At 32.2% G+C, this 57040-nt stretch carries 61 protein-coding genes and 1 tRNA gene (2 of these 62 running past the window's edge); 22 read left to right on the forward strand and 40 right to left on the reverse strand.

Annotation, left to right across the window (positions count from 1 at the left end; all coding sequences use genetic code 11):
- The 6 genes from ACZ0AH_RS11725 to ACZ0AH_RS11750 form a co-directional block, all read right to left on the reverse strand.
- Positions 1 to 1346, reverse strand: partial view of an APC family permease gene (locus tag ACZ0AH_RS11725; protein ID WP_463475981.1) — the 5' portion only. Its footprint begins 397 nt before the window's first position; the window shows 1346 of its 1743 coding nt (coding positions 1-1346); it begins with the start codon at positions 1344 to 1346; the stop codon falls past the left edge of the window.
- A 137-nt stretch (positions 1347 to 1483) separates the two neighbouring features.
- Positions 1484 to 1954 (reverse strand): nuclear transport factor 2 family protein, encoded by a 471-nt coding sequence (locus ACZ0AH_RS11730; RefSeq protein ID WP_463475982.1) that lies wholly within the window; start codon positions 1952 to 1954, stop codon positions 1484 to 1486.
- A 50-nt stretch (positions 1955 to 2004) separates the two neighbouring features.
- A complete protein-coding gene (locus tag ACZ0AH_RS11735) occupies positions 2005 to 2529 on the reverse strand; it encodes a hypothetical protein (RefSeq protein WP_463475983.1) in 525 nt (174 codons plus the stop codon).
- Between the two features lie 9 nt (positions 2530 to 2538).
- A complete protein-coding gene (locus ACZ0AH_RS11740) occupies positions 2539 to 3018 on the reverse strand; it encodes a hypothetical protein (RefSeq protein ID WP_463475984.1) in 480 nt (159 codons plus the stop codon).
- A 6-nt stretch (positions 3019 to 3024) separates the two neighbouring features.
- The gene (locus ACZ0AH_RS11745; protein WP_463475985.1) at positions 3025 to 3702 is read right to left on the reverse strand and encodes a peptidoglycan DD-metalloendopeptidase family protein; all 678 of its coding nucleotides are present in this window, start codon (positions 3700 to 3702) and stop codon (positions 3025 to 3027) included.
- Positions 3703 to 3714: 12 nt separating this feature from the next.
- On the reverse strand, positions 3715 to 4380 hold the full coding sequence (locus tag ACZ0AH_RS11750) for a spermidine synthase (protein ID WP_463475986.1): 666 nt from the start codon (positions 4378 to 4380) through the stop codon (positions 3715 to 3717).
- A gap of 65 nt (positions 4381 to 4445) precedes the next feature.
- Between ACZ0AH_RS11750 and ACZ0AH_RS11755 the strand changes: the two genes are divergently transcribed.
- Positions 4446 to 4997 carry a 1-acyl-sn-glycerol-3-phosphate acyltransferase gene (locus ACZ0AH_RS11755; protein WP_463475987.1) on the forward strand — a complete coding sequence of 184 codons (552 nt, stop codon included), beginning with the start codon at positions 4446 to 4448 and terminating at the stop codon, positions 4995 to 4997.
- Positions 4998 to 5079: 82 nt separating this feature from the next.
- Here the strand turns inward: ACZ0AH_RS11755 and ACZ0AH_RS11760 are convergent, their stop codons facing one another.
- On the reverse strand, positions 5080 to 5553 hold the full coding sequence (locus ACZ0AH_RS11760) for a helix-turn-helix domain-containing protein (RefSeq protein WP_463475988.1): 474 nt from the start codon (positions 5551 to 5553) through the stop codon (positions 5080 to 5082).
- A gap of 312 nt (positions 5554 to 5865) precedes the next feature.
- On the opposite strand from ACZ0AH_RS11760, the gene ACZ0AH_RS11765 reads away from it, so the two are divergent.
- The 4 genes from ACZ0AH_RS11765 to ACZ0AH_RS11780 all read left to right on the forward strand — a co-directional run bounded on the left by ACZ0AH_RS11765 (position 5866) and on the right by ACZ0AH_RS11780 (position 10811).
- The gene (locus ACZ0AH_RS11765) at positions 5866 to 7020 is read left to right on the forward strand and encodes a M14 family metallopeptidase (RefSeq protein ID WP_463475989.1); all 1155 of its coding nucleotides are present in this window, start codon (positions 5866 to 5868) and stop codon (positions 7018 to 7020) included.
- Between the two features lie 77 nt (positions 7021 to 7097).
- Positions 7098 to 7577: an Lrp/AsnC family transcriptional regulator gene (locus ACZ0AH_RS11770; protein WP_007805990.1), complete on the forward strand. Its 480-nt coding sequence runs from the start codon at positions 7098 to 7100 to the stop codon at positions 7575 to 7577.
- Positions 7578 to 7667: 90 nt separating this feature from the next.
- Complete coding sequence (locus ACZ0AH_RS11775) at positions 7668 to 10253, forward strand: phosphoenolpyruvate carboxylase (RefSeq protein ID WP_463475990.1); 2586 nt, start codon at positions 7668 to 7670, stop codon at positions 10251 to 10253.
- A 42-nt stretch (positions 10254 to 10295) separates the two neighbouring features.
- Entirely contained in the window at positions 10296 to 10811 is a 516-nt protein-coding gene (locus ACZ0AH_RS11780; RefSeq protein ID WP_463475991.1) for a DinB family protein, read from the forward strand.
- Between the two features lie 123 nt (positions 10812 to 10934).
- Here the strand turns inward: ACZ0AH_RS11780 and recQ are convergent, their stop codons facing one another.
- The 6 genes from recQ to ACZ0AH_RS11810 form a co-directional block, all read right to left on the reverse strand.
- The gene (recQ, locus tag ACZ0AH_RS11785) at positions 10935 to 13253 is read right to left on the reverse strand and encodes a DNA helicase RecQ (RefSeq protein ID WP_463475992.1); all 2319 of its coding nucleotides are present in this window, start codon (positions 13251 to 13253) and stop codon (positions 10935 to 10937) included.
- Positions 13254 to 13416: 163 nt separating this feature from the next.
- A complete protein-coding gene (locus tag ACZ0AH_RS11790; protein ID WP_115848307.1) occupies positions 13417 to 13827 on the reverse strand; it encodes a DNA primase in 411 nt (136 codons plus the stop codon).
- Between the two features lie 7 nt (positions 13828 to 13834).
- Entirely contained in the window at positions 13835 to 14803 is a 969-nt protein-coding gene (locus ACZ0AH_RS11795) for a deoxyhypusine synthase family protein (protein ID WP_056253513.1), read from the reverse strand.
- A 103-nt stretch (positions 14804 to 14906) separates the two neighbouring features.
- Complete coding sequence (locus ACZ0AH_RS11800) at positions 14907 to 16310, reverse strand: type III PLP-dependent enzyme domain-containing protein (protein ID WP_463475993.1); 1404 nt, start codon at positions 16308 to 16310, stop codon at positions 14907 to 14909.
- Between the two features lie 304 nt (positions 16311 to 16614).
- Complete coding sequence (gene aroB, locus ACZ0AH_RS11805; protein WP_463475994.1) at positions 16615 to 17682, reverse strand: 3-dehydroquinate synthase; 1068 nt, start codon at positions 17680 to 17682, stop codon at positions 16615 to 16617.
- A 125-nt stretch (positions 17683 to 17807) separates the two neighbouring features.
- Entirely contained in the window at positions 17808 to 20117 is a 2310-nt protein-coding gene (locus ACZ0AH_RS11810) for an O-antigen ligase family protein (protein WP_463475995.1), read from the reverse strand.
- A gap of 156 nt (positions 20118 to 20273) precedes the next feature.
- Here ACZ0AH_RS11810 and ACZ0AH_RS11815 point away from each other — a divergent pair, with 156 nt between their 5' ends.
- The gene (locus ACZ0AH_RS11815) at positions 20274 to 21443 is read left to right on the forward strand and encodes a proline dehydrogenase family protein (RefSeq protein WP_463475996.1); all 1170 of its coding nucleotides are present in this window, start codon (positions 20274 to 20276) and stop codon (positions 21441 to 21443) included.
- A gap of 85 nt (positions 21444 to 21528) precedes the next feature.
- Here the strand turns inward: ACZ0AH_RS11815 and ACZ0AH_RS11820 are convergent, their stop codons facing one another.
- The gene (locus ACZ0AH_RS11820) at positions 21529 to 23319 is read right to left on the reverse strand and encodes an ABC transporter ATP-binding protein (protein WP_463475997.1); all 1791 of its coding nucleotides are present in this window, start codon (positions 23317 to 23319) and stop codon (positions 21529 to 21531) included.
- A gap of 264 nt (positions 23320 to 23583) precedes the next feature.
- Here ACZ0AH_RS11820 and ACZ0AH_RS11825 point away from each other — a divergent pair.
- Both ACZ0AH_RS11825 and ACZ0AH_RS11830 read left to right on the forward strand, forming a co-directional pair.
- A tRNA-Val gene (locus tag ACZ0AH_RS11825) sits at positions 23584 to 23658 on the forward strand.
- A 118-nt stretch (positions 23659 to 23776) separates the two neighbouring features.
- A complete protein-coding gene (locus ACZ0AH_RS11830; RefSeq protein WP_463475998.1) occupies positions 23777 to 24517 on the forward strand; it encodes a DUF6882 domain-containing protein in 741 nt (246 codons plus the stop codon).
- A gap of 293 nt (positions 24518 to 24810) precedes the next feature.
- On the opposite strand, the gene ACZ0AH_RS11835 is transcribed toward ACZ0AH_RS11830, so the two are convergent.
- Positions 24811 to 25326, reverse strand: a complete 516-nt coding sequence (locus tag ACZ0AH_RS11835) for a GNAT family N-acetyltransferase (RefSeq protein WP_463475999.1) — start codon at positions 25324 to 25326, stop codon at positions 24811 to 24813.
- Between the two features lie 250 nt (positions 25327 to 25576).
- Between ACZ0AH_RS11835 and ACZ0AH_RS11840 the strand changes: the two genes are divergently transcribed.
- Together ACZ0AH_RS11840 and ACZ0AH_RS11845 are read left to right on the forward strand one after the other, a co-directional pair.
- The gene (locus ACZ0AH_RS11840; protein ID WP_463476000.1) at positions 25577 to 26428 is read left to right on the forward strand and encodes an outer membrane protein assembly factor BamB family protein; all 852 of its coding nucleotides are present in this window, start codon (positions 25577 to 25579) and stop codon (positions 26426 to 26428) included.
- A gap of 144 nt (positions 26429 to 26572) precedes the next feature.
- The gene (locus ACZ0AH_RS11845; protein WP_463476001.1) at positions 26573 to 26737 is read left to right on the forward strand and encodes a hypothetical protein; all 165 of its coding nucleotides are present in this window, start codon (positions 26573 to 26575) and stop codon (positions 26735 to 26737) included.
- A gap of 71 nt (positions 26738 to 26808) precedes the next feature.
- On the opposite strand, the gene ACZ0AH_RS11850 is transcribed toward ACZ0AH_RS11845, so the two are convergent.
- Complete coding sequence (locus ACZ0AH_RS11850) at positions 26809 to 27180, reverse strand: DUF4738 domain-containing protein (RefSeq protein ID WP_463476002.1); 372 nt, start codon at positions 27178 to 27180, stop codon at positions 26809 to 26811.
- On the reverse strand, positions 27167 to 27598 hold the full coding sequence (locus tag ACZ0AH_RS11855) for a hypothetical protein (RefSeq protein ID WP_463476003.1): 432 nt from the start codon (positions 27596 to 27598) through the stop codon (positions 27167 to 27169). The genes ACZ0AH_RS11850 and ACZ0AH_RS11855 overlap by 14 nt, the downstream gene beginning before the upstream one ends.
- Positions 27599 to 27805: 207 nt before the next feature.
- Here ACZ0AH_RS11855 and ACZ0AH_RS11860 point away from each other — a divergent pair, with 207 nt between their 5' ends.
- Positions 27806 to 28447 carry a DUF4760 domain-containing protein gene (locus ACZ0AH_RS11860; protein ID WP_463476004.1) on the forward strand — a complete coding sequence of 214 codons (642 nt, stop codon included), beginning with the start codon at positions 27806 to 27808 and terminating at the stop codon, positions 28445 to 28447.
- 13 nt (positions 28448 to 28460) lie between these two features.
- On the opposite strand, the gene ACZ0AH_RS11865 is transcribed toward ACZ0AH_RS11860, so the two are convergent.
- Positions 28461 to 28712 carry an FUSC family protein gene (locus ACZ0AH_RS11865; RefSeq protein ID WP_463476005.1) on the reverse strand — a complete coding sequence of 84 codons (252 nt, stop codon included), beginning with the start codon at positions 28710 to 28712 and terminating at the stop codon, positions 28461 to 28463.
- Between the two features lie 132 nt (positions 28713 to 28844).
- Here ACZ0AH_RS11865 and ACZ0AH_RS11870 point away from each other — a divergent pair, with 132 nt between their 5' ends.
- The gene (locus ACZ0AH_RS11870) at positions 28845 to 28946 is read left to right on the forward strand and encodes a winged helix-turn-helix transcriptional regulator (RefSeq protein ID WP_463476006.1); all 102 of its coding nucleotides are present in this window, start codon (positions 28845 to 28847) and stop codon (positions 28944 to 28946) included.
- 202 nt (positions 28947 to 29148) lie between these two features.
- Entirely contained in the window at positions 29149 to 29955 is an 807-nt protein-coding gene (locus ACZ0AH_RS11875) for a DUF2490 domain-containing protein (protein ID WP_463476007.1), read from the forward strand.
- 5 nt (positions 29956 to 29960) lie between these two features.
- Here ACZ0AH_RS11875 and ACZ0AH_RS11880 read toward each other — a convergent pair whose 3' ends face one another.
- From ACZ0AH_RS11880 to ACZ0AH_RS11910, 7 genes are all read right to left on the reverse strand, one after another.
- Positions 29961 to 31535, reverse strand: coding sequence for a Na+/H+ antiporter (locus ACZ0AH_RS11880; RefSeq protein ID WP_463476008.1), 1575 nt, complete (start codon positions 31533 to 31535; stop codon positions 29961 to 29963).
- Positions 31536 to 31666: 131 nt separating this feature from the next.
- The gene (locus ACZ0AH_RS11885; protein ID WP_463476009.1) at positions 31667 to 32071 is read right to left on the reverse strand and encodes a VOC family protein; all 405 of its coding nucleotides are present in this window, start codon (positions 32069 to 32071) and stop codon (positions 31667 to 31669) included.
- Between the two features lie 149 nt (positions 32072 to 32220).
- Positions 32221 to 34005 (reverse strand): S41 family peptidase, encoded by a 1785-nt coding sequence (locus tag ACZ0AH_RS11890; protein ID WP_463476010.1) that lies wholly within the window; start codon positions 34003 to 34005, stop codon positions 32221 to 32223.
- A gap of 98 nt (positions 34006 to 34103) precedes the next feature.
- On the reverse strand, positions 34104 to 34484 hold the full coding sequence (locus tag ACZ0AH_RS11895; RefSeq protein ID WP_463476011.1) for a DoxX family protein: 381 nt from the start codon (positions 34482 to 34484) through the stop codon (positions 34104 to 34106).
- Between the two features lie 15 nt (positions 34485 to 34499).
- Entirely contained in the window at positions 34500 to 34967 is a 468-nt protein-coding gene (locus tag ACZ0AH_RS11900; protein WP_463476012.1) for an SRPBCC domain-containing protein, read from the reverse strand.
- A gap of 5 nt (positions 34968 to 34972) precedes the next feature.
- Positions 34973 to 35296, reverse strand: coding sequence for an ArsR/SmtB family transcription factor (locus tag ACZ0AH_RS11905; RefSeq protein ID WP_463476013.1), 324 nt, complete (start codon positions 35294 to 35296; stop codon positions 34973 to 34975).
- Positions 35297 to 35462: 166 nt separating this feature from the next.
- Entirely contained in the window at positions 35463 to 36194 is a 732-nt protein-coding gene (locus ACZ0AH_RS11910; RefSeq protein ID WP_463476014.1) for a S24 family peptidase, read from the reverse strand.
- Between the two features lie 86 nt (positions 36195 to 36280).
- On the opposite strand from ACZ0AH_RS11910, the gene ACZ0AH_RS11915 reads away from it, so the two are divergent.
- Positions 36281 to 36475, forward strand: coding sequence for a hypothetical protein (locus ACZ0AH_RS11915; RefSeq protein ID WP_463476015.1), 195 nt, complete (start codon positions 36281 to 36283; stop codon positions 36473 to 36475).
- Positions 36476 to 36651: 176 nt separating this feature from the next.
- On the opposite strand, the gene ACZ0AH_RS11920 is transcribed toward ACZ0AH_RS11915, so the two are convergent.
- The 10 genes from ACZ0AH_RS11920 to ACZ0AH_RS11965 all read right to left on the reverse strand — a co-directional run bounded on the left by ACZ0AH_RS11920 (position 36652) and on the right by ACZ0AH_RS11965 (position 44852).
- A complete protein-coding gene (locus ACZ0AH_RS11920) occupies positions 36652 to 38238 on the reverse strand; it encodes an ABC-F family ATP-binding cassette domain-containing protein (protein ID WP_463476016.1) in 1587 nt (528 codons plus the stop codon).
- A gap of 238 nt (positions 38239 to 38476) precedes the next feature.
- A complete protein-coding gene (locus ACZ0AH_RS11925) occupies positions 38477 to 38845 on the reverse strand; it encodes a hypothetical protein (protein ID WP_463476017.1) in 369 nt (122 codons plus the stop codon).
- Positions 38846 to 39148: 303 nt separating this feature from the next.
- Positions 39149 to 40081 (reverse strand): transglutaminase, encoded by a 933-nt coding sequence (locus ACZ0AH_RS11930; protein ID WP_463476018.1) that lies wholly within the window; start codon positions 40079 to 40081, stop codon positions 39149 to 39151.
- A gap of 18 nt (positions 40082 to 40099) precedes the next feature.
- Positions 40100 to 40951 carry a substrate-binding domain-containing protein gene (locus ACZ0AH_RS11935; protein ID WP_463476019.1) on the reverse strand — a complete coding sequence of 284 codons (852 nt, stop codon included), beginning with the start codon at positions 40949 to 40951 and terminating at the stop codon, positions 40100 to 40102.
- Between the two features lie 74 nt (positions 40952 to 41025).
- The gene (locus ACZ0AH_RS11940) at positions 41026 to 41502 is read right to left on the reverse strand and encodes a DUF4265 domain-containing protein (protein ID WP_463476020.1); all 477 of its coding nucleotides are present in this window, start codon (positions 41500 to 41502) and stop codon (positions 41026 to 41028) included.
- A gap of 73 nt (positions 41503 to 41575) precedes the next feature.
- Complete coding sequence (locus ACZ0AH_RS11945; protein ID WP_463476021.1) at positions 41576 to 41968, reverse strand: VOC family protein; 393 nt, start codon at positions 41966 to 41968, stop codon at positions 41576 to 41578.
- Positions 41969 to 41972: 4 nt separating this feature from the next.
- Positions 41973 to 42413, reverse strand: a complete 441-nt coding sequence (locus ACZ0AH_RS11950) for a DinB family protein (RefSeq protein ID WP_463476022.1) — start codon at positions 42411 to 42413, stop codon at positions 41973 to 41975.
- A gap of 89 nt (positions 42414 to 42502) precedes the next feature.
- A complete protein-coding gene (locus ACZ0AH_RS11955; protein WP_463476023.1) occupies positions 42503 to 43372 on the reverse strand; it encodes a nucleoside phosphorylase in 870 nt (289 codons plus the stop codon).
- Positions 43373 to 43466: 94 nt separating this feature from the next.
- Positions 43467 to 43799 carry a translation initiation factor gene (locus ACZ0AH_RS11960; RefSeq protein WP_463476024.1) on the reverse strand — a complete coding sequence of 111 codons (333 nt, stop codon included), beginning with the start codon at positions 43797 to 43799 and terminating at the stop codon, positions 43467 to 43469.
- 102 nt (positions 43800 to 43901) lie between these two features.
- On the reverse strand, positions 43902 to 44852 hold the full coding sequence (locus ACZ0AH_RS11965) for an isopenicillin N synthase family dioxygenase (protein ID WP_463476025.1): 951 nt from the start codon (positions 44850 to 44852) through the stop codon (positions 43902 to 43904).
- Between the two features lie 372 nt (positions 44853 to 45224).
- On the opposite strand from ACZ0AH_RS11965, the gene ACZ0AH_RS11970 reads away from it, so the two are divergent.
- On the forward strand, positions 45225 to 47201 hold the full coding sequence (locus ACZ0AH_RS11970) for an alpha-ketoacid dehydrogenase subunit alpha/beta (protein WP_463476026.1): 1977 nt from the start codon (positions 45225 to 45227) through the stop codon (positions 47199 to 47201).
- A 97-nt stretch (positions 47202 to 47298) separates the two neighbouring features.
- Here ACZ0AH_RS11970 and ACZ0AH_RS11975 read toward each other — a convergent pair whose 3' ends face one another.
- From ACZ0AH_RS11975 to ACZ0AH_RS11985, 3 genes are all read right to left on the reverse strand, one after another.
- The gene (locus ACZ0AH_RS11975) at positions 47299 to 48270 is read right to left on the reverse strand and encodes a quinone oxidoreductase family protein (RefSeq protein WP_463476027.1); all 972 of its coding nucleotides are present in this window, start codon (positions 48268 to 48270) and stop codon (positions 47299 to 47301) included.
- Between the two features lie 146 nt (positions 48271 to 48416).
- Positions 48417 to 48989 carry a Crp/Fnr family transcriptional regulator gene (locus ACZ0AH_RS11980; protein WP_463476028.1) on the reverse strand — a complete coding sequence of 191 codons (573 nt, stop codon included), beginning with the start codon at positions 48987 to 48989 and terminating at the stop codon, positions 48417 to 48419.
- A gap of 505 nt (positions 48990 to 49494) precedes the next feature.
- The gene (locus tag ACZ0AH_RS11985) at positions 49495 to 49902 is read right to left on the reverse strand and encodes a glyoxalase (protein ID WP_463476029.1); all 408 of its coding nucleotides are present in this window, start codon (positions 49900 to 49902) and stop codon (positions 49495 to 49497) included.
- 134 nt (positions 49903 to 50036) lie between these two features.
- Here ACZ0AH_RS11985 and ACZ0AH_RS11990 point away from each other — a divergent pair, with 134 nt between their 5' ends.
- Complete coding sequence (locus ACZ0AH_RS11990; RefSeq protein ID WP_463476030.1) at positions 50037 to 50468, forward strand: hypothetical protein; 432 nt, start codon at positions 50037 to 50039, stop codon at positions 50466 to 50468.
- Positions 50446 to 50832, forward strand: a complete 387-nt coding sequence (locus tag ACZ0AH_RS11995) for a hypothetical protein (RefSeq protein ID WP_463476031.1) — start codon at positions 50446 to 50448, stop codon at positions 50830 to 50832. The genes ACZ0AH_RS11990 and ACZ0AH_RS11995 overlap by 23 nt, the downstream gene beginning before the upstream one ends.
- 128 nt (positions 50833 to 50960) lie before the next feature.
- Here the strand turns inward: ACZ0AH_RS11995 and ACZ0AH_RS12000 are convergent, their stop codons facing one another.
- Positions 50961 to 52217, reverse strand: a complete 1257-nt coding sequence (locus ACZ0AH_RS12000) for a mechanosensitive ion channel family protein (protein ID WP_463476032.1) — start codon at positions 52215 to 52217, stop codon at positions 50961 to 50963.
- The gene (locus ACZ0AH_RS12005; RefSeq protein WP_463476033.1) at positions 52210 to 52497 is read right to left on the reverse strand and encodes a DUF3817 domain-containing protein; all 288 of its coding nucleotides are present in this window, start codon (positions 52495 to 52497) and stop codon (positions 52210 to 52212) included. The genes ACZ0AH_RS12000 and ACZ0AH_RS12005 overlap by 8 nt, the downstream gene beginning before the upstream one ends.
- A gap of 103 nt (positions 52498 to 52600) precedes the next feature.
- Between ACZ0AH_RS12005 and ACZ0AH_RS12010 the strand changes: the two genes are divergently transcribed.
- The 5 genes from ACZ0AH_RS12010 to ACZ0AH_RS12030 form a co-directional block, all read left to right on the forward strand.
- A complete protein-coding gene (locus ACZ0AH_RS12010) occupies positions 52601 to 53134 on the forward strand; it encodes a DUF6155 family protein (protein WP_463476034.1) in 534 nt (177 codons plus the stop codon).
- Positions 53135 to 53242: 108 nt separating this feature from the next.
- Positions 53243 to 54784: a DEAD/DEAH box helicase gene (locus ACZ0AH_RS12015; protein ID WP_463476035.1), complete on the forward strand. Its 1542-nt coding sequence runs from the start codon at positions 53243 to 53245 to the stop codon at positions 54782 to 54784.
- A 118-nt stretch (positions 54785 to 54902) separates the two neighbouring features.
- Entirely contained in the window at positions 54903 to 56237 is a 1335-nt protein-coding gene (locus ACZ0AH_RS12020) for a DEAD/DEAH box helicase (RefSeq protein ID WP_463476036.1), read from the forward strand.
- A gap of 75 nt (positions 56238 to 56312) precedes the next feature.
- The gene (locus tag ACZ0AH_RS12025; protein WP_463476037.1) at positions 56313 to 56837 is read left to right on the forward strand and encodes a GNAT family N-acetyltransferase; all 525 of its coding nucleotides are present in this window, start codon (positions 56313 to 56315) and stop codon (positions 56835 to 56837) included.
- Between the two features lie 121 nt (positions 56838 to 56958).
- Positions 56959 to 57040: the beginning of an NAD(P)/FAD-dependent oxidoreductase gene (locus ACZ0AH_RS12030; protein WP_463476038.1), read on the forward strand. The gene runs 1178 nt beyond the window's last position; 82 of the gene's 1260 nt are visible here — the first part of the coding sequence; its start codon is at positions 56959 to 56961; its stop codon lies off the right edge, out of view.

A 57040-nucleotide genomic window follows, 5' to 3' on the forward strand; every position in this document is an offset into this window, starting at 1 on the left:
CTTCGAAGCGGCTGATAAAAATACTCTAAAGCTTCGATTAATAGTTTTATCAGCATGACGCGGTTTAACATGATTCCGATGAAAATTAGGGACGGAATCATATATTTCAAAAAAGTATAGAACGAATTGATGTTCAATCTCATGTTTCCGATAAAGGCGGCGATGATAAACGAAACTGCCAAAACTACTGCAATTCCGCGCGCACGTTCAGGTCTTGGTAATTTTTTGCGTTTGAATTTGAGTAATAAATTTCCGATTCCGAATAATGCCATTACGGCTAAAAATGAAAATGTATAAACGCCGGCCAAAGATTCCAGATGTCCTTTTGTTGCAAAAAGAACAGATATGCAGAGTACTAAGAAGCTAATCACGATTCGATAATGTGATCCTCTTTTGTTTTGTTTCAGGAAATAATTGGGAAGAATCCGGTCTAATGTCATTCGGTTTAATAATCCGGAAACACCTACAAATGAGGTTAATACGGCTCCGCATAAAACTAAAACGGCATCTATAGAAATTAACCAGGCAAGCCATGATCCTCCGGTTGTTTGCCCCAAATAGGCAAGGAGGGATTCTTTGTTTTCTCCAACTTCGGCTAACGGAATTATACTGATTAATAAAATGGCAATTACAGGATTGAAGAAACTAACAATCGCCCACATGTTTCGCAGCGTTTTAGGGAAAATACCATGTTCTTGTTCTTCGACAAAATTAGCTGAACTTTCGAAACCTGAAATTCCAAGCATGGCGGCAGAAAATCCGAGAAAAAGTGCTGTTTTTATATTTCCGTATGCTATTGGTGTTTCCCAATTGAGATGAAAAGTTTCTAAACCATTATTTAAAACAAACCATAAAGATGCTAAAACGAGCAAAGTTAAAGTGGCTAAATGTGTAATGAAAATAATGACGGCTACAAAAGCTGATTCGCCAATTCCTAAAATCGCAAGTCCGGTAAATAAAACTAAAACGATTACGGTTGCAATAGTTACGTTTAAACTTTCGAAAATTCCGTGCAAATAATGCATTCCTTCAGAGGCAGAAATTACGGCGGTTGCCATATAAGACAAAACGGTTAAAGTAGCAGCGAGTGAGGCTAATCTTTTGGTTGAAGTATTGAGCAAAACATTGTAAGCGCCTCCGTTTAATGGAATTGCACCTACGACTTCGCCATAAATTTTTCGGAATAAATATAAAACAACTGCAACAATTAACAGAGAAATCCAGGCGTATTGTCCTGCATACAAAATAGTTAATGCAGACACGTATAAACAGGATGAACTAATATCGTTTCCGCAAATTGCTGTTGCCTGTAACTGATTTAATTTTTTGTGTACGATTTCTTTCATAGTCATTAAAGTTATAAACCATTAACGTGACAATAAATAGTAACAAATTTTTACAATCTTAAGGAAAGGAAAATATAGGGTATAAAGACTAAATATACTTTTGTTAATCCGGTTTTATAATATTCAATTTAAGAAAATTATTTGGATTCCTGAAATTTTTGAAGTGACAATAAAGCTTGCTTTTGAACTTTTTTCTGAAAAAAGCCAGTCCAGCCCAATAAATATCCTGCTGGTCCAAAAGCTTGTTTTGACCATTTCCAGATATCAAAACTATCTGTGTGTTTGATAATTAGTCCGTCTTGAAATGCAAATTCTGCAGAAATTTTATTGATCACATTTCTGTTGGTTTTACTGAAATTGTAAGTCGCAACCCAATTTGCAGAACCAAAAAACTCATCAGCTTTTACGTTTGAAAATTCAATTTTAAGATTGCCTTTGCTTCTTAAAATCAACATTTCCCACATTTTACAAACTTGGTCTTCTTTTAATAAACCAAAAGCCGGATCTATAAAATGAATTTTTGGATGATAACATTCACACATTGTTTTAGCATCGGCATTTGCGAAAGCAGTATAGAATTTTGTAATTAAAACTTCGTTATCATTCATAATAAGTGGATTAGAGCATAAATATAAGATTTATTATATTAAATCATAAATTATAATACACTAATTTCTTTAGCGGTATCAAAAGATTTTTTTGATTTATCGTAAACCGTTGAAAAGTAATTCATTTTATTATGTGCGGTAAAATATCCTGTTTGATTTCCAAAAGTTGTCGGGCCTCCGGATATGATAAATCGGATGGCATAAATGTCGGTTTTTTTAAGTTTTGCAAACTCGGCAGGAGTAAAGTAATAGTAAGAAGATGTTTTTCCCTCAACACTTTCTTTGCTATTTTTATCCGTGCAGGCAATCACATCGCCATTTGCCAGATCTACATAAACGCCACCGGCAATTCGAGCTTTATCATTTGCTGTTGCAACCGTTAATTTTAAGATTCCACCTTTTTCTGTTTTTGCGATCTGAACATTTGCTTCGCCTGTAAAAGCATATTTCTCACAAATGAATGTATAATTTTGCGTGGCCGGATATGGTTTTGAACCATTTACTTTCATAGTTTCCTGAGCAGACACAAAAGTTGTAATCAACAGCAATACAAATAGTGGTAATCTTAAATTCATAGTTTAGCTTTATTGTTCTGTTATTTTAGCATCAAATTTTTCATCCCAATCCATTGATTTTATTGCCGAAATTAAATTTTCTTCGTTTACAAAAACACGTAACTCTTTGTTTGCTACCTTTTTAGAATATAAAGCATGATAGCGATAAATTACTTCTTGTTTTGTTTTGTAAACGCCATCTAATTTCAAATCAATAAAACTTCCGTAGTATTGTCTAAATCTTGTACACGTTTTGGTCAATCGTTCTTCGGTCGTGTTTTCCATAACCGACTTCGTAACTTCTGTTTCATTAAATGGTTTAAATTTAGAAGTATTACAAGTTTCTAAAACCCTTTTACCTAATTCATACGCTTTTTGCTGCTGGTTTGAATTGATTTCAGAACTAGCAACTCTCTTTATTTTTAAATCTTCTGTATCTCTGTTAACAACCGTTTTAGATTTACAGCCCATTAATAACAACAAACATATAATCAATCCTGCTTTCTTCATAACTATTTAAGTAATTTTTAATAATAAGTTTGGGTCGGGACAGTTTTCTATATAAAAGTTCAAATCATTTGTGTTGCAAACTCCGGGATAATCTCCCCAATATTCTTCAATATTTTTTATAATCTGAAAGTGCACATGAGGTGCATAATCTCCGTTAACTTCTGAATTTCCGAGAGTTGCAATTTTTTCTCCTTTTTTATAAAACTTCCCAACGGTAAGTTCCTTTATACTTTCTAACGATAAATGTCCGTATAAAGTATAAAATTTTTCATTTTCGACTTCGTGTTCTAAAATAATTGTGGGTCCGTAATCGCCCATTCCTTCATTATTTTTAAAACTGTGCACTTTTCCGTCAAGCGGAGCCAGGACTGCGGTACCCGCTTTTGTCCATAAATCGAGGCCGATGTGAATGTTGCGTTCCGGAATAGAATCGTTTTTAAAAATCGTACTTCGCTGATATAAAGTCCGGCCTTCTATATAACCGCCAAATGCTACTTCGGCATTATTTTTTTCTAAATAACCAAAAATAAAATTTTCGAATTCCTGAGCATTTTCAGGTTTAAATTCAGCCAATTCCTGATTGGTAACAGATAAATCTAAGGAAATGTATTTTGAAAAATCTATACTTGAATCAATTACTTTTGTAGGTGATAAGGCTTTTAAAATAGAGGCAAGGGGTTTCATAAAATTTAAAATTTAGGCTACTTTTTCAATTATTATTAATTCATTATGATCTTCGATGCGGGGCAGCATCCTGGTCATAAACAATTCGGGGTTTATTTCAGAAATGTATTTGCGATTTCTAACATTATGGGCTTCATCTAAAATCATGGTGTTGAAAAGAACAAATCCCTGATTTTTTAAAAGGAAACAAATGCGTTCGCTAAAAAATCTTTCAAACAAAAAATTAGGCATATTAATATCTTCAAAAATATCAATAATAATCAAATCATACCGCTCTTTTGTTTTTAAAACAAATTCAAATGCATCATCAATAATTATTTCGAGTTGTTTTATCTGATTAAGATTAAAATAGTCATTCGCAATCTGAATAATATCCGAATCTATTTCAACTCCCGTAATTTTGCCTTTATATTCAATTTCCTCAACCAATGTTTTTATAACGCTTCCGCCGGCAACCCCCAATAATAAAATATGGTCCATGGCCAGAATGGCATTATATCCAATATTTCTAAGTCCGTACCTTAATATACGCTGCAAACTTCCGTAAGAATAATTAGTGTTTTGTGAGTCTAAGACAAGTTCTCCGTTTGCCCAGGTTACTTCGATCATTTTGCTTCGGGCTGATTTTTTCTTGAATATTTTAACAGGAATAAGGTAACTGAATAATTTTTGAATCATTTTAAATGCTTTTACTCAAAATTACCACTTTAAATCTTTTATTTTGCATGAAAAAATAAATTTTAATGAAAAAACAATTGTACAAATTCATTTTTTTTAAGCTCATGGGCTGGAAAATTGTGGGAATTGAAAATGCTGAAGTGAAAAAATGTGTGATGATGGTAATGCCGCATACAAGTAATCATGATTTTTATTTAGGAATTTTTACAAGAGGAATCTCTGGACTTGAAATGAATTGGGTGGGAAAGAAGGAATTATTCAAATTTCCTTTTGGATATTATTTTAGAAGTGTGGGAGGCGAGCCTCTTGATCGTTCAGGCGGTTTAAACAAAGTAGATTCTATTGCAGCGATTTTTGATCGTAAAGAAGTTTTTCGTTTGGCAGTTGCGCCAGAAGGAACGCGCAAAGAAGTTACTGAAATTAGAAGTGGATTTTATTATATAGCGCTTAAAGCAAATGTTCCTATTATTCCGGTTGCTTTTGATTGGGGCAAAAAAGAAGTGAATCTTGGAAAGGCATTTTTTCCGACAGGAGATTATGAAGCTGATTTATCAATTTTGAAAAAACATTATGAAGATGTTGTTGGTAAAATTCCTCAAAACGGATTTCAATTGTAATTTTCGATATTTTTTTCACTTCTGTGAGAATCGCTTAAATTAAAATTATTTTGAAAATTTTTCAAATACGCGAAATTTAAAGCTACGGGACATATACCTTAAATGTCCCGTTTTTATAAAAAAAGACAATCTTCTCAATTTCGCTTTCTTCAGCGTTAAAATTTGAGTTTTTGATTTCGGGATAAATCCTTGTTTCTGTTTTTTCTTCCTTTGCATGAATTTCAGAAAATAAATCGGTGCTTTCAAAATTTTCATTTAATGAAATAGGAGGAACGGTTTTTGTTGTTTCAGAAACAATATTAGTTTTTGCAACTATATTTACTTCTTCACTTTTAGGAAAACTTCCTTTTCCGTTTAGAATCCAATAAAGATCTACATCCGGAAAAACGTCCAGAATTTTTAATACAAAATCTAAACTTGGTTTGTTTCTGCCTGAAAGCAGGTGAGACATACTAGAGCGCTGCACGCCAATTCTATCAGCAAAAGAAGAAGCATTTAGACCATAATAATCAAGTATAATTTCCAGTCTTTTTACAAAATCATCGATGTTTACCATTGTAAATTATTATTATTGATTTCTGTGTTTACAAATGTAATTAAAAGAAATCATATAACCTATTTTACAGTTGTAAATCATGTATTTAAGTATAAAAATAGCTAATTATAACTTTAGATAAATACATTTAACTAATTGAAATTTAATACTATATGCTTTTGTATTTAAAGTAATAACAATTGTTAACTGGTTTTTCTTTAAAACGAGAATAAACCCTTAAAATACTGTTTACAATTATAAATTATTATCTTTTTTAATTGTTTACAATTGTAAAAATAAAGATGTTTACTTTTGTAAACTAATCAAAAGACAATGAATTTAGAAGAATTATTTAACCAATACAAAGAACAATCTATAGAAGGCCGTTACTTAACTTTAGAACATATTCAGCCTTTATTAGATAAATTAAACACTAATAATCAGGTCAAAATTATAGGCAAATCTGTTTTGGATAAACCTATATATAGTTATGAAATTGGTACGGGAGAAACACGTATTTATCTTTGGTCACAAATGCATGGAAATGAAAGCACAACGACAAAAGCGCTTTTTGATTTCATAAATGTATTAAACGGCGGATCTGATTTTGCCAATAAATTACTCAAAACCTTTACATTTTATAGCATTCCGATTCTAAATCCTGACGGAGCTGCGCTTTATACACGCGAAAATGCAAATAAAATAGACCTAAATCGTGATTCACAAAATCTGACCCAGCCGGAAAGCAACGTTTTAAGAGAAGCTTTTGAAACCTTTAAACCACATTATTGCTTTAACCTTCATGATCAGCGTACTATTTTTGGCGCCGGTGATACCGGAAAACCTGCAACAGTTTCATTTTTAGCGCCTTCTTATAATGAAGAACGTGATATAAATGATAACCGATTAAAAGCTATTAATTTGATTGCAGGACTAAATGATGAGCTTCAAAAATATATTCCAGGGCAGGTTGGGCGTTTTGATGATTCCTTTAATATCAATTGTATAGGAGATACTTTTCAGTTTTTAGGAGTGCCTACAATTCTATTTGAAGCAGGTCATTTTCCTAATGATTATGAAAGAGAAATCACTAGAAAATTCATATTTTTCTCACTAATTACAAGTTTTAAACTCATCTCCGAAAACGATTTAGTTGATAACAGAATTAATGATTATTTGAATATTTCACAAAATAAAGTGGTTTTTTATGATTTTATGTATAAAAATATCAAAATAAATTATGATGGTATCGAAATTATTACGAATTTTGTCGCACAATACAAAGAAGAATTGATTGAAAATAAGATTCATTTTAATGCTTACATAGTTGAAGTAGGCGAATTAGAAAATTATTTTGGACATTATGAATATGATGGTAAAGAAGCTATTTATTCTGATGATCTCAATAATTTTCCGAAATCGAATCAAAAAGCAGATTTTTATTTAAATAAAAATGTTAAATTTGTTAACGGATTGATAAAAAGTTAATTTTTATGTGAATTTGTTGTTTTTTATATATATTTTTATACTTTGTAATAGCAATTAGTAATATTAATTAAAGAATTATGAGTAAATTTCGTTTAGATGAAGTAGATCACCAGATTTTAGATATGTTAATAGACAATACGAGAGTTCCGTTTACTGACATTGCAAAAAAACTATTGATATCTGCTGGTACAGTACATGTTAGAGTAAAAAAAATGGAAGACGCAGGTATAATAATGGGATCTTCATTAGCCTTAGATTATGACAAATTAGGGTATTCATTTATTGCTTATGTAGGTGTGTTCCTTAATAATACATCTCAAACTAAATTTGTATTAGAGCGAATCAACCAAATCCCTTTCGTAACAGTAGCATCTGTTACTACAGGAAAATTTAATATTTTTTGCAAAATTAGAGCAAAAGATACTAAGCACGCAAAAGAGGTTATCTTTATGATTGACGATATTGAAGGTGTTTACAGAACAGAAACTATGATTTCACTAGAAGAAAGTATAAACGATAAGAAGCGTTTGATGCATACTATTTTTAAAAATATGTAATTTTTTCTTGAATGCTATATTAAAATATAACCTCAAGTTTATTCTTGGGGTTTTTTTATGACTAATTAACCAACCAACTATAACACGATTATGTACACGTTACCAAAAATTGAACGTTTTAATCAGGATGTTCTCTCTAAATACCATATTTATAATAGTGTTTTTATAACATTACCATTTGATTCTATAGATAATACGGGGGTTTTACTTCCTTTATTTACAGAAACTTGCGAAACGGGCTTTAAAAAACAGGAAACGCCTAAAGAAATTTTTGATTTCTTTTCTAACAGATATCTTAATAACGCTTCTGAGACGGAGAAAATCGATTTAATGTTTCGATTTATTCAATATATAGAACGTCAAATTGTATTATTTGATGCGATTGAAGATGCGGCTTTTCCGGAAGTTAATAATATGGAAGGACGCGGTTCTTTGCGTGATATTAAAGAGAAATCAGATGCAAAAGAAAAAGACGATGAATTGATCGACTTTCTGGAAAACTTCAACGTAAGAACGGTTTTAACAGCGCATCCAACACAATTTTATCCTGGACCGGTTTTAGGAATTATAAATGATTTAACCGAAGCTATTCGACTAAATGATTTGTTGAAAATAAAACAATTATTAGCACAATTAGGTAAAACGCCTTTTATCCAGAACGAAAAACCAAATCCTTACGATGAAGCGGTTAGTTTAATCTGGTATCTTGAAAATGTGTTCTATGCAACTTCAGGAGAAATTGTGCATTATTTGCAAAAAAATATCCTTCAGGGAAGTGCCATTCAAAATCCGTTAATCAAACTTGGATTCTGGCCTGGTGGAGATCGTGACGGAAATCCTTTCGTTACAACGGATATTACTTTAAAAGTAGCAGATCGTTTACGTACCTCAATTTTGAAGTGTTATTACATCGAAATGAGAAACTTGAAACGTAAGCTAACTTTCTCAGGAGTAGATACTTTGGTATCTGAACTTGAACATAAACTTTATCGTTCTGTTTTTTATTCTAAAGGTGAAATTTACATTACTCTAGAAGAATTATTGTCACAATTAAATCTTATTCGTGATATCATTATCGAAAAACATCAGTCTTTATATTTAGATGAACTGGAAGCATTTTTGGTGAAAATTAATTTATTCGGATTTCACTTCGCAACTTTAGACATTCGTCAGAATAGTAAAATTCATGATGCTGTTTTTAACGATGTCGTGAATTATTATTTGAATTCAGGTTCAAAAATATTCCCTGCGAATTATTTCGAATTATCAGAAGAAGAAAAATTAGTTGTTTTATCTAAAGTTAAAGGCGAATTAAATCCTGCTGATTTTGATAACGAAATTACAAGATTGACTTTAGAATCTGTTCAGGCAATCAAAACCATTCAGAAAGCAAATGGTGAATTTGGAGCAAACCGTTATATTATTAGCAATAACGAAAGTGCGCTGAATGTGATGGAAACTTTTGCCATGATCAGACTGAACAATTGGGAAAATCCTACTGTAGATATTATTCCGCTTTTTGAATCAGTTGATGATTTACAAAATGCGCACCAAATAATGGAGCAATTGTATACAAATCCTGAATATTCTAAGCATTTACAAGCAAGAGGCAATAAGCAAACAATCATGTTAGGTTTCTCTGACGGAACTAAAGATGGTGGTTATTTAATGGCAAACTGGAGTATTTATCAGGCAAAAATTGCACTTACAGAAATCTCCAGAAAATACGGAATTAAAGCGATATTCTTTGATGGTCGTGGTGGACCTCCGGCTCGTGGTGGTGGAAAAACCCATAAATTTTATGCGTCTTTAGGACCAAAAATAGAAAATAACGAAATTCAGATCACGGTTCAGGGACAAACTATTAGTTCTAATTTCGGAACTTTAGATTCTTGTCGTTACAATATCGAAAACTTATTGAGTGCCGGTGTTACGAATCAGGTTTTCAGTAAAGGAAAAAATGAATTAAGCGCAGACGAAACTGAGATTTTGACGCAATTAGCCGGTTTAGGCTATGATAAATATTTGAGTTTTAAAAATCATCCTAAATTTATTCCATATTTAGAGAAAATGAGTACGTTGAAATACTACTCTAAAACAAATATCGGAAGCCGTCCGTCTAAAAGAAGTAAATCTGAATCATTGGATTTTGCTGATTTAAGAGCAATTCCTTTCGTTGGTTCATGGAGTCAGTTAAAACAAAATGTGCCAGGATTTTTTGGAGTAGGAACAGCTTTAAAACATTTTGAAGAAAGTGGGCAATGGGATAAAGTACAGGATTTATATCACAACTCTTTATTCTTTAAAACGCTTTTGGAAAACAGTATGATGTCGTTGGCAAAATCATTTTTACCATTAACAGCTTACATGAGAAAAGATCCTGAATTTGGTGAATTCTGGCAAATTATTTACGATGAGTTTTCAGAAACAAAACGTCTTTTATTGAAAATTGCTGGTCATAAAACTTTGATGGAAAATTATCCTGATGGTATAGCATCTATTCAGGTAAGAGAACGTATTGTGCTGCCATTGTTGACAATACAGCAATATGCTTTATTAAAAATTAATGAATTGAATAAAGATGCCAATGCAAACGAAGATTTGATTAAGGTCTATGAAAAAATCGTAACCAGATCTCTTTTTGGAAATACAAATGCAAGTAGAAATTCGGCTTAAAATAGAATTTAGATTAGTATAAAATTTTATAAATTATAAAAAATGAATTCAGTCCAATTATTAGAAACAGAATATTCCGGACCTTTTGCAAATTATGTTCGCGAAGCCGGAGAAGTAAATTTGATTGAAGAATTAGAAATTTGCCTTCATGATTTTATCAGATTTGTACAAAATATTCCATTAGATAAATTTGATTATCGTTATGCAGAAGGCAAGTGGACCATTAAAGATATTATTCAGCATCTTATAGATTGCGAACGTATTTTTGCTTATCGTGCTTTGCGTTTTTCAAGAAATGACAAAACACCATTGCCTGGATTCGAAGAAAATGATTATGTCGAAAATACAAATGCAAACGGAAGAAGCATTCAGGATTTGCTGACTGAATTTTCTGCTGTAAGACATTCTACTTTATTGTTTTACAAAAGTTTATCTGAAGAACAATTAAAACGAATTGGAACTGCTTCGACGCATCATCTTTCAGCAGCAGCTTTAGGTTTTGTAATTATTGGTCATCAAAAACATCATAAAAAAGTTTTTGAAGAAAGGTATTTGTAAGTTTACTTTTTTAATATAAAAAAATCCTGTGAAAAACATTTTTCACAGGATTTTTATTTTACAGATGATTTATAATTTCTACTAAGTCAAAAATAAAATAAAAAAATAAAAAAACCGAGAAAATTATTTTTTCAATTCTAATTTTTTCAATCTGGAGCTTATCGCGCCTTCGTTTCTTCCTAACAAAAGCGCTATTTCTTTCACTTTCTTTCCTTGATAAAAATTATGAACAAGCTCTGAATCTTCCTCTGAACTCCATTTTTTATAGGCTTCAGGATTTTCTAATCTTTTCTCATCCAATGAATAAGCTTTAATTTTTAGCTTTTCATCATCATTTTTGTGCCTTTCAAGAAAAGCTAATCCAAATCGAATTTTATCGTAAGACATTTTTTCTTCAAAATAATCATAATACGGTTTCAATGCAGTTGGAAATTCAAGTTCGATTTGCGCTTTTTGCAATTGAGAAATTTCTTTTTCTGCAACAAACTGACTTAAATCAAAATCATGTCCGTCAACATATAATTTAGCCAAATGTGAAATAATAGTAGTTTGTCCTAAATTTCTTTTTTCTGCAATTTCCTGTACCGAAGCGCCACTTTCAAACATTTCTAAAGTTGTTTTATAGGTGTTGCCTTCTTTTTTAGCCTTTGCATTTGTTTTTTTTACTTTTTCGTAATAAACAATTGCATCTATAAATTCCTGACCATATTTTTCGAGTTTTACTTTTCCAACACCTTCTATGGCAAGAAATTCTTCATCGCTCATAGGTCTCAAGATCTCCATTTGCCTTAGGGCAGCATCACTAAAAATTACATATGCCGGAACTTCTTCATCTTTAGCAATCTCATAACGTAGTTTTCGAAGTATTTCAAATAAAGAATTTTTCGCTGTTTTTGCTTTTACTTCTTTAATTTCATTTTTATCGACTACTTTTTTAACAACCGTTGTTAGTTTTACTTTTTCTCCTTCAAACAAAACTTTCCTTGCAAAAGGAGTCAATAAAATTTTATTATGCTGATGAAAAGCAATTTCGCAATATCCAAGATTTATTAACTGAATAAGGTATTGATTCCAATCGTACCATGAAATGTCAGTTCCAATTCCGTACGTTTTTAAGCTTTGATAATTTTTTTCGTAGATATACGCGTTTTTCGAGCCTCTTAAAAAATCGACAATTACAGCCAAAGGCTCAGATTCTTGTAAACGGCTAATGGCAGACAATGCTTTTTGCGCGAGAATCGTCCCATCAAAAAATGTTGGAGGTTTTTTGCAAATATCGCAATTACCGCAATTTTCATTTACCAATTCTCCAAAATAGGAGAGCAGGATTTTTCGTCTGCAGCTCAAAGCATCTGCATATTGTTTCATTCGCTCTAATTTTGCAAGCTGAACATCAGAATTTAATCCTTCAGAAGCAAATTTTTGAAGCTGAATTACATCTGCATAACTTTCGAACAAAATCGTTTCGGCAGGTAAACCGTCACGGCCTGCACGTCCGATTTCCTGATAATAACCTTCAATGTTTTTAGGAAGATTGTAATGAATAACCCATCGAACATTCGATTTATCGATTCCCATTCCAAAAGCAATTGTGGCACAAACCACCTGACAATCATCATTTATAAACTCGTCTTGTGTTTGTGCACGAAGTTTATTTTCTAAACCGGCGTGATATGCTTTTGCCTTAATTCCTTTTTTTTGTAATTTTTCAGCAAGTTCCTCGGTTGTTTTTCTGCTTAAGCAATAAATAATGCCTGATTCATTAGGCTTATCTTCTACAAAATCAATAATTTGTTTGACACGATCTAAAGCCGGACGAACTTCCAGACTTAAATTTTTCCTGTCAAACGAGGCAACAAATGTTTTAGGATTTATTAGTTTTAATTGTTTGGTAATATCGGTACGCGTTGCTTTATCGGCTGTGGCAGTCAAAGCCAGAACAGGAGTAGAGGGGAAGCGGCTTTTTAGATATCCCAAATTGGTATAAGCTGGACGAAAATCATGTCCCCATGACGAAATACAATGTGCTTCATCAATTGCAATTAAACTGACTGTCAACTCATTAAAAACAACATCTAGATAAGATAAACTTTCCGGAGCAATATAAACGAGTTTAAAGGTATTCGATTTTAAATTGTCTATATAAAATTGCTGTTCTTCGCTGGATTGGCTGCTGTTTATATAACAAGCATTAATTCCGTTCGTTTTTAAGCTGTCAACCTGATCTTTCATCAGGGCGATCAAAGGCGAAATTACGATAGTAATTCCTGGTAAAACCAAAGCCGGTAATTGAAAACAAATCGATTTTCCGCCACCGGTTGGCATAATCGCCAACGTATCCTGACCGGAAAGTATCGTATTTATAATAGTTTCCTGATTGGGCCTGAATTTTTCAAATCCAAAATTTTCTTTTAGCTTGGCGTGTAATATTTCTGAATTCATTTTGGCTAAGTTTTATTATTCATTAAATATAATTAATAAATAGTAGTATTTTTCTTATTTAATAAAATAATTTATTTTAGAATCAGCTTGTAATTCAAAATTAGCATCATAAAAAAAGGAACCCTGAAATAGAGTTCCTTTAATTTATTTTGAAAGAGATAAATTAGTCTTCATCGTCTTCATCATCATCGTCATCTGCAATATCATCCGGGTCTCTGTCATCATCGTCATCGTCATCTCCGCCATCTGTATCTGGTTTATCTATCGCGTCATCATCATCGTCGTCATCAATATCATCATCAAGATCAAGACCTTTTACTGGTTCGATTGTATCAACATCAACGTCGATATCATCATCTTCATCGTAATTTTCGATTCTATCAGCAAGTTTTGTACTAATTTTTACTAAATAAATAGTGTCTTCAGTACGAACTTCAACAGCTTCGATCAATTCGTTTTTAGCATTTCTAAAACGGATTACATCCGAATCATCATAACCATCAGGAAATTTTTCTACCAAAAGGTTCAAAATTTCGTTGGTAAGTTTAGCGTAGTCTACTATAACTCTTTTCATAAATATCCTATAAATCTAATAAATAAGCAAAAATTAACGGTGCAACAATTGTAGCATCCGACTCAATAATAAATTTAGGGGTTTTAATATCTAATTTACCCCAAGTAATTTTCTCGTTTGGAACCGCTCCGGAATATGATCCGTAACTTGTTGTTGAATCTGATATCTGGCAGAAATAACTCCAAAACGGAATATCATGCATTTCCATATCCTGATACAGCATTGGTACCACACAAATAGGAAAATCTCCTGCAATACCACCACCAATTTGAAAAAATCCAATTCCGTTAGCACTATTTTTTGGATACCAATCAGAAAGGAATACCATATATTCGATTCCTGATTTCATGGTAGACGCTTTTAAATCTCCTTTGATTACGTATGAAGCAAAGATATTTCCCATTGTACTATCTTCCCATCCCGGTACAATAATAGGCAAGTTTTTCTCAGCAGCTGCATACATCCAGCTATCTTTTAAATCTATTTCATAATATTCTTCTAAAACACCTGATAATAGCATTTTATACATGAATTCATGCGGAAAATAACGCTCACCTTTGTCGTCAGCATCTTTCCAGATTTTGTAAATGTGTTTTTGTAAACGACGAAATGCTTCATGCTCAGGAATACAGGTGTCAGTAACACGGTTTAATCCTCTTTCAAGCAAAGCCCATTCGTCTTCTGGTGTCAAATCACGGTAGTTAGGAACTCTTTCGTAGTGTGAGTGAGCCACTAAGTTCATGATGTCTTCTTCTAGATTGGCTCCGGTACATGAAATAATCTGTACTTTATCTTGTCTAATTATTTCGGCAAAAATTTTACCAATTTCTGCTGTACTCATAGCGCCAGCCATACTTACCATCATTTTAGCACCATTTGCCAATTGTTGTTCATACGCTTTTGCAGCATCAACTAAAGAAGCAGAGTTAAAGTGTAAATAATGTTTTTCAATAAACTGACTGATTGGTCCTTTCATTTTGTTTTGTTTTTGTTTTTTTTTGAATTAAAAGTTAACCTTTTAGATGATACTGCAAATTAATAATTTTACTGATATTAACATTTAATTTGCAGGTTTTTTTTTATACTTTTTTTGTGTATCCTAAAATTTTCAATACATCGTCAGAAGTTTGCTGCTCTGAAAAAACTTCAGTTGCTAAAATTCCGTTTTCGTCACGATCAATTAAAATATGTTTAGGTTGCGGAATCAAACAGTGGTGTAAACCTCCGTATCCTCCAATAGTTTCCTGATATGCACCTGTATTAAAGAAACCAATGTACAATGGCTTTTCTTTGTTGTATTTAGGTAAATAAATGGCGTTCATATTTTGTTCTGAATTGTAATAATCGTCACTATCGCAAGTCAGTCCTCCTAATAAAACCCGCTCGTAAGTATCATTCCAGCGGTTGACCGCCAACATGATAAAACGCTTATTTATCGCCCAAGTATCCGGCAAAGTGGTAATGAATGATGAATCAATCATGTTCCATTTTTCTCTATCATTTTGTTGTTTTTGATACAAAATCTGATAGATAGCGCCACCGCTTTCTCCTACAGTAAATGATCCAAATTCAGTAAAAATATTTGGTACATCCACTTCAGCTTCATCACATGCAATTTTAATCTGATTGATGATTTCATCAATCATATATTGATAATCATATTCAAAAGCAAGAGAGTTCTTAATCGGGAAACCACCTCCAATGTTCAGTCCATCAAGGGTAGGGCATTCCTTTTTAAGTGCAATGTATACTTTAATACATTTTACTAACTCATTCCAGTAATATGCAGTATCGTTTATCCCGGTATTGATAAAAAAGTGAAGCATTTTAAGCTCTAACTTATCATTTTCCTGAATTTGTTTTTTATAGAATGCAACTATGTTTTTGTATCCAATACCTAATCTCGAGGTATAAAACTCAAATTTAGGTTCTTCTTCCGCCGCAATACGAATTCCTATTTTAAATTTTCCTTTAATGTCAGCCTGAAGCAAATCAAGCTCCTCATAATTGTCAATGATCGGAATTGTATTTTTGTGTCCGTTATTGATTAATCTCGCAATATTGCTAATGTATTCGTCTCTTTTGAAACCATTGCATATTACATAGGTACTTTTATTAATCTTACCATTTTCAAGCAAATTCTCAACAATATTAACATCAAAAGCCGATGATGTTTCTATGTGAATGTTATTCTTGAAAGCTTCATTCATAATGTATTCAAAATGAGAGCTTTTTGTGCAATAACAATAGTAATATTTTGCTTCGTATTTGTTTTTTTCCATTGATTTTCTGAACCAGGACTTTGCCTTATTGATATTTTCAGAAATCTGTGGTAAATAGGTAAATTTTAATGGCGTACCATATTGTTCAACCAATTTCATCAAATCGATATTGTGAAATTGTAAGTTGTCTTTGTTTAATTTAAACTCCTCTTGTGGGAAATAATATGTTTGATTAATTAGATCAGAATATTTTGTATTCATTTATTTGTCAATATTTTAAGTAGTTATTATTTAAATTTAGTAAAAAAAAAGTTGCTAAATCTAAAATTCAAACCCTAATATTGGCAAATACAATTTCCAGTTTTTCATGTTCTGCCTTTGAACACAAAAAAACATCAAAACAAAACGGGCTTTTACTATTATAAAAACGATTCAACATTCTAAGTAAAGAACTGTTGAGTCGGTTTCTATAAGAACTAAAGTGTCTTTGTTTTTTGTTTGTTTTCATTGTGGCAAATGTAAAAAATAATATATACCTAAAGCAATGCTTTTTATTAAAAAAAGTTTAAGATTTATAATCCTGAAACGCGTCTAGAATCAATTTATTTTCAACGGATTGGTTAATTTTTATTTTTCCGATGCCTTCAATTAACGCAAATTGAATCAAACCATACTCATTTTTTTTGTCGTGAATAAGCAATTCCAGGATCGGATTGATGTCGTTTTCTCCAATCTCTACATAATCATAAATGCCTTTAATTGCGGTTTTAATTTCAGCATATTCTGCCGCAGTAATTAAATTTTTATGCAACGAAATATAACTTTCCAAAATCATCCCAATAGCAATTGCTTCTCCGTGCAATAAAGTAGTCTTAGTTTCACTTTCCAAAAAGTAACTTTCTATGGCGTGACCCAAAGTATGCCCGAAATTTAAGGCTTTACGAATATTTTTTTCTGTTGGGTCCTGAATTACGATATCATTTTTGATTTCAACAGAACGATAAATTAATGCGTCAAAATCTGCATAATCAATTGATTTTAGGTCTAAAAACTGTTTCCAGTACGCGATATCATATATTAAACCGTGTTTTAGCATTTCTGCAAGACCGGAACGCATTTCACTTTGTGGTAAAGTTTCAAGATATTGCGTATCAATCAAAACCATTTGCGGAACGTTAATAACGCCAATTTGGTTTTTAAGATTTCCTAAGTCAACGCCCGTTTTTCCTCCAACAGAAGCATCAACCATAGACAATAAAGTAGTGGGAATATTAATGAAATCTACGCCTCTTTTAAAAGTAGAAGCAACAAATCCGCCTAAATCAGTTACAACACCGCCGCCAAGATTAATTACAAGTGATTTTCTGTCTGCGCCAAGTTCTGTTAAAACTTTCCAGATTTCAATACACGTATCTATATTTTTATTCGCTTCTCCAGCTTCAAATTCAATAATTTCTATTGTAAGTTCTGTTTCAAGTAAAGGCAAAAATTTAGGCAGGCAATATTCATTTGTTTGATTATCAACTATAATAAACAAATTAGAATATTTATTTTCTTTTAAATGTGCATTTAAGGCTTCGTATGCATTTTGGTTGAAATGAACGAGATAATTATTGGCTTGAATAGATTGCATAGCTTTTTGGTTAATTGAAACCGCAAAATAAGGCATTTTTAGCTAAATAATATTCAAAATTTGCCTATAATTTGTTGAAAAAATTAAAGTAAATGAATGGCTAACTTAAATTTGTAATGTATTTTTTACCTGCAATATTTTTCCAGCACTTGTTGCGCTCCCGGATAATTTTTTTCTTTTGAAAAATTTAAATATTTACAGACATTTTCTTTATCGTTCCTTTTCATATAACACAAACTGATAAAAAATTCTGTTTTGCCATTGTTTAAACCCGGAGATTTTAAAGCATTTTTAAAATATTTAATAGCTTCCGGAAATTGACCTGAATGATAATAATAGAACCCAATATTCTGCATTACATATATATTTTCAGGATCGATTTTTAATGCTTTCTGGTAGGTTTCTAATGCTTTTTTAGTATTTGATTTGTCTATAAAATTCTGACCTTCAATAATATAATTAGTAATCAAAAAAGTGCTTTTCAGTTTTAAAAGTGTACTGTCTTTTGGGAAATCTTTTAAACCTATATCTATAAACTGAACTAATTTTTTACGGCCAAAACCTGCATTTTGCAATTCAGTTGCCGCTGTCGTCCAGGCTTGAGGATCTTTTCGATATTGTGAAACTATTGCATGTTCTTTAAAAATTTCGGTTGTATCTTTTTTAAATGCTGCCAAATGTGTTGAAGCCTGATAGATATCTAAATTTCTTGGTCGCAAATAAAATGCTTTTTTAATATAAACATAAGCGCTGTCAAGATTTCCTTTTTCTTTTGAAATTAAATATTTATAAAAATCGATTCGGCCAAAATAAGGATTGATTTTACTGGCGTAAGAAAAGGATTTGAGTGCTTTATCGTAATTTTTTTCTCTGATATAATAAATACCTGCATATTCATAGAATGATTCAGAAGAACTCAAAACATTTGGATATTTCGGCATTCTGTTCATTATTTCATCACCTGTTAAAATGCCGCTTTTGTTGGCATTAATATTATCGGCAACAATTAAATATTCTAAACGGGAAGCTTTATTAATCAAGAAGGCCGAATAAGTTGTTATAATAGCCAAAACTATTAAAATTGGATATAATTTGGTTTTATTTTGGATATTATTTTCTACTTCTAATTTTGAATCATTTACCAGTGTTAACGCCAATAATAAAGCAAAAAATAATTGCATTGTTGGCCTGTACATTGGGAAATTAAAGAACGAATCAATTCCATAAACTATTAAAAGCAACAAACTGAGGCATGCAATCGTCTTTATATGTATATCTGTGGATTTTAATATCGTTTTTAAATTAATGAAAAGTATTAAAATGAATAGTGAAAAATAAATCAAACCGTTTATAATTCCGGTTTCTGCAAGTATTTCAAGAAAATCATTATGTGCGTGCAGAGAAGCATTAGAATCGTTTGCCGTTAATCGTTCGTAAGGAATAGATTCTATTTGATAATTTCCCAATCCAATTCCTAAAACAGGATTTTTACTGCTTATTTTTAAGATATTATTCCAAAAAATAAACCTGGCTTTTGATGAAGTATCGTCGGTATTAATTTGTACGATTCGGTTTTCTATTGAAACATATCTTGAAGTATTTTTAGATTTCTCGAAAATTGTATTCGAAAATAAAGCTGCAATCAGTACCGGAATTATTAGAAATAAAATCTTTATAAAAGTCGATCTGTAAAACGAATGTTCTTTTAGCAGATAAACAATATAAACCAGAAAGATCAGAAACAAATTGAGCAGCGCTGTTCTGGCTCCGGTTAGAAAGATAACGGATGTTACTGAAAACAGTGCAAAAAGCAAGAACCACCTTTTATAGTTGTTAAAATGCGTAATGCCAAGCAATAAAAACGGAACTTTGATAGTAAGACTTGCTGCGAGGATATTTATATTTCCTGTATTGCCTTTCATATCGCTCAATAACTGTATTATAGAGGCATTTTTTGGTATAATTAAAAAGCTGGATAATTGCTGAAAGGATTGCAAAAAAGCACTAATACAAACGATAAAAACAATTTGATAAAGCAAATAAAGCTTGCCCTTTAGCAGAATAGAAAGATTTATAAACAGGCAAAATACAATAATGAGTTCTGTAAATTTGGTTAAAACCAAAGATGTGTTTTTTGCTGTTATATAAGATAATGCGCAAATGAAGAGAAAAAGCAGGTATATTTTTAAAATATTACTTCTTTTTAAAACCTGAATTGCATTTACAGCGATCAATTTTCTGTTAAAATAAAAATAAACTCCGGCTAATAAATTCAAAAACGATACATATAAAAACTGGGGATTTATAATCTCCATACTTTTAAAGTAAGGAAAAAAATCAATTGCCAAAAGTGAAATTATAAAGGTCAAAACCACAAAATTTGGTATTCCGTTCTTTCCTTTAGTTTCCTTTATTATGCGATCAATATCGTTCATTACATTCTATTTTCTGCAAAAATATGTTTTTATATGTAAAAACTTACTTTTTTATTTATAATTAATAGAATTGATATTAAGGAAACCTAAAAACATGGCACATTTAACTAAATAATATTCAAAACTCTCTCTATATTTGCACAAAAAATAAATTAAATGGAAAAAATATTCGATAACACTCAAGTTGCATTTTCGTTAAAAAGTGATACGGAACTTGACAGAGCTTATTTTCTTTTTAAAATGATCGACAGCCAACCCTTGGTGAGGATAGGAACTGCTGTTACCAATTTTGCTATCAAAGCAAATCTTCCTGTTGAAGGATTAATTCGTGCAACTGTTTTTGACCATTTTTGCGGTGGTGTAAACGAAGATGATTGCATTACAGTAGTAGACAAAATGTTCACCAAAGGCGTTTCATCTGTTTTAGATTATTCAGTTGAAGGAAAAGAAGAAGAGGAGCAATTTGATGCTGCTTTAGAAATGACTTTAAAAACCATTGAATTTGCTAAAGAACGTTTGGCGATTCCGTTTGCAGTTTTTAAACCTACAGGTTTTGGTCGTTTTGAATTGTATGAAAAATTAGGCGAAAAACAAACGTTAACTCCTGCAGAACAAGCAGAGTGGGACAGGGTAGTAGCCCGTTTTGACCATGTTTGTGGTGAAGCGCACAAAAAAGATGTTGCATTATTAATTGATGGTGAAGAAAGCTGGATGCAAGATGCTGCTGATGATCTTGTTACAAATATGATGCGCAAATACAATAAAGAAAAAGCGATCGTTTTTAATACGTTACAAATGTACCGTTGGGACCGTTTGGATTATTTGAAAAAATTGCATGAAGTTGCCAGAAACGAAGGCTTTTTTATTGGAATGAAATTGGTTCGTGGCGCTTACATGGAAAAAGAAAACAAAAGAGCGGAAGAGAAAAATTATGTTTCGCCAATTTGTGTTTCTAAAGAAGCTACTGATGTAAATTATGATGCTGCTGTACATTATATGTTAGAGCATTTAGATATAATGTCAATTTTTGCGGGAACTCACAACGAATTGAGTTCTTATAAATTGATGGAAATGATGCAGGAAAAAGGAATTGCAAAAAATGATAATAAAATCTGGTTCGGACAATTATACGGAATGAGCGATAATATTAGCTATAATTTAGCCGAAAACGGTTATAATGTTGCTAAATATCTTCCGTTTGGTCCGGTTAAAGATGTTATGCCATACCTTATTCGTCGTGCCGAAGAAAATACTTCGGTTGCCGGACAAACAAGCCGCGAATTATCAATGATAAAAGCAGAACGTAAACGTAGAAAAGGGAAATAATTTTCTAGATTTTACATTTTACAAAAAAATCCATTTGCAAAGCAAATGGATTTTTTTATTGGAATTTAAAAAATTGAAAATTTAATTAAGAATTACTAAACTGAAGATTACTTAAGTTTTTATAAATTCCGTTTTCAAGATTTATTAATTCCTGATGCGTTCCTTCTTCTGTGATTATTCCGTTATCGAGAACTAAGATTTTGTCTGCGTTTCTAATAGTAGAAAGACGGTGCGCGATGATAATGCTTGTTCTTCCTTCCATTAAAACTTCTAAAGCTTCCTGAACCAGTTTTTCACTTTCGCTGTCTAATGATGATGTTGCTTCGTCCAGAATCAAAATACTTGGATTTTTAAGCAAAGCTCTTGCAATTGCAATACGCTGGCGTTGTCCTCCTGACAATTTTACGCCTCGTTCTCCTACCAAAGTTTCGAATTTTTCAGGAAAACCTTCTACAAAATTCAATGCATTGGCTTGTTTTGCAGCCAGCATAATTTCTTCGTCAGTTGCGTCTGGTTTTCCGTAAGCGATATTTTCTTTGATTGTTCCGCCAAATAAAATTACATCTTGCGGAACAATACTCATGTTTCCACGAAGATTTTCCAGATCATAATCGTAAATGTTTTTTCCGTCAACCAGAATTTCTCCTGAAGTGATATCATAAAAACGCAATAATAAAGAGGAAATAGTTGATTTTCCGGCTCCACTTGGACCTACGATTGCAATCTTCTGACCAAATTCAGCCGTAAAATTTACATCTTTTAATACCTGAATTTCTTTACGCGAAGGGTAACTAAAAGCGACATTCTTAAAACTAACATTCCCTTTGATTTTTTGTAACGGAACAGCATTTTTAACCGCTTTAATATCTTCCGGAGTTTCCTCTAATAATTCAAATACACGTTCTGTTGCTCCAACCGCTTTCTGAATTTGCGCATACATTTCTGCAATTCCGCCAAAAGAAGCACCAATAAAAGTTGTATAAAGTACGAATGAAATCAAATCACCAACACCTTCAACTTCACCTTTAATAGTCAGTGTAATTCCGTACCAAACCACGGCAACAACACAGCCAAAAAGACACAGAATGATAAAAGAAGCAAAATATCCTCGATATTGACCGCCTTTGATGGCTATTTTTACGATCTCTTTAATTTTATTTTTATAACGTTCTACTTCATACCATTCGTTGGCAAAAGCTTTTACGTTGCTGATTCCTTGCAATGTTTCTTCAACAATTACCTGGCTTTCTGCTACTTTATCTTGTGTTTTCTTTCCGTATTTACGAATAAATCTTCCAAAAATCACTGCTGCAACCGCTACAATTGGCACAATTGCCAACATCATTAGAGTTAATTTCGGGCTAATGCTTCCCAAAATAATAAAACCTCCAATGATTAGAATAAATTGTCTTAAAAACTCTGCAATTGTAGTTGTAAAAGTGTCTTGCAATTGCGAAATATCAGCGCTTATACGGCTATTTAATTCACCAACACGTTTTTGAGAATAGAAAGACATTGGCAGTTTTACCAGATTTTCATACAAAGCAAAACGAATATTTGATAATGAATTTTCGGTAAAATTGACAAAAAGAGAAATTCTGAAAAAAGAGAAAATGGCTTGTAATACCAATATTCCTAAAAGAGCAATTGCAATTTCATTTGCTCTGCTCAGGTCTTTATTAGTAACACAATCAACCAACATTCCCATTAATTTAGGAAAGGCGAGGGCAGTAGCACTGGTTAGGAGTAAAAAAATTAAGCCCAGAAAAAATTTCCATTTATGATTTTTACCATATTTAAAAATTCGAAGTGCTTTTTGAAGTGAATTAGAGTCTAATTTAGCCTTAGGTAAATCATTTTCTTGGAATCTTGCCATTTGAGTATACAATTAAGATATGCAAATATAGGACTATAGCAAGTGAACACAAAAGAATATTATAAAATCCGTTTTCAGATTTCATTTTTTAACTAAATGTAAACAAATCGTAATTTTTATTTACTTTTTAAAAAGCTGAAAAATAGATTAGTAAACAAAAAAGCTGAAAAATATTTCATTTTATTTTGAAAAACACTTGCAAATACAAATTCTAGCTGTATATTTGCACTCGCAATCACACAATGATAGCAACCTAGTAAAATAGGGCGATTAGCTCAGCTGGTTCAGAGCACCTCGTTTACACCGAGGGGGTCGGGGGTTCGAACCCCTCATCGCCCACAGAATTTAAAAACTCCAAAGTCATTAGATTTTGGAGTTTTTTTTGTTCTAAAAATTTATATATTAGACATCATATAAGGAGGCATAATAACTTAAACCAATATAAAATTATATCAATATGACATATGTAGATTTCTTGACAAATTGTTTTGACGAATTAGAAAAACTGCAGGATAATTTAAATAAGTCTTATGATATTAATTCTTATACAAGTTGGGATTATGATCAACCAAGCGGAATCATAACTCTTTCTAAACAAGATAAAATTATTAATTTTAGATATTATCAAGTTGGTACTTATTCAACAGAATTAAAAACTTGGAAATGGTCTTGGGACAATAAAAATACATCAAAAAATGTAGCCGTTGATGGTGAAAAAATTATAGATTTTGGAATTGCAAATAAGTATGAGAATTTAATTAACGGAGAATTTACTTCGTATGAAGAAATAGGATGGGAATTGTCGTCTATTTGTTGTAATTTAATTGGAGGTATTGGTGTTTACAGACCTGTTATTGGGCATTTAAAAATTCACATTGTATTAACAGAATTGATTGACAATGATTTAGCTGAAAGAGAAAAGACTAAATATGTGGATTGTGAAAATCATGATAGAAGAAGACGAGCGTTTGTATGTCAGCATTTAAAAGAAGGAAGCAAAAATGGATTTGAAGAATCTTTTGAAACATCTGAAGACATGGAATTTGAGTACGAAGATGACGATTTTGTAGCTTGGTGTAATGAATGTGAAAAAGTGAGAGTTGAAGAAGATAGTTTAGCAGGGAAATGCTGGGAACAAGGCAAATTTAAAATTGTTTGTGAAAAATGTTACTTCAAAATTAAAGAAACCAATATCTAATGAAAAATGATATTCTGATTTTATTAATATTCTTACAACTTTTGATAACTCACGGGCAAAATAAAATAGAAATAAATTTATTATCTGAGACAATTTGGTAAGGAAATGGATTTTACTTTTAGAGTTTTTCTCATAATAATGTATCATACAATTTCAAACCAGTTTTTTACCAAATGAGAAATTTCTGATAAATTTTCGTTTAGATCACGTTTTTTTGTTGTAATCATCTATTTTTTATTCAAAGTTTATCAAATACTTCTTCGTCAGTTCCTAATATTCGGGCTTTGCCAGCTTTAAATTGTCAATCTAAACAAAATAAGATTTGAGTTATTTTCGATTATATTATCCAATTTCGTAAAATTTAATTTTTGAAGAAGTTTAATGGAACTTAGATTATCTTTATGTGTTTGTGCATCTATCGTTTTTATGCCATGGGTTTTAATGGCGTATTCTAAAACCTTCTTCACAGCTTCGATCATAATTCCCTGACCCTGATATGGAGTAAGAAGTTCATATCCTATTTCACATTTCTTTAAATCGCCTAAAAAGTCGAATAAACAAATTGTACCCATTAATTTATCTTCGCCAGTTTTTGTAATTGCCCAATAAAAAAGGTCATCATTTTTATTTTCAATTAAACTGATGATGAAATTTAAGGCGTCTTCTAATGTTTGGCTTGGTTTCCGGTCAAGAAATTTATTTATTTCTGTGTCCGAGCGCAATTGCAATATTTCTTCGGAATCTTTTTTTGAAAGTTTCCGAAGTGTAAGCCTTTCGGTAATCAATATTGGGAAAGTCTGTAAATTCATGTTCATTTTTTTAAGACGGTTTAAGCAATAATTGACTTTTCTTCAATCGAATATAAGAAAATATCTTTACTACAATTTATTAAGTCTCTCTTTTCTGCTTATTCTTTATTTTAAGGTCAAATCCACAATTTACAGACCTTATAACTTCTCAAATGCTGTAATAATTTTTTACTACATTTGGCATAGGTATTCTTTCTTGGCAAGTTTATTGCTGAAAAAGAAATCGAATTATCAACCCCAAATTTTAAAAATGAAAAAAAATCTAATAACTCTTTTATTTGTATTTATTGTTATAAATATCTTTGGGCAAGCGCCAACTACTTCAAAACCTGATGATATAATCACTAATAAAGTGATAAAGTCAGTTACAAAAGTTCCGTTAGACGACACATCAATCCTAATTTATGATTACGATGGTTCGCTTATCTCTTTTGATTTAGAAGCTGAACGCATTAATTGGACAGTAAAAGCTACAAATCCTTATACTGAAATGTGCGCCAATAAAATAACGCTAGTTGATGGAGTTATATACATTCCGTTTATTAACGGTGAAATTTTCGCACTTGATAATCAGGATGGTACTGTTTTTTGGAAATCAAGAATCGGTAATATCACAGATCAAATTGTATTAAAAGATCAGATTCCAACCATAAATAACGGAAAACTATTTATAACTGCTCAAAATGGCTATCTCTATGCTCTTGATATAAAAAATGGCAGCATGTTATGGAATTACAAGTTAGATGCTACAAATAATGATATTCCCGTTTTATTTTTCGATAACAAAGTTTTCACTCAAAGTGGTACTAATTTCTATAGTTTTGAAGCAAATACAGGAAAACTTATTTACAAAAAAAGTTTCGAAACCGCTATACATGGAAAACCTGTAACCGATGGAGAAAATGTGTTTATAGCAAATGAAAAAAATGAACTTTTTGCTTTAAGTCCTAATAAGCCAGATATTTTATGGCAATTTAAATTTGATGAAAATCAGTCTAATATCAAGGAACGCATCGTGTGCAAAGACAAAAAAATATATTTTGCAGCACAAGGCCCGGAAGTTTCTTCTATATATGCGGTTGATTCAAAAACAGGAACTTAGCTATGGAAAACTGATTTTAAAGCTGACAATGTTGAATATATTACGGAGCAGGATGATAATATTTGGGGATATACGCATAAAGCAAAACTTTTTCAAATTGACATCACTAATGGTGAAATAGCAGTCGAAACGAAATTGACAACCATGCCAATTTCAAATTTTGAATTTCCGGTTGATGATTCGTTGTTTTATTATTCGGATGCTGCTTTAATTCAATTTGATTTAAAAACAAAAGACGAAAACGAAGTTTATCTGCGAACTTCTATTAAGGACGATGTTTATAACGCCTATCTAAAAATAATTCGATAAAAAAAACTGTCTCAATATTGAGACTTTTTTTTTGACATTTCTGCTTGTTTTATCAGAAGGAAATTTTGTATTTATTCTTCACTTACTTTTGGGATACTAAATTCTAATGATTTGGTTTTTAAATTAAAATAATGATTAAAATCAACAGCATTGTCTGTTTCCGGTTCTGTAATTACACCCCAAAATTCAATTCCGTTTTCGTCAATCTTCTTAAACCAATAATTATGAAAAATTGCGATGTCTAAAAAATCTTTTCCCAGCGATTTTAGAAATTGTTCTTTTCTAAATATAGTATCGAGTAATATGTTTTCATTTTGTTTGATCTTCAATACAATCTCAGCGTTTCTATATTTTTCTGTAAATTTCTTTTCGGAACCCGACGATTTATGTAAAACATAACTATCGAGATCCTTTCGAATAATAGATATTTTAATGTTTTTCACGTCCCTCAAACGCTTCGGGAAAATTTTCATTTAAATAATCTGAAAGCTTTTCAAAATCTTTCGAATTCCTTTTCGACAAACCAATTTTAACTTTCCCATCTAACTTTAAAACTATTTCTCTTCGTGTTTTATTTCCAAATACTTCATATTGATTTTCACTCCAGCCAGAAACGGCTTTTAAACAATATTGCTTTGATTTCGTGAATGTTTGGCGTACCGTTAAAACATTATCAATAAATGTGTAATAATTGATTCTATTTATGTTTAAAATAGATATTAATAAAAGTGTCATTGCAATTACAATGGAAGCTGCTATTTCCCACAACTCTTTTTGTCTTTCTATTTGTACAAAAACTAAAAAGCCTAAAAGAAGCGTGTATACAATAATCAATATTTTATTTTGTGTAGTTTGCTTCATTAATAATTATCGCTGGTTTGTGTATAAATGACTCAAATACATATATTTTACTTGTTGGACAACTTTAGTCTATATTTGATTTTAAAGCTAATATAAGAAATAACTTTATGTAGGCTAATTTGTAATTTCAGGTAAATCTATTTTCATGTTTAAATTACAAGTGTTTTTCATTTGCATATTTCTGACAAAGTCTGTAAATTTATGTTTATGAGAAAATTAATTATTTTCATAACCCTTTCAATAGTGGCTATTATTGCCCTTATTACTTACATTGCTATTAGTTTTGGATTCTCCAAAGATAATACGATGGCTCTTATAGGCTATTTTTCTATTTTCTCCTCGGCCTTTTTGGTGTATTTTTCTTTAGATATTAACTTAAAATACAATAAGCGCAAATCGGCTATGGATTTTCTTCATGATCGTGTTAAAAACGAAATGCTGCCTGTCTATAATGAATTAAAAGGTATAATTCAGAAAGATTTTTTTGTTGAATCATCGGGTAAATCTTTTCAGGAATATCTTGAACAGGAACATGATGCTGACAAAAAAAGCAAAGCAATAGAATTGGCTGATCAAATGCTGGCTTTTTATGAGCGCATGGCTTTAGGAATATTCAAAGAAGTATATGATAAGGATATATGTTTTGATGCTAATGCCTTTGAAATGATACATTTTTATGATTGGACAAAAACGTATCTCGAAACACTTCAGCAAAATTATGATAAAAGAAGTTTTATCAATTTTAGTCACCTGGCCGAAAAATGGCGTGACCGATATGAAAAGCAAAGAAAAAACATCGAAAAGAAAAATAGCGCTGAAGACGAAACGGTCGCAAACAAAAAGATATAATCCAATTTTTAGTTTATTTCAAATTTCGCTCTTTTAAAAGATTTTCTAACTCCTTATTCTTGTATTTTGAATTATTATTCAGTTTATAGGCGAGAACCAAAGGGATTAATGTGAGAAATCCTAAAGTATTTTTGATAACGCTATAGAAAACAATTCCGATAAGAAACCCAATTAAGAATGCATTAATTATAGCAGTAGATTTCATTTTTTTTGCTTCTTGCAACAATTCCTGGTCTGTTAATTCTGAAAGTATTTTTTGGCTCATTTTTATTATCTTTTATTAGTTGCATTGTTTCTATAAATCTAAAATAAAAATTACTCCTGCTAATATAAAACAATATTTGATTGAAGTCAACAAACTCATCAAGCGAACGGTTCTGGAAACCAGCCTATAACCGTGCAATATGAACTTACGGAACACGGAAAAACATTGAAAACTATAATTAAAAATCTGACAGATTGGGGAATCGAACATCGAAAAAAGATTATTGAGAAATAAGTTTATAGGTAATAAACCCGACAGGTTTTTTAAAATCTGCCGGGTTTGCTGTTTAAATTCGTTAGCAATTTCTGCAAAGCAAACTATTCTGCTAAATTATTCTTTTGGTTTCATTTTATAATATGAAACGACTTTGGCTTCCGGAAAATGTATCGCTGTTTTATTATGAATTAAATTTAAAATAATTTATAAACTAAAAGAGATGAGCATCTTTAAAAACGGTTTTATTTTGTTATTCGTTATTATAATCACGCAAGTTTCTACGGCACAATTATCTCCTCCTTACACCATTGGATTTATTCCGGCTTCGATAGAAGAAGGTGATGTTGCTTTTCCTATATATGAAAAATGGAATTTAAGCGGTCAGGCCGATGTGCAATTGGTAACTCAGGGAAGTTATGATACTAAAAATCCTTTCGAATATACACAGCGTGTTGTTGTAAGACCGTGGCTTATTTATTCTGGTTTTAAAGACATAAAATTATGGCTGGGATATGCGCACAACCAAAAGTATGCAGTAGAAGAAATGGGCAATTATGAAACTCTCGAACAGAGATTAATTATAATGGGAACATTTTCGCAGAATATGCCAAAAGGAAATATTTTTGAACAAGTTCGTTTTGAAACTAAATTTTTTGATGACAGAAACGGCATTCATCGCACAATTCCGAGAATTAGAATGCGGTTTGGCGTTAATCATTTTCTCCCGCAGCGCAGCACCAAACCTTTATTCTTAGCACCAAATATTGGTTATTATACAGAACTTATGCTCAAGTTTGCTTCTAAAGATTATGCGAAGCAAAACTTTGATATTTTTAGGTTATCAGTCTATTATACAGCCGGAATTACACCCAATCTTCATTTTTTGACGGGCATTATCGGACAAATGCAATTGCGAACAAACGGAACTCAATTTGATGTTTATTACGGGCCAATGGTTTCTCTTAAATATAGTATTAAACCTAAAGAACGAGAAACTTTTGATAGTGTCGACGGTGGAGCTGATTGATGTTTCTAAAAATGAATCACTTTCTCTTCTTCAATATCCAGATAATACATTTGTTTCCTGATGATTGATTCATCTAATGAACGGTCTTCTTTATTTTTATTAATCAGCCATTCTCGCTGTTTATTTAATAAATCAAGATAAATAGTTTTGAGTTCCGCTGCAATAGATTCATCATCGATTCCTTTGCTGTGTTGCTCCATTTTTTGAATTAATTGCTGCAGCGACGTATTATTTTCTATCTGATCGCTATAATGAGTTTTTAGATAATCAATCCCATATTCAGACAAATCTTTTCGCAAATTATTATAAACTTCATCGCGGGGCAAAGGATCATAAATGTCTGTAAGTTTAATTTTTCTAATAAAATAGGGAAGGGTCAACCCCTGAATTAATAACGTCAAAAGAATCACGATAAAGGTGATAAACAAAATCAGGTTTCGCTGCGGAAATCCATTTCCGTTATTCAAATAAACAGGAATCGATAAGGCGGCTGCTAAAGATACAACACCGCGCATTCCGGTCCAGCCTAATATAAAAGGCGTTTTATATCCCGGATGTCTTCTGTCAGCAACCGTAATAAAATTACGCGCAATCAGGGTAACAACTACAGCGCCATAAGCAGATAATATTCGGCTTACGATTAAAACAGCCGTAATTAAAACGCCATAACCAATTGCTGTAGCGATACTAACTTCTTCAAGTCCGGAAGTAATTTGTGGCAAATCCAATCCGATCAGCATAAAAACCAATCCGTTTAAGATAAAACACAGACTTTCCCAGACATTTATTCCCTGCAAGCGAGATTTACTGCTTAAAAAACGATGTCGGTTATTCGATAAAAGCAAACCACCGCAAACTACAGCGAGAACACCAGAACTATGAACTTCTTCGGCAGCGAGATAGATGATATAAGGCGTAAGAAGCGACAAAACAATATCGACATTAGCATTTGTGGGCAAATATTTGTGTGCTTTCATAAAAAGCCAGCCGATAAGCAAACCAATTCCAACACCGCCAAAAATCATCCAGCTAAAACTTAAAGCCGCTTTGTAGAATATAAATTGTTCTGTTGCAACGGCAATCATCGCAAATCTGAAAATAATTAAGGAAGACGCGTCATTCAGCAGACTTTCACCTTCAAGAATAGATGAAATGGTTTTAGGAACTTTGACAAATTTTAAAATTGCGCCCGCACTTACAGCATCAGGAGGAGAAATAATACCGCCTAATACAAAACCCAATGCCAATGAAAATCCCGGAATAAAATAATTAGCAACCAAAGCTACCGAAAGTGCCGAGAGAAAAACCACTATAAAAGCAAAACTGGTAATAATACGTCGCCAGCGCCACATTTCTTTCCAGGAAACGGTCCAGGCGGCTTCATACAATAATGGCGGAAGAAAGATAAAGAATATAAGATCTGGCTTTATGTGTATTATTGGAACTTTAGGAATAAAACTGATCGCTAATCCTGCCAATACCAATAATACAGGATACGCCACTTTTATTTTGTTGGCCAGCATAATCAATAATAAAATTACGATTATCAGACCTAAGTAAAACGGGAAATTTTCAAGCATTTTTTATAGTTTAAAATGGAAATCTTATTATAATTTTTAGCTCAAAATACGATTTGATGAGCCAATTTTATGGCATCAAAAATTCTTCTTTTACCAGATGTATTATTTTTTATTCTTTCTTGGATTTTATATTAAGCCGGTTCCCAAAGTTCTATTTTATTGCCTTCAGCATCCATAATATGAACAAATTTCCCGTAATCGTAAGCGACAATTTCGTCCAGTACAGTAACGCCGTTTTCTTTGAGTTTTGCAATAAGCCCTTCAATATTCTGAACGCGGTAATTGATCATAAACTCTTTTTTTGATGGAGAAAAATAAGCATCGTCTTTTTTGAAAGGGCTCCATTGTGTCGATTCTACGGTGTCTGGATTGTCGAGGTTTCTCGATTCGAAAGTTGCTCCCCAATCGTTGGTATCAAGTCCTAAATTTTTAGCGTACCATTCTTTTGTTTCCTTCGGATTTTCGGTAAAAAAGAAAATACCGCCAATACCTGTTACTTTTGGTTCTGTGTCTGCCTGATTTTTTGAATCTTCCATAATTGCTTGTTTTTTTGGCTCGTTTTAATTCTTTTAAAAATAAAATATTTTATGGTTAATTATCCTTTTTTGTTACTAATATAAAACAAATTTCAGGACAAATAATAAATAAAATTTAGAAAATTATGGATTGTAAGTTCATTAATCAATTAGTAAATAATCCCTTTAACATACTCCATTTCAGTATCAAATCCTTTTAGATATTCATCAATCGTTCCTTCGATAATAACATCAGGAATTACGCCATGACCAAAAGAAATTCCAAAATTTTTATCTTCGATTACGAACTTGCATAACGGAATCCTACCTGCAATTTTTGAATTAGGAAGTGTGAATTTCAGGAAACTTCCGCTTGAATTTCCGTAATATCCGCCGCCGGTTTCTTCTCCTATAAATTTTGCATTCGTATAATTTTTGGCCAACGCAGCAAATTCAGAACCACCGGAAAAAGTTAAACCGCTAATCAGGATAAAAATTTCACCTTTAAAATTATTTGGATTCGGTTTTTCGCCAAAATAATGACCGTCACGATTCAGGAACCTTCCGTCTGTCGCCTGATAAAAATCTTCTTTTAGTTCTTTTATCAATACGTCTTTTTGATCTTTATAATCTGTATATTCCAGAAACGAATAGGTAAACGCCGGAATTTCTACATATTTATATTTTTTATAATCCTGATGTATTAAATAGGACAATAAAATATCTTCCATACCTTGTTCGCCGCCTTCATTTCTTCGGATATCAATAATTAAATTTTTGATTTTCTGATCTGAAATTGCTTTGAAATTTTTCTCCAGAAACTCCTGAAATCCTTTTCTTTTATCTTTATATCCGCTTAAACTAAACGTATTAACCGTTAAAGTTGCCGTACTTGTATTGGCATCAATGGCAAAAGTTGCAGATTCTTTATAATCGTAATTAGGGATTGATGCCGCAACCGTGCTGTATAATTTATTAAATTCCTTAGAAGTTAATGTAGCAACATCATACACCACTTTTTGATTGCTCACCGGATCAAGTAATTCTAACGAAATTGTTTTTGCCGGTGCATAATAACGAGCATAATATTTAGAAAATGCTTTCTCGACCCAACGGTATTTACTAGTCATATTAAAACCATCAGAAGGTTCGATACTCAAAAAATGATTTAAAATGTCATCAATATTTTCTCCATTAATTTTAGAAATCTGCAAACCTTTTGTTTTATAATTTTCTAAATCATTGATGAGATATACTTTTTTGTCCAGTATTTTTACGCAAAAAGGCAGGTAAGTGCCATTTTGTTTCAGATAAACGCTTGTTTCATCTGAAATTTTGATATTGCTATGGCCTTCTTTTGTAAAAGCAGCAATTGGTGCCAGGATTCTGTAAAATTCCAAGGCATTCATATTGTCTTTTATTTTGCTTTTTTGGAGTTTGCAAATGCTGTCAAATTGTTTTCTTGAATTGTACCAAAGCCCAATTCTGGTTTCGTAATATGAATTTTGCAAAATATCAAAATCCTGAACAAGTGCTGCGTACGGTATTTTTTTAAGTATTTTGGGAATTTCTTCTACAATAATAGAATATTTTCCTTCCTGCGAATTTGTTTTTTCATCGAGTGGTTTCACAATTAACGAAAACACATCTGAATCATCAGGCGAAAAAATGATTTTTTCCGGGCCAGCCATTCCGTTAGGCGAATCAACTTCCTGGATAACTTTTCCGGTTTTATCTTTCAAAGTCACAATCAAATCTATTCCTTGCTGATTTGCGATAATAGAATAATAAGTGTCTTTTTTTAGATCAAAATTAAAGGTTTGCTCTTCGGTTCTCTTTATTCTTAAATTTTCTGTTAGTGAATTTAATTTCAAAAGAATTGCTTTTTGCTGCGCTGATAATGAAGCACTGACAAATAAAAACAAAATGCAGATTAAAAGGCTTTTTCGTATCATTTGGGAAATAATTTAGAAACAAACCTACAAAATCATTTACTATAAAACTCCATTATTTCTAACGGAGTTTTATAGCATATTCTAAAGTATATTATTTATCAATTTGCAGAAATCGTTTTGCGGTCAGCAGGTCTGAAATACCACGAAATCACAGTTAAAACGATTAATAATAAAGGTCCAAAAAGTTCTTTTGCAGCATCTCCAATAGCCAAATGAGAAAATACCGCGCCTGACATGGCGAAGAAAAAACCCGCATAAGCCCATTCTTTTAATAAAGCAAACTTTGGAATAAGTATCGCGATAACGCCAAGCAATTTCCACACGCCTAATAAAGTTAAAAAATAAAGCGGATATCCCAAACGGACCATCATATCTGTTTCATCTTTCATTTTAATTAACTGGACAATTCCGGTAGACACCATTCCTAAAGAAAGCCAAAGTGTCGCAACCCAATAGATGATTTTATTTCGCTTAGTCATAATTATAAAATTTAGTTATTTTAATTTAGTTACAATATCTTCAAGTCTGTTATGCGCCATATTTATGCCTTGGGCAAAAGGCAATTTCAGCATTTGATCTCTAAGTTCAGTCGATTTATAAACGATGTGCATATTAAGTTTGCTCGTTTGATCTGTTACTTTTTCAAATTCTAAAAATTCAAGCTGAACCGGAAAAGGGGAGTTTTCCATTTCAAAGGTTCTTGTAATTCTCTCATTCATTACAAAATCATGAATCACGCCATTAGCCTGAAAAACAACGTTTCCTTTTGGATCAGAAGTTTCAAATTGCCAGCCGCCGTGTTTTTTATTTTCGAGTTTCAGCACTTTTGTTCCCATCCATTGTTCTACAATTTCAGGTTCTGTATATGCTTTAAAAAGCAATTCTAATGGCAAATCAAATTCCCTTGTAATTACCAGTTCCTGTTTGCCGTTTTCGGCTTTAATTTTGGTTTTTTGTTCCATGATTTCTACTCTTTTGGTTTGTAGTTTTTCATTATACTTTCTAATTTATTAAACCTTTCGTCCCACATTTTACGAAATGGTTCTATAAAATTGTCTATTTCCTTTATTTTTTCAGGATTTAAATGATAATGAATTTCTCGTCCTGTCTGGGTTTGATGCAGTAATTCGCATTCACTTAAAATCTGAATGTGTTTTGAAATAGTTTGCCGCGATGAGCTAAAATTTTCGGCTATAGCGCCGGGCGTCATAGCTTGTATGGCAACTAAACTTAAAATTGCCCTGCGGGTAGGGTCGGCAATTGCCTGAAATACATCTCTACGAATTTCCATTGTGCAGTTATTTGACTGCAAATATAATGCAGTTATTTGACTGCGCAATTATTTTTAACTTATTTTTTCCGAAATTTATATTTCAGGTCAAAAAAAGCAGTAAAATCGAGGGTTTAGAATAGGAGGAAACTCTTCTTTAAAATATGAATTTTATCTGAATGACGCATTAATACATCGAATTTATTCGGATACTGGCTTTAATTAAGGCCAAACCTTTAATAGAATCTATATGAAAATCCTTTGGCTCATGATTTTTATTTTCTGATACCAATTGTATAAAATCGTCTCCTTTTTCAGATTTCTGAATTCGTCTTACCATTACAAATTCTTCATCATTGTTAATAAGCAATAAAACCAGGTACATTTCGCCCCAATGAATATTTTCAATAGTATGCGTTATTTTTTTATAAATAATAATATCGCCGGATTTTAGAAGCGGATACATATTATCGCTGCTTACATAAATAGCGCCATCACATTTTGGTAAGTTCGGAATGATAATATAATCTATTGGATTTTCAGTATTTTCATCTTTAAATAATGCAATTAGAGAATCTGCTGCTTTTATGTCATAAAGAGGAACATATTGAATGACTTCATTTGGTTTTAATTTTGATATTTCTGATCGGGGTTCAGTTAAAATATTTATCGCATTTGGATCTGAATTTTCTGAATATGGAACAGGAATTATCATATTTTCTTTTCCGGTTAGAAGCCAAACGGGATTGAGATCTAAACAATTGTTTATGATTTTATTCAGGATGTCTTCTCCAAGATTGCCATTTCGTTTTAATTGAGTTCCTAAATAACCATTAGACAAGCCATTAAACCTTTCGAAACGGGCTGGTTTAATTTCTTTATAATCAAGGTATTGGTAAAATCTTACAATTGCTTTCATAAAATTATAGGAAATTGTTTACTAATTTTGTTATTTGTTAAACTATTGTTTATATATTTGTTCTTTTAATAGGAACAGCTAAAGCAATGGACAAAGAAACGAAAAAGAAAAATATTTACAACACAGAAATCCTTAATCGTATCAAAGAAAAATACGGTTTATCAAAAAGATTCATCACAATGAGCCTTTCCGGAGATCGAAAAAGTGAAATGACAGAGACGGTTAAAAAGGATTATAAAAAAATGGAATTTGCCATACGCTCGCTTTTAAAAACAATGTGAATCTATATTATCCGTGAGTAATATTGAAAAAAAAACACCAAAAGCATAACAAGGGATTATGATTTATATTGATTAGTAATTTAGTTTACCTTGTTATTTTAATTTAGATGATTTTTAATCACTAAATCAAAAACCTCCGAAATCGTTGATTTTGGAGGTTATTTTTTTTAATAATCTTATAACAAAATGCTTTTCCCGATATTTATTTGTTCCAGAAACCATTCGTCATGCGAAACTACAAGCAATGTTCCCTGATATTCATTGATGGCTGAGGTCAGGATTTCAATGTTTTGGATGTCTAAATTATTCGTAGGTTCGTCTAGAATAATAATATCCGGAGATTCGTTACTAATAGTCAGGCAACAAAGCATTAAACGCATTTTTTCGCCGCCGCTTAAAGCCTCACAAGATTTATCCCAATCATTTCTCGAGAACAAAAACCTGTTCAGTCTCATTTTTATTTCGTGTTCTTCTAATCCCGATGCATTAAAATATTGCGCTTGTTCATAAACTTTAAACTCATTATTTATAAGCGAATAATCCTGGTCGATATAAATTGATTTTTGTTCTGATCTGTAAACAGTTCCCGTTTTTGGTTCTAATTTTCCAAGAATTATTTTGATCAGAGTTGTTTTTCCGGATCCGTTTAAACCTTTTAATACAATTCGCTGGCCGCTTAAAACCTCCACATTTAAGTTTTCCTTCCAAAGTCGTTTTTCCTTATAACTGTAATTAATTTCTTCTGACTTAAAAAGTATTTTCCCCTTGTGTAAAACAGCATTATCAAAGCCAAATTTCATTTGATCTATATTCGGAATAACCGATCGTAACTCGTGTAATTCCTGCGAAATGCCATCAATTTTCTCTGCATGAATGCCTTTGAGTTTCGATGTGCTGTTTTCGGCATTATTGCGCAAAGTATTAATCATTATCCGCGCAACACCTGATTTTTCCTGTTTCTTTTTGCCGCGAGAATCTAATTTGTTTTGTCTTTCTAATGTTTCACGCTCTTTTTCTTTGGCTTTTCGCAATGCTTTTTCTTTGTTTTGCAAATCCTGATGCAGCGCATTATTTTCTATCTCTTTTTGTTCAGTGTAGAAATCGTAATTTCCGCCATAAATAGAAATTCCGCGTTTATTCATCTCATAAACAATATTTAAAAGATTCAGCAGTTTTCTGTCGTGGCTTACAACAATCAAAGTAGATGTGGTCGATTCAATAAAATTATAAAGCAATTGTCTCGACGAAACATCCAGGTGATTGCTGGGTTCGTCTAACAAAATCAATTCCGGTTCATGGATTAAAATACCGGCGAGAAAAACTTTCGTTTTTTGCCCGCCGCTTAAAGATTCCATTTTTTGAGACAAATCTAAACCCTGTAATTGCCAATATTTTAAAGCATTATTACAGCGTTCTTCAATTGTCCAGTCGTCATTTAATGCATTTAGGAAATCCTCGGTCACATTGCCGTTTAAAATCTCTTTAAATGCATGTAGTTTTTCATCAACCCGCAATGCTTCAGCAATCGTAAGATGATTAAATTGCCCAAAGATCTGTGGAATATAATAAGGCTCTGAACTAACTTTTAATTCTCCGTTTGAAGCTTCAGGTTTACCGGAAATAATTTTTAACAAAGTTGATTTTCCAATGCCATTATTGCCAATTAAGGCTATTTTTTCGTGATTATTAACCGTAAAGCTAATGTTGTCAAATAACAAATCCTTGTTATTGTGTTTATATGAAACGTTTTGTAGAATAAGCATAATTTCTTTCTATAAAGATGAATAAATAGAGTAGCCGCGATTGCAGTTTACCCTCTAAATTGTCTGAAAGAAATTATTTTTCACATAAAATTGTTTGCTTTTTTAAGTGCTGCAAATATACAATTTAATCTCAATTCGTCAAAAACACTTTATTTTTCAAATAAAAAACCACTCTTTTTAAGGATCAAAAAGAGTGGTTTTTAATAATTTTTTGTAGTTCAATACAAGAACTTTTTGGTTATATTTTGCTGAGGGTTATTTTCATTTCCTTGCTGTCCAATACCAGTTGATCATCTGTAATAGTACTTTCACAAGGATATGGCGTGCCTGTTTCATCTTTAATTATTAAACTTTTTCCACCTTTTGTTAATGCATAAGTACCATCCGTTATTTCTCTCTGTAAATATCCAGTTACATGTCCGTCTTTTGTAAAGGTCAGATTACCCTGGCTCAGAATTGCGGTTTTTGCAGAATCCGAAAGAGGCATTTTAGCTTCTACAGCAGTAATTTTCCAGGAATTAACCAATTTATTTCTATTACTATTACATGAAATCATTAATACTGCTAATAATGCAATTCCGAAGATAAATAATTTAGATTTTTTCATGATTTTGTGATTAAGGTTAGACTACAGAAAATTACAAATTTTTTTCTAATTAAAAATCTAAAAATCAAATATTTATAAACTAAATAAAAGATTAAACTTACAAGAAGTAAAATCGCATAAACGGTAAGGTTTTTATTGAATATGGGGGAAAATTTAATCACAAAAAATATTCATCCGCGTTTAGATTGAAAATATGCGTTGTGTTAGACGCACTGCTGTACGCCTCTACGGAATATTTTTGGCTATTACAGAAACCTCAGAATCTTAGCATCTTGCAACTTAGAGTCTTTGAATCTTAGACCCTTAGTTAAGCGTTAACGCCCCCAGAATCTCCTCATACATAAAAGGTCCGCCGGGATATTTGGCGGTATAATCGAGATTCATCCAAACCTGGCCGCGTTCATCGATATGATAATGGATTTTTTTCTTGTAGCTTTCTTTTACAAAAAGAACATTTTTAATTAGATAATTAACCTTTTCTAAGTCGATTAAAGAACCAATTAGTATTTCAGGGTAAATATGTCCTTTTGTATGAATTAATCTCGGAGTTCCGCCAATAGAGCGAATTGCGGCGGCCATTAAGATAGAATGATCGTCGCAATCGCCGGAAAAATATGCTAATGATTCGCTTGCTGTTGCAATATAATCACCTTCTTTTGGGTCGTTTACATAATTCCAGCGGCTGTTAATCTCTTTAAAAACAGCAAAACACTGAATCGTAGTCCTGTAATCTGAATATCCTTTTATGCCTTTAAAATGCTTTGTCGTAGCCATAATAGCAAAATTCCGAACCTTTGGATTTTGATATTCTATAGCGTTGATAATCTTAGATTTATTTGGAAACGGAAGCAGTTTTGCCACAATAATATCTTGCGGAAAAGGATTGTCTGACATTGTATAAATCATCGAATTATAATCTTCAGAAATCTCGCTGAAACCATAATTACCAATAACACTTCCGTAAACCAAAACCAATATATAAACGGCTACACATAAAATAATTATGGTTCGCAATAACATTAAAAGAAAAAAAATAGCGGCAAAAACAAATAAAAAGATAAATACACGATCTAAATTAAAAGGCCATTCGAGATCGATTAAATTTTGATGCAGAATGATAAAAATCGGAATTGTAATTAAAAGACTCAACAGCATAATAATCACCCTATCCCAAGGTGATTTCACCTGTAATTTGGATTTTAATTGCGGAAAGTCAATTTTAGGGAATTTTATCATAAGAATCAAAAGCAGTATTTACAGCGCTTTTACAGTTTCTACAAAAGTACTTTTTTTCTCAATAATTCCGAGATCAAATAATTGATTTTGAATTTTAATAAATGCTTTTTCACTCAAATGTTTTTGAGACCATTGCGTTAATTTTAACCAGTCCTGAATATCTTCGATTTTTTGGTTAAAAAGATCTGATAAAGTCTTATCAATATCCGGAATCTGAGCAAAATCATGTGTAGTTTTATTGATGATTTCCAGGATTTTCTCCACTGTTTTTGGGTTCTTTTTTAAAAATTCGTCACGAACCGTAATCACAAACGAAGGCCATGGAGTAGGGCAGTCGCCAACACGTCTGAAAATTCCCTGATCCACAAGAGGTTTAGTCATAAAACGTTCCCACATAAAATAATCTGCAGTTTCGTTTGTAAGGGCTTCAACAGCGCCATCAATTGTGTTTATAATTTCGAACTCCAGATTATCGGTTTCCCAGCCTTGTTCATGAGCATTAACATACGCCATTAATTGCGACCCTGAACCTAATCTTGAAATCGCTGCTTTTTTGTCTTTAAGATCTTTTACAGTCTGAAAATCCGATTTTGCAGCAACGTGAATTCCCCAAATTAAAGGAGATTGCACATAAATCTGAACAATTTTACTTGGGTTTCCGGCTACAATATCCTTCACAATTCCTTCGGTCAGGATAACAGCAATATCAGCTTCTCCGTCACGAAGCATCTGACACATTTTGCCTGTACCTTCAGGAATGTTTTTCCATTGCAAATCAATGTTTTCAGCTTCAAATTCGCCACTTTCAATGCAGAGATGCCATGGCAAATTGAAGTGTTCGGGAACACCTACAATTTTTACAGTTTTCATTATAGTTTAAGTTTAAGTTAAGTTTGGTATGCGTATTATAAGTTTGTTTGTTGTGTTTGTTTGTTGTGTTTGGTTTAATTTTTTAATAAATCAGTTCTGTGTTTGTCTGAAAGGCAAGGTTCTGCAAAATCTATTATCGAAAGATCTGCGTACTCATTTAAAATACTTTTTACAAGCGAATAATCAACATCTTTAACTACTTCAACAGCAAATAAAGTTTCGTTCAGACCCTCTGATAAACAGTTAATTAATTTTAATTTTTCCCTAATTATTTCTTTGTCAAAACCTTTTTCTAAAATTACAACCTGAAGAATTGAATTTCCAAAACTCTCTCTGGTTTCTCTATAAACTAAGCATTCTTCATCTTCATCATATTCAGCAAAGAAAATATCGTCTGTAGCGATCATAGGTCCGAAAAAGGGAATATTATCTAATTTAAAAAGCCCTTTTTCTAAATCTATAATTTCTGACCACATAGTTTCTACTACCGTATCTTCTAATAAATCACTGTAATATCTAAATAAGATTTTTTTGTGTGTATCTTGTTGCATTATTAAATTTTGTAATTATTTGAACTAGCTTAAAATTATCTAATTTTCAAATTGACTAATTATCTCATTAAACCTAATTAATCTCGTTTATTTCTGCTTTTAATGGCGATATAACAATACGATAACCATCCGGATCCAGAAACATTTTTCCGTTTTCATTCCAAAAAGGATTATTTGCAGTTATACTTGAGATATTATACTGTAAAAGCTTTTTTATTAAATCATTATAATCTGAAATTGTTTTTGGATAAAGCACAATTACATCATCTTCATCAAATGTATGATTTGCTTTTGCATTTGATTGTGTAAATTCAAAATGCCAGTCTAAACCCGATTTTCCAATAAAAATACCATCATAATTATTATGATTTTCAAAGCCGCCCAAACGTTCAAAACCCAGAATATCAATATAAAAATCTTCAATTTTCTCTAAATTATCTGTGTGTCTGGCAACTCTTAAAAACATAACTTTAAGATTTAATCTGGTTAATATGATGTTCTAAATGCTCCATATAATCTGTCATCAAAAACTTTAAATCAATTACAGATTCATCACTCAGAATAATTTTATAATCCAAAGCTTTTTCATCAACAGATTTCATGATTCTCAGGATTTGTTTGTTTACCGAAAACCATAATTGTGTCAATTCATCAATATCCATTTTCTGATATTGATTTAAATTTACTAAATCTATTTGATTATATGGTCTGTGATGATAAGGTTTTTCGAGATAATTTATTTCTGTAAACCGAACCAGATTATGAATCGCCGAATCGGCAAGATGGCCTAAAACCTCTTTTTTAGACCATTTTCCGGGTATTTTTGCCTCTAAAACTTCATTGTTTAGTGTTGGAAAATAAGTGACATTTTCGTTCAGTAATTTTTCAAATCTAAGAATAGCATTTTGCATAAATTATCTCTGTTTTTCAAATTAAGATCCAATACATTTAAGCGCAATATTTAAATTATCTAATTATCAAATTGACAAATTATCTAATTTCAATTTCCCGCCAGCTTATTTAATGTATACGTAATTAACTTGTCGACAGCTTTATAAGGATCTTCGCTAAAAGTTCCGGAAGCACGATTGGCAATAATTGCATTTAAGGATAAGGCATTATGTCCTAAAAGTGCCGAAAGTCCGTAAATAGCAGCCGTTTCCATTTCTAAATTTGTGATTCTGTTGTCATCAAAATTAAAATTATCCATTTTACTGTTTAATTCCTGATCCTGAATATTCAAACGCAAAACGCGGCCTTGCGGACCATAAAATCCTCCGGCTGTTGCAGTAATTCCTTTAAAGATTTGATCTGATTCTATTAGTTTCTCTAATTTTTCAGAACACGGAATCGCATACGGTTTTCCTTTTCTGATATCCCAATTTGTGTGCGTAACAAAAGCATCTTCGATAGCCGCATTCGAAACTTCATCGATCAAATAGGAGCGAAGCATATTGTCTAATCCAAGTCCGAATTTTGATAGTACAAAACTATCCACAGGAATATCTGCCTGAAGCGAACCCGAAGTCCCAATTCTGATAATATTCAAAGAAGTCAGGTTTTCTTTTGGCAAACGGGTTTCTAAATCAATGTTTACCAAAGCATCTAATTCATTCAAAACAATATCAATATTATCAGGACCAATTCCTGTTGACATTACAGATATTCTTTTGCCTTTATAAATTCCGGTTTGGGTTTTAAATTCTCTTTTTTGGGTTGAATATTCAATAGAATCAAAAAACTGTGTAATTTTTTCGACTCTGTTCTGATCTCCAACAAAAATTATATCGTGCGCTGTATGTTCAGGACGAAGGTTTAAGTGGTAAACACTTCCGTCCGGATTTAGTATTAATTCTGAGTTTTGTATCATTTTTTTGAGGTACTAAGTTACTGAGTGGCTAAGGTTCTAAGTTTTTTTACTTCACGAACAACTTGAAATTTGAAACATGAAACTAAAAAACATTTCACCCTCCCACACGTTTCGTTTTAAATCCCTTTGCTTTAAGGATTTCCATAATTTTATCACGATAATCGCCTTGAATAATGATCGAATCGTCCTTAAAAGTTCCGCCAACGCTGAGTTTTGTTTTAATTTCCTTGGCCAGAATTTTAAAATCTTCGTCAGATCCTTCGTAACCTTCAATTATAGTTGTTGCTTTTCCTTTTCTTTTTTCGAATTTGCAAATCATGGGCTCTTTTTGAACATACAGCACATGATCTTGTTCCTGAACTTCTTCAGGCTCATTTGATTCGACATGATCCGGAAATAAATTTTTTAGTTGATCTTGTAAATCCATATTTTATAAAAATTCCAAATTTATAGTTTGTAAAAATTAAATTCCAAATCCCAATTGGTAGTTTGGAATTTGGAATTTAAAAAAAATTGAGATTTAAAAAGTTTACTTTTTGATTAAACCTAAATCTACTAAACGCTCGTATAAATAATCTCCGGCGGTAATATCCTCAAATTTCTTAGGATGTTCAGCATCAATACAGTTTTCAAGACAATCCAGACGCATATCGCTTACAGGATGCATGAAAAACGGAATTGAATAACGTGAAGTTCCCCATAATTCCCTTGGTGGATTGACCACTTGATGAATCGTTGATTTCAGTTTATTATTCGTGTGTCTTGATAACATATCACCCACATTAATCACCAATTCATCATCTTCTGCAATGGCATCAATCCATTGACCGTCATGATTTTGAACCTGTAATCCTTTACCTTGCGCACCCATTAAAAGTGTAATCAGGTTAATATCGCCGTGAGCTGCTGCGCGAATTGCGTTTTCTGGCTCAGAAGTAATTGGCGGATAGTGAATTGGTCTTAAAATTGAGTTTCCTTCTTTTGCATATTGGTCAAAATAAAACTCATCTAAACCTAAATGCAAAGCAAGAGCTCTTAATACATAAACGCCTGTTTTTTCAAGCATTTGATACGCCTCTTTACCTACAATATTAAATCGGGGTAATTCTTTCACTTCAACATTATCCGGATATTCTGAAGCGTATTTTGAATCTTTGTCAACATATTGACCAAAATGCCAAAACTCTTTCAAATCGCCTTCTTTACGGCCTTTAGCATGTTCTTTTCCAAAAGAAACATAACCTCTTTGTCCGCCAATACCAGGAATTTCATAATTATGCTTAGTTTCTATTGGCAAAGCGAAAAATTTTCTAATCTCGCCATAAAGTTCGTCTACCAGCTGATCATCAAGAAAATGACCTTTTAGGGCTACGAAGCCAATGTTTTCAAATGCACTGCCGATTTCATTTACAAATTTTTGTTTACGTTTCGGGTCGTCCGAAAGGAAATCACGTAAGTCTACACTAGGAATGTTTTGCATACTTTACATTTTTTGTTTTAAAGAAGAAAGATCTTGTAAACCTTTCTATAACAAAGGTAGATAATATTTTAGATTTGAATTTTAAAATTTACCATAAAATTTACTTTTTAATTCATTTTTTGACTCAAATAATGGAGTATAATTTTTAATTATGCTAAAACTTAACAATTGTGTTTTGTAATTAAAATAATACAAATTTTGTTTTCGGATAAAAATTTCCTCGTTATCTTTGCTTCTGTTTTTTTAAAATTAAAAGAGTACGATTATTTTTTTATTTTTATTACGGAGAACAAATAACAATCAATAATTATTTAACAAATAATGTTAAAATTGTTATATTTTTATATATTTGAACAATAAAACATTAGTCCGATGATCTTTTACAGACAAAACCTTACCAATTCTCAATTACTGGATTTATATAAAAAAATATTGAAACCCCGATTAATCGAAGAGAAGATGCTGATCTTAATTCGACAGGGAAAAGTATCAAAATGGTTCTCCGGAATAGGGCAGGAAGCTATATCCGTGGGCGTTGCAGCGGCTTTGAACGATTCGGAATACATATTGCCCATGCACCGGAATTTAGGTGTATTTACCTCCAGAAATATCCCTTTGCACCGATTATTTTCGCAATGGCAGGGAAAAGCAAACGGGTTTACAAAAGGCCGGGATCGTAGTTTTCACTTTGGAACCCAGGAATACAATATTATTGGAATGATTTCGCATCTTGGCCCGCAATTAGGGATCGCAGACGGAATTGCATTGGCTGATAAACTTCAAAAAAATAAAAAAGTTACCGCCGTTTTCACCGGAGAAGGGGCAACCAGCGAAGGCGATTTTCACGAAGCTTTGAATATAGCTGCTGTCTGGAAATTACCGGTAATGTTTATCATCGAAAATAATGGTTACGGACTTTCGACACCAACAAATGAACAATATGCCTGCGAAAACCTTGCTGATAAAGGTTTTGGTTACGGCATTGACAGTTATATTATTGACGGAAATAATATTGTAGAAGTTTACAATAAATTAATGCAATTAAAAGCACATATGCAGGAAGATCCGCATCCGGTTTTATTAGAATTTAAAACTTTTAGAATGCGCGGTCATGAGGAGGCGAGTGGTACAAAATATGTTCCGGATGAGCTTATGAAAATGTGGGCAATAAAAGATCCTGTTGATAATTACAGAATGTTTTTGCTGGATGAAGGTGTTCTTACCGAAGAATATGATGCTGCTTTAAGAAATGAAATAAAACAGGAAATTGAGGAAAATTTAGCAATCGCAAATGCTGAACCTGAAATTATTCCGACTTATAGCGGAGAATTAGACGATATCTACAAACCATTTCAATATCAAGAAGTTAATCATTCAGAAGAATCTAAAAACATTCGTTTTATAGATGCCATCAGAAATAGTTTAGACCAATCTATGCAGCGCCATCAAAATCTGATCATAATGGGTCAGGATATTGCTGAATATGGAGGCGCTTTTAAAATAACAGAAGGATTTGTTGAGACGTTTGGAAAAGAACGCGTTCGGAATACGCCAATTTGCGAAAGTGCCGTAGTTTCGACCGCAATGGGATTATCAATCAACGGATATAAAGCAATTGTCGAAATGCAATTTGCTGATTTTGTTTCTACAGGTTTTAACCCAATCGTAAATTTATTAGCCAAATCGCACTATCGCTGGGGTGAAAAAGCCGATGTTGTGGTGAGAATGCCTTGCGGTGGCGGAACTCAGGCAGGACCATTTCATTCACAAACAAATGAAGCTTGGTTTACCAAAACCCCAGGTTTAAAAGTAGTTTATCCGGCATTTCCGTATGATGCAAAAGGTTTATTAAATACTTCGATAAACGACCCGAATCCGGTTTTGTTTTTTGAACATAAACAATTATACAGAAGCGTTTATCAAGATGTTCCTGTAGATTACTATACCATTCCGTTAGGAAAAGCTGCTTTATTAAAAGAAGGAAAATCAATTACCATTATTGCTTTTGGAGCTCCGGTTCACTGGGCTTTAGAAACTTTGGCCAATAATCCTGAAATAGAAGCCGATTTGATCGATTTAAGAACGTTGCAGCCTCTTGATACCGAAACTATTTTCGCATCGGTTAAAAAGACCGGAAAAGTTATTATATATCAGGAAGACACGATGTTTGGCGGAATTGCCAGCGATATTTCGGCATTGATTATGGAAGAATGTTTTCAATATCTGGATGCTCCGGTAAGAAGGGTCGCCAGTTTAGATTCTCCAATTCCGTTTACAAAAGCGCTGGAAGATCAGTTTTTACCAAAAAATCGTTTTGAGCAAGTTTTACTTGAGTTATTAAGATACTAAAATTCTAAGTTGCTAAGATTCTGAGATGCTAAGGTTTTGATCTGCTTAAGTTTTAAAAACTTAGAACCTTAGAATCTCAGAGTCTTAGCAACTTTTTTTAAATAACAACAACCAGCCTTTTCCCATCATTATTTTCTGCATTCCATATTTTCTCTATATCAACCAAACTTACTTCTTCAATATTTACTTTCAATTTACCTTGGGCAGCCAGAAGAAACATTTCAGGAAGAATTTCCGAGAACAATAATTTCACTTCCTCTTTTGACCAGCTTCCTAAACCTGAACCGGAGATTTGAAGATCTACACTTCGCAAAATCCCAGCTGACAACTGAATAGCATCGCCGGCCATTCCGCCAATATTGACGTAGCGAACTTTATTCGTGAAAGAACCATTTCCTTTTAATGCCGTAAGAATTAATTCTGCAGGATGTCCCCACAAATAATCCAAAATCACATCTATAGGCGTATTTTGCTGAATTTCTTTAATTTGATTGATAATCGCTTCATCATTTTGCTTAAGCTGAATAACTTCGTCAGCACCTAAATCTAAAAGGGTTTGAAATGTTTTTTCATTTCTTCCGGTCACAATTATTTTTTTTGCTCCGTAATGTTTCGCAATCTGAATTGCCATTTGTCCAGTAAATCCGCTCGCGCCGTTTATCAACACCGTTTCTTCCGGTTTTATTTCTGCCCTGAATTTAAGCGCCATTGCAGAACCTGCAACCGCATTAGGCATGGCTGCTGCGATGGCATCGCTGATTCCGTCTGGCAAGGGTACCAATATATTTTTATCGATAATCGTTTTCTCGGCCATTGTACCAACAATTCCGCGAGCATAAACTCTTGTTCCGTTTTCGAGTAAACCTATAGCATCACTGCCAACCACAAATCCGTTTTCGTTATGGTTTTGTGATGAATAATGTTTTCCGCTGGCTTTTCCCTTATCTAAATTTGTGATCGCTACGGCTTTTACAGAAATTAAGATTTGGTTTTCATTTTGTGGAATTGGTTCTGCAAATTCCGCATATTTTGGCATTTCGCCTTTTTTATAAACTACTGCTGCTTTCATAATTATTAAATTTTATAAAGCAAAATTAGACTGGATTTTATGGGCAGACGATAACATTTGTTATCAAATTTTTAAACCATATAGTCATATAAGTTTATTTAGGCTAGACTTATAATTTCTTATATAACTTATATGGTAAAATTGGTTTATTTCTGCAATAATTTGCTTTTAATTCGGCTTAAATGAACGGTGCTTATGCCAAGATAAGATGCTATATAATGCTGCGGAACCCGCTGAACGATTTGAGGTCTTTCTTGAATTAAATTAAGATAACGCTGAGTAGGAGAGTCTTTTATAAAAGAAACAAAATATTTCATATAATCAAATGTTCGCTCAAAAAGCATATTGATTAATCGATCTCTTAACGCCGGGATTTCTTTAATTTCTTCAAGAATTTTATCCAGATCATTTTTATGAATCCACCACAAAACAGCAGGTTCAATGGTTTCAACAACAACCGGACTTGGCAATTTTTTCATGAAACTTTCGATGGAAGCTACACTTTGATTTTCGAAAAAAAACTGAGTTGTTAAATCTTTTCCGTTATTATTAAACCAAACCCTGACACAGCCTTTTTCGATTATAAAAAGCTTTTTTGAAACTTCCCCTTCTTCTAAAAGGATTGTTTTTGCAGGAACTTCAATACGATTGAAATGGTTGGTGTATTCAACCCATTTCTCATCTGTTAAGGGAAATTTATTTCGGAATTGGTTAAACATATATTACTTTAAATAAAATTTATTATACTGAATTGGAGTTATATCCAGTTCTAGTTGATAAAATATGAATAATTATATCGTTTAGAAGTTCTACTTTTTCAACATCTATTTTTAAAGACAGTTTTTGCGAGGAACTCCAGAATTTCTGTTTTACATCAGCAATTTTACTTCCTTCTAAAAAATAAGAAAAATTAGTATTAAAAGAAAAATGATTCGAAGGAGTTCTCCTTAAAATTTTATTAGAATCAGATATATAAATTCCAGTAATTTCATTTATACCTTTTATCTTGTCTTTATTTTGAAATAAAATTTCATACTTCGAAGAACTGAAGGGAGGTTCATAACTTTGAAGTTCTAAAATAAGATCATCATTAGAATCAAAAATTTCAACTAAATTCTTTTTTAACCAATTAAATTTAATTGTTGAATAAAAAATAATTCACCATTTTTGTAAGCGTATAAACTTTGCTTTTTATTCTCTAGAATTCTATTTCCATTTAAAAATCTAATTCGAATTCGACTCCAATTCAAACAACTGCACCTGACTTTTCAATCTATCAATCAATAAATTCATCATTCTTTTGTTTAAACTTGATGAATTTTGAATATAGGTATCGTATTCTTCAATTGTAAAAAGCGCCATAACGATTCCTTTTAGGGAATTTCGGAATTTAATATCTTTCTGAATGGAATTTTCGATGGTCTGAATTTTCTTTTCAACGGTATACGAATAGAAATCGGCTTTGTTTTTATTTACATAGTTAATGAAAACTGCAATAAATAAATCATTTTGAAGTTTTAAAATAGGCCTGATTGTCTGGTTTTGGAACAGCTCATCGGCTGAAGACTGAGCACTTACGGTTCCTAAAGTTTCGCCTCTGAATTCTTTTAAAAAAGTGTCTCTATCTGCCATGTTTTTTCTTTAAATTTAAAAAAAAATAAAACACAAAATACATTATAAATAAATTTCACCATATAAGTAATGTAAGCAAATATAAGTTTGACTTAAATGAATTTATATCACTTATAGGGTTAAAACAATATCAAATGCTTAAAAATTTTATACTGATTTCTTTATTGTTCGTTTTTCTGATTTCCTGTAATTCAAAAGATAATAAAAGCGATTATAACACGGCTTTTTATCGTGCTGTTCATAATCAGGATACCGCCATTTTAGACATAAAAATAAACGATAAACGCTTTTACGGCCGTTATGAAATATCGTATTATAAAACAGGAAAAGATTCCGGTGATGTACGCGGCGATATTAAAGGCGACACTTTAAGAGGTGATTTTCATTATATTTCTAACGGAGGAAGCTGGAAAAGAATTCCGATTGCATTACTAAAAAAAGAAAACAAACTGTTTTTGGGAAAAGGGGTAATAGGAACTTATTTTAATCTTCCGCTTTTTATGCCGGAAGTTCCTATTGAATACAATAATTCAGAATTTGTTTTTGAAAAGGTGGAGGGGAAATAGTTTCAGGTTTCAGGTTTCAGGTTTCAGGTTTCAGGTTTCAGGTTTCAGGTTTCAGGTTTCAAGTTCAGGTTTCAGGTTTCAGGTTTCAGGTTTCAGGTTTCAGGTTTCAGGTTCAGGTTTCAGGTTTCAGGTTTCAGGTTTCAGGTTTCAGGTTTCAGGTTTCAGGTTTCAGGTTTCAGGTTTCAGGTTTCAGGTTTCAGGTTTCAGGTTTCAGGTTTCAGGTTTCAGGTTTCAGGTTTCAGGTTTCAGGTTTCAGGTTTCAGGTTTCAGGTTTCAGGTTTCAGGTTTCAGGTTTCAGGTTTCAGGTTTCAGGTTTCAGGTTTCAGGTTTCAGGTTTCAGGTTTCAGGTTTCAGGTTTGTGTGAACTTTGTCAAAGTTTAAAACTTTGACAAAGTTGTCGGGAACGATTTAGAGCCTGAATTCGCTATCGTTTTGTCACTTGAAACTAAAAAAAACCTGAAACGTGAAACAAATTTTCAAAACAAAAAACTCTTAATCAAATCTTCCAATCTTCGAAGGAAGTTCAAAAATTTCAAGATCAAAATATTGTACGGACGCCATTACGTGATCAAAAATATCGGCCATAATATATTCGTAGTTTGCCCAGCGTTTGTCGCTCGAAAATGCATAAATTTCTAACGGAACCCCGTGCGCGGTCGATTGTAACTGGCGGCACATTATGTGCATATCTTTATTAAGTCCGGGATGTGTTACTAAATATTGTATGATATATTTTCTGAACAAACCTAAATTGGTCATATTTCTACCGTTCAGTGCCAGGGTTTTATCAATTCCGCGTAAAGCGTTGTATTTTTCAATTTCTAATTGTCTGGTTTCGATATAAGACGAAAGAAGCTGTACTTTTTTCATCTGATTTAAATCTTCATTATTCAAAAAACGAATGCTGCTGCTTTTTATCAAAACGTGCCTTTTAATACGTCTTCCGTCAGATTTTTGCATCCCGCGCCAGTTTTGGAACGAATCTGAACTCAGAGCATAGGTTGGAATCGTGGTTATCGTATTATCAAAATTTCGAACTTTTACGGTCGTTAAATTAATTTCGATTACATCGCCGTCAGCGCCAAATTTATCCATCGTAATCCAGTCGCCAATACGAACCATATCATTTATCGCAACCTGAACGCTGGATACAAATCCGAGAATAGTATCTCTGAAAATCAAGATAATAATTGCCGAAAGTGTTCCTAAAATCGTCAGTAATTCGCCTTGTTTGATTCCGAATAATTTCGAAATAATAATTACGATCCCGAAAACCCAAAGCACAATCATGATAACCTGAATAAAACTATCGATAGGTTTATCGCTGTATTCCGGTTTCTGTTTGAGATAATCGCGTAAGGAATTAAAAATGGTTCGGATGATCCATAAACTAATCAGAACAATATAAACACCAACGATTTTTCCGAAGACTAATTCCCAATATTCATATCTGTCCAATATAATAGGAACGGCTTTATAAATAAAGAAAAACGGAATTAAATACGCTGTGTATTTGGTTGTTTTATTGTGAACTAAATAATCATCGAACTTGGTTTTTGTTTTTTGTGCAAAAACAGCCATTAAGGTTACCAAAACAAACTTTGCTACATAATAAATAGCATAAGCCAAAGCCACCATAATGGCAATATTAAAAATCAGGCTAATATAAGACGCAAAGTTGCGACTCATGCCCCAATCTCTAAAAAGAGGGTATAAGAAATTAAATATTTTATCCAAAAGCTTATGCATTATTTTCTAAATATTTTTTCTCGATATAAAAAGTTCCAAACGGAATAAGTGAAGCAATCTGAATGATTCCGAAAGTTTTTAAATCCCAATTTTGAGGTTTTCTAAGTAAAAATGCCAATAGAACGTAACCAATAAATAATACACCATGCGTCATTCCTAAAGGGCGTAATAAGGTATGATAAAGTTCAGGATTGTTGGTTTTAATAAAAAGCATATTAGTAAATAATACTAAATAAGAGATTCCTTCTAAAATTGCGGTAACTTTGAAAATCTTGAGCATGTATATATTTTTTGAGTTTATACAAGCAAAATTAAGTATTATGGTTGGTTTTTGAGGCATGAATCAGGAAACTAATTTACTTTTGTAATCTTAAACTTTGATAATGAGTAAGCGCGATTTAAAAAAATATTTAGCCGAATTAAATAAGGAACAACTTGAAGAACAAATTATCGAGCTGTACGAGAAATTTAGTCCTGTAAAAGTCTATTATGATTTTGCTTTTAATCCCAAAGAAGATAAACTTTTGCAGGAATGCAAGACGAAGATTTCGCATGAATATTTTCCGATAAAGAAACCAAATGCAAAATGGCGGCCAAAAGCAAAAATGCGCCGTTCTGTAGCTCAAAAATATATTAAGCATTTTATTTCGCTTGGAGTTGATCCTTTTGTTATAGCAGATGTCATGTTGTATAATATTGAAATTGCACAAACATTTTCGGCTTCGAATTTCATAAAGCAGGAATTATTTTACAAAAGTATGCTTAATTCTTTTGAACAAGCTGTAAATTTTGTCATTTCGAACGGAATTTTAAATGAATTTAAAGAAAGAATTTTGGCTATTCAAGAGCAAACCGTTAAACAAAAATGGAAAAATAAGTACGAATTTGAAGCAATTTCGGACAAAATTGACTTCTAGAACTATTTCTCATAAAAAATCTTATTTAAAAAAATCATTTATTTTAAGTTAAAATAAGATGAATAACTGTTTTTTAGGTGTATTTTTGCAAAAATCCAAAAATTAACAATGTCTCAAAACACTTTAGAAATAGAAAGAGAAGAGAAAAAAGAACTTTATGCATACCAAAAAGGCGATATTGACGCCATTTTTGAACGTTTAGACAATGCTCCTTCGAAACATCATTTATTGTATCAATTGCCTACAGGTGGCGGAAAAACAGTTATTTTTTCTGAAATCGTTCGCCGTTATTTAGCCAATAATGATAAAAAAGTGGTGGTTTTAACGCACCGTATCGAACTTTGCAAACAAACTTCGAAAATGCTAAAAGGGTTTGGCGTTTCTAACAAAATCATTAATAGTAAAGTAAAAGAATTACCGGACCAGAACGATTATTCTTGTTTTGTGGCGATGGTTGAGACTTTGAAAAACCGTATCAATGACGAGAAATTACATCTTGACAACATTGGTTTGGTTATTATTGATGAGGCGCATTATAATTCATTCAGAAAATTATTAAACTCATTCAAAAATGCTTTTATTCTTGGAGTAACGGCGACACCTTTGAGTTCGAATATAAAATTACCAATGCACCAGAGTTACGATGAACTTATTGTGGGAGACACCATTAGTTCGTTGATTGACAAAGGTTTCCTTGCCAAAGCAACAACTTATAGCTATGATGTGGGATTAACATCATTAAAAGTGGGTATTAACGGAGATTATACCGTAAAATCATCTGATGATCTGTATACCAATACTTTGATGCAGGAAAAACTTCTCCATGCTTATACAGAACGTTCTTTGGGCAAAAAAACCCTGATTTTCAATAACGGTATTCATACTTCATTATATGTATATGAAACTTTTAGAGAAGCCGGTTACGACATCAGACACCTTGATAACACAAGCAGTTCTGAAGAGCGTAAGGATATTTTGGCCTGGTTCAAAAAGACGCCGGATGCGATTTTAACATCTGTTGGAATTTTAACGACTGGTTTTGATGAGCCAACTGTTGAAACTATTATCTTAAACAGAGCGACAAAATCATTAACTTTATACTACCAAATGATTGGTCGTGGATCTCGTAAATTACCTGGTAAAGACGAGTTTACGGTTATCGATTTAGGAAATAATGCCGCACGTTTTGGTTTGTGGAGCGAGCCTGTAAACTGGCAGCATATCTTTAAATCACCTGAATTTTATTTGGAAAATCTTCGTGATGATACGGAAATCGAAATGTATTTTAAATACAGTATGCCGCCGGAATTACGAGCAAAATTCAGTAAAACGGCCGATGTAACTTTTGATGTGGATGAAGAACATAAACTAATCATCAAGCAAAATTTACGATCTAAAGTTGTATTAGACAAATCATTAGAACAACATGCCGCAATGTGTGTTGATAATACTGAAACTTTACAAGAAGCAAAATCATTAGGAAAAGAACTTGATGATGATATCGAATGCCGAATCAAACGTTACGCAAAATGTTTGAGCCAATGCAGTAAAAACTACCGCGAATGGCTGGTTGACGATTATAAACTAAAATTGGTACTGTTAATAGGTAAAAAGTATCGTGAAAAAATCATGAACGAACCTGATGAGTAGACATTTTTAGTTTCCTGCAAGGTTTTCAAAACCTTGTAGGTATAATTATTTGCTATCAATAAAAAACAAAATACCTGCAAGGTTTTGAAAACCTTGCAGAAAAAACAAATAAAAAACAATGTCTAAACAATTCTCAGGATTAGGAATTTCAGCACCCATTTTAAAAGCTTTAAACGAATTGAATATTGTTGAACCAACAGAAATTCAACAAAAAACAATTCCCCTGCTTTTGTCTGAAACCCATGATTTAGTAGGTTTAGCAAAAACCGGAACGGGAAAAACAGCCGCTTTCGGATTACCATTATTACAATTAATTGATACACAATCTCCAATAGTTCAGGCGGTAATTTTAGTGCCAACGAGAGAACTTGGACAACAAATATTTAGAAATTTAGAAGAATTCGGGAAACATATTCCGAATATTTCTATAGCTTCAACTTGCGGTGGAATCCCCATTAAGCCGCAAATTGAACGGCTAACACAACCCACACATATTGTTGTGGCGACACCGGGACGTTTAATCGATTTGATTCAGCGTAAAGCAGTTGATTTAAAACAAGCTCAATATTTAGTTTTGGATGAAGCCGATGAAATGGTTTCGATCCTAAAAGAAAGTTTAGACGAAATCGTTGCTGAACTTCCTAAAAAACACCGCACTTTATTGTTTTCTGCGACTTTGCCGGGAACAATTAAACAATTGATTCAGAATTACTTAAATAAAAATGTAGTTCAAATTGGTGCCAATATGGAAACTGTTGGCAACCAAGGAATTGATCACGAATACATTGTGGTTGATCCAATTGAAAAACTAGATGTTTTAATGCATTTTCTGAATTCAAAAGATGGTGAACGCGGTATTATTTTCTGTAAAACTAAAGCTGCCGTTAATAAATTAGCCAAAAACCTGGCTATAAATCGTTTTTCTTCGGGAGCACTTCACGGAAGTTTATCGCAGGGAATCCGTGACAGAATCATGGAACAATTCCGCGAAGGACATATTAATATTCTGGTTGCCACCGATTTGGCTGCGAGAGGAATCGACGTAAAAGAAATCTCTTATGTCGTGAATTATCATTTGCCGGATACGTATGAAAATTACGTTCACAGAAGCGGAAGAACGGCAAGGGCAGGAGCAAAGGGACTTTCCTTAACCGTTTTGCAAGAAGAAGAAACCATTGAAATTCCTGAATTTGAAAAAGAATTGGGAATTAAATTTACGAAATTCCAAAAACCTTCTGCAGTAAGTTTAGAAGAAAACAATATGCTTTTATGGGCAAAACAAATCTTCAAAACAAAGCCTAATCACGATCTTTCTGCAGATTTAAAAACGAATGTAAAAACGGTTTTTCATCATCTTACAAAAGAGGAATTAATTGAAAAACTGATGGCAAATTACGTTTTGCAAAACAAGGTTGAAGTTGCTGAAAAACCTGTTAAAAAATTCAAAAAGTAATATTTTCGATCCCTGCTTTTCCTAATTTATATTGTAATTTTATAGCATAAAATATTCTATAAAAGCAAAATTAATATGGCAGATATTGAAATAAAAAGAATCACAATAAACGATCTTGCAGAATTGCAGAAAATAGGAAGACAAACTTTTCAGGAAACTTTTTCGGATTCAAATTCCGAAGAAAATATGAAAAATTATTTAGAGGAAGGATTTTCAGCTGAAAAGCTAACTTCTGAACTTAACAACAAAGACTCTGAATTTTATTTTGCTGCTTTTAAAAATGATGTAATTGGTTATTTAAAAGTAAATTTTGGTGAATCTCAAACCGAATTAAAGGATAACAAAGCCTTGGAAATTGAACGAATCTACGTTTCAAAAGATTTTCATGGCAAAAAAGTTGGACAATTGCTTTACGATAAAGCAATAGAAGTTGCCAGACAAAAAAATAGTGAATATGTATGGCTAGGCGTTTGGGAGGAGAATCTGAGAGCTATTAATTTTTATACAAAAAATGGTTTTGTTGAATTTGACAAACACATTTTTAAATTAGGAAATGATGAGCAAACCGATATTATGATGAAACTCAAATTGGCAAATTAATTCCACAACTATTTAACAGAAAACTCAAAATTGGTTTTTGTATGTGAAATTATAATGTTAAATTTATAGAACTGCATAAGCAGTATAGTTTCAATTATAATCCTACTAAAAGACAACATATATGAACATAGTTATTATAGGAGGTGGTTTTGCCGGAATAAATCTCGCAAAAGAGCTTGTAGACCATCCTGAAATACAGGTTA

This window comes from Flavobacterium sp. AC105 (assembly GCF_979258495.1).

What these genes read in the sequence shown, in the direction of transcription:
- ACZ0AH_RS11730 (WP_463475982.1), bottom strand. Translation starts at nt 1,954, where the DNA reads ATGAATGATAACGAAGTTTTAATTACAAAATTCTATACTGCTTTCGCA.
- ACZ0AH_RS11735 (WP_463475983.1), bottom strand. Translation starts at nt 2,529, where the DNA reads ATGAATTTAAGATTACCACTATTTGTATTGCTGTTGATTACAACTTTT.
- ACZ0AH_RS11740 (WP_463475984.1), bottom strand. Translation starts at nt 3,018, where the DNA reads ATGAAGAAAGCAGGATTGATTATATGTTTGTTGTTATTAATGGGCTGT.
- ACZ0AH_RS11745 (WP_463475985.1), bottom strand. Translation starts at nt 3,702, where the DNA reads ATGAAACCCCTTGCCTCTATTTTAAAAGCCTTATCACCTACAAAAGTA.
- ACZ0AH_RS11750 (WP_463475986.1), bottom strand. Translation starts at nt 4,380, where the DNA reads ATGATTCAAAAATTATTCAGTTACCTTATTCCTGTTAAAATATTCAAG.
- ACZ0AH_RS11755 (WP_463475987.1), top strand. Translation starts at nt 4,446, where the DNA reads ATGAAAAAACAATTGTACAAATTCATTTTTTTTAAGCTCATGGGCTGG.
- ACZ0AH_RS11760 (WP_463475988.1), bottom strand. Translation starts at nt 5,553, where the DNA reads ATGGTAAACATCGATGATTTTGTAAAAAGACTGGAAATTATACTTGAT.
- ACZ0AH_RS11765 (WP_463475989.1), top strand. Translation starts at nt 5,866, where the DNA reads ATGAATTTAGAAGAATTATTTAACCAATACAAAGAACAATCTATAGAA.
- ACZ0AH_RS11770 (WP_007805990.1), top strand. Translation starts at nt 7,098, where the DNA reads ATGAGTAAATTTCGTTTAGATGAAGTAGATCACCAGATTTTAGATATG.
- ACZ0AH_RS11775 (WP_463475990.1), top strand. Translation starts at nt 7,668, where the DNA reads ATGTACACGTTACCAAAAATTGAACGTTTTAATCAGGATGTTCTCTCT.
- ACZ0AH_RS11780 (WP_463475991.1), top strand. Translation starts at nt 10,296, where the DNA reads ATGAATTCAGTCCAATTATTAGAAACAGAATATTCCGGACCTTTTGCA.
- recQ (WP_463475992.1), bottom strand. Translation starts at nt 13,253, where the DNA reads ATGAATTCAGAAATATTACACGCCAAGCTAAAAGAAAATTTTGGATTT.
- ACZ0AH_RS11790 (WP_115848307.1), bottom strand. Translation starts at nt 13,827, where the DNA reads ATGAAAAGAGTTATAGTAGACTACGCTAAACTTACCAACGAAATTTTG.
- ACZ0AH_RS11795 (WP_056253513.1), bottom strand. Translation starts at nt 14,803, where the DNA reads ATGAAAGGACCAATCAGTCAGTTTATTGAAAAACATTATTTACACTTT.
- ACZ0AH_RS11800 (WP_463475993.1), bottom strand. Translation starts at nt 16,310, where the DNA reads ATGAATACAAAATATTCTGATCTAATTAATCAAACATATTATTTCCCA.
- aroB (WP_463475994.1), bottom strand. Translation starts at nt 17,682, where the DNA reads ATGCAATCTATTCAAGCCAATAATTATCTCGTTCATTTCAACCAAAAT.
- ACZ0AH_RS11810 (WP_463475995.1), bottom strand. Translation starts at nt 20,117, where the DNA reads ATGAACGATATTGATCGCATAATAAAGGAAACTAAAGGAAAGAACGGA.
- ACZ0AH_RS11815 (WP_463475996.1), top strand. Translation starts at nt 20,274, where the DNA reads ATGGAAAAAATATTCGATAACACTCAAGTTGCATTTTCGTTAAAAAGT.
- ACZ0AH_RS11820 (WP_463475997.1), bottom strand. Translation starts at nt 23,319, where the DNA reads ATGGCAAGATTCCAAGAAAATGATTTACCTAAGGCTAAATTAGACTCT.
- ACZ0AH_RS11830 (WP_463475998.1), top strand. Translation starts at nt 23,777, where the DNA reads ATGACATATGTAGATTTCTTGACAAATTGTTTTGACGAATTAGAAAAA.
- ACZ0AH_RS11835 (WP_463475999.1), bottom strand. Translation starts at nt 25,326, where the DNA reads ATGAATTTACAGACTTTCCCAATATTGATTACCGAAAGGCTTACACTT.
- ACZ0AH_RS11840 (WP_463476000.1), top strand. Translation starts at nt 25,577, where the DNA reads ATGAAAAAAAATCTAATAACTCTTTTATTTGTATTTATTGTTATAAAT.
- ACZ0AH_RS11845 (WP_463476001.1), top strand. Translation starts at nt 26,573, where the DNA reads ATGCCAATTTCAAATTTTGAATTTCCGGTTGATGATTCGTTGTTTTAT.
- ACZ0AH_RS11855 (WP_463476003.1), bottom strand. Translation starts at nt 27,598, where the DNA reads ATGAAGCAAACTACACAAAATAAAATATTGATTATTGTATACACGCTT.
- ACZ0AH_RS11860 (WP_463476004.1), top strand. Translation starts at nt 27,806, where the DNA reads ATGAGAAAATTAATTATTTTCATAACCCTTTCAATAGTGGCTATTATT.
- ACZ0AH_RS11865 (WP_463476005.1), bottom strand. Translation starts at nt 28,712, where the DNA reads ATGAGCCAAAAAATACTTTCAGAATTAACAGACCAGGAATTGTTGCAA.
- ACZ0AH_RS11875 (WP_463476007.1), top strand. Translation starts at nt 29,149, where the DNA reads ATGAGCATCTTTAAAAACGGTTTTATTTTGTTATTCGTTATTATAATC.
- ACZ0AH_RS11880 (WP_463476008.1), bottom strand. Translation starts at nt 31,535, where the DNA reads ATGCTTGAAAATTTCCCGTTTTACTTAGGTCTGATAATCGTAATTTTA.
- ACZ0AH_RS11885 (WP_463476009.1), bottom strand. Translation starts at nt 32,071, where the DNA reads ATGGAAGATTCAAAAAATCAGGCAGACACAGAACCAAAAGTAACAGGT.
- ACZ0AH_RS11890 (WP_463476010.1), bottom strand. Translation starts at nt 34,005, where the DNA reads ATGATACGAAAAAGCCTTTTAATCTGCATTTTGTTTTTATTTGTCAGT.
- ACZ0AH_RS11895 (WP_463476011.1), bottom strand. Translation starts at nt 34,484, where the DNA reads ATGACTAAGCGAAATAAAATCATCTATTGGGTTGCGACACTTTGGCTT.
- ACZ0AH_RS11900 (WP_463476012.1), bottom strand. Translation starts at nt 34,967, where the DNA reads ATGGAACAAAAAACCAAAATTAAAGCCGAAAACGGCAAACAGGAACTG.
- ACZ0AH_RS11905 (WP_463476013.1), bottom strand. Translation starts at nt 35,296, where the DNA reads ATGGAAATTCGTAGAGATGTATTTCAGGCAATTGCCGACCCTACCCGC.
- ACZ0AH_RS11910 (WP_463476014.1), bottom strand. Translation starts at nt 36,194, where the DNA reads ATGAAAGCAATTGTAAGATTTTACCAATACCTTGATTATAAAGAAATT.
- ACZ0AH_RS11915 (WP_463476015.1), top strand. Translation starts at nt 36,281, where the DNA reads ATGGACAAAGAAACGAAAAAGAAAAATATTTACAACACAGAAATCCTT.
- ACZ0AH_RS11920 (WP_463476016.1), bottom strand. Translation starts at nt 38,238, where the DNA reads ATGCTTATTCTACAAAACGTTTCATATAAACACAATAACAAGGATTTG.
- ACZ0AH_RS11925 (WP_463476017.1), bottom strand. Translation starts at nt 38,845, where the DNA reads ATGAAAAAATCTAAATTATTTATCTTCGGAATTGCATTATTAGCAGTA.
- ACZ0AH_RS11930 (WP_463476018.1), bottom strand. Translation starts at nt 40,081, where the DNA reads ATGATAAAATTCCCTAAAATTGACTTTCCGCAATTAAAATCCAAATTA.
- ACZ0AH_RS11935 (WP_463476019.1), bottom strand. Translation starts at nt 40,951, where the DNA reads ATGAAAACTGTAAAAATTGTAGGTGTTCCCGAACACTTCAATTTGCCA.
- ACZ0AH_RS11940 (WP_463476020.1), bottom strand. Translation starts at nt 41,502, where the DNA reads ATGCAACAAGATACACACAAAAAAATCTTATTTAGATATTACAGTGAT.
- ACZ0AH_RS11945 (WP_463476021.1), bottom strand. Translation starts at nt 41,968, where the DNA reads ATGTTTTTAAGAGTTGCCAGACACACAGATAATTTAGAGAAAATTGAA.
- ACZ0AH_RS11950 (WP_463476022.1), bottom strand. Translation starts at nt 42,413, where the DNA reads ATGCAAAATGCTATTCTTAGATTTGAAAAATTACTGAACGAAAATGTC.
- ACZ0AH_RS11955 (WP_463476023.1), bottom strand. Translation starts at nt 43,372, where the DNA reads ATGATACAAAACTCAGAATTAATACTAAATCCGGACGGAAGTGTTTAC.
- ACZ0AH_RS11960 (WP_463476024.1), bottom strand. Translation starts at nt 43,799, where the DNA reads ATGGATTTACAAGATCAACTAAAAAATTTATTTCCGGATCATGTCGAA.
- ACZ0AH_RS11965 (WP_463476025.1), bottom strand. Translation starts at nt 44,852, where the DNA reads ATGCAAAACATTCCTAGTGTAGACTTACGTGATTTCCTTTCGGACGAC.
- ACZ0AH_RS11970 (WP_463476026.1), top strand. Translation starts at nt 45,225, where the DNA reads ATGATCTTTTACAGACAAAACCTTACCAATTCTCAATTACTGGATTTA.
- ACZ0AH_RS11975 (WP_463476027.1), bottom strand. Translation starts at nt 48,270, where the DNA reads ATGAAAGCAGCAGTAGTTTATAAAAAAGGCGAAATGCCAAAATATGCG.
- ACZ0AH_RS11980 (WP_463476028.1), bottom strand. Translation starts at nt 48,989, where the DNA reads ATGTTTAACCAATTCCGAAATAAATTTCCCTTAACAGATGAGAAATGG.
- ACZ0AH_RS11985 (WP_463476029.1), bottom strand. Translation starts at nt 49,902, where the DNA reads ATGGCAGATAGAGACACTTTTTTAAAAGAATTCAGAGGCGAAACTTTA.
- ACZ0AH_RS11990 (WP_463476030.1), top strand. Translation starts at nt 50,037, where the DNA reads ATGCTTAAAAATTTTATACTGATTTCTTTATTGTTCGTTTTTCTGATT.
- ACZ0AH_RS12000 (WP_463476032.1), bottom strand. Translation starts at nt 52,217, where the DNA reads ATGCATAAGCTTTTGGATAAAATATTTAATTTCTTATACCCTCTTTTT.
- ACZ0AH_RS12005 (WP_463476033.1), bottom strand. Translation starts at nt 52,497, where the DNA reads ATGCTCAAGATTTTCAAAGTTACCGCAATTTTAGAAGGAATCTCTTAT.
- ACZ0AH_RS12010 (WP_463476034.1), top strand. Translation starts at nt 52,601, where the DNA reads ATGAGTAAGCGCGATTTAAAAAAATATTTAGCCGAATTAAATAAGGAA.
- ACZ0AH_RS12015 (WP_463476035.1), top strand. Translation starts at nt 53,243, where the DNA reads ATGTCTCAAAACACTTTAGAAATAGAAAGAGAAGAGAAAAAAGAACTT.
- ACZ0AH_RS12020 (WP_463476036.1), top strand. Translation starts at nt 54,903, where the DNA reads ATGTCTAAACAATTCTCAGGATTAGGAATTTCAGCACCCATTTTAAAA.
- ACZ0AH_RS12025 (WP_463476037.1), top strand. Translation starts at nt 56,313, where the DNA reads ATGGCAGATATTGAAATAAAAAGAATCACAATAAACGATCTTGCAGAA.